The sequence below is a fragment of the Oceanobacillus profundus genome (genome assembly GCF_003515705.1).
Taxonomy (GTDB): domain Bacteria; phylum Bacillota; class Bacilli; order Bacillales; family Amphibacillaceae; genus Oceanobacillus; species Oceanobacillus profundus.
In genome coordinates, this window is record NZ_QWEH01000011.1 from 1 (window position 1) to 57,671 (window position 57,671).

Consider the following 57,671-nt stretch of genomic DNA (forward strand, 5'->3'; position numbering starts at 1 on the left):
AAAATTATTGTCTGGTAACTTTAATTTTATCAAAAGGTGTCCTTTTTGTATGCATAAAAAGAGCGGTACTCACCAACTTATTGGCGAGTACCACTCTTTTTAATTACTGGGGTTTTGTCCCAGCCTCTTTGTGTTTTTTTATTCCATACCTCAATTATCCAATCATACTGTGCCCGCCATTTACGCTTATTGCTCCGTTCCTTGCAGAACCAGAAATGATTAAGCTCCTGTCACGACGAAAAAGTTCACCAATTACGGCCAAAACCCCAGCCACTTCCACCACGTAAATACGACAATCAAGGTTACAATCGTACTCGCAATTGTGGACAAAATACCAGGAAGATAAAAATCCTTTTGGCTGACCAATCCTGTTCCATGAACAACAACATTTGGCATTGTTTCCACAATTAATATATAACCAAACAACATTGTTATTGCTGAAGCAAAGCTTATAACTACAGGATCCAGACCAGTCTCTAGAGACAGACTTATCAAAACAGGCAGTAAAGTCACTACAGCAGTTGATACATTGGTAACACCTAGGTGATAAATTTGTGATACTAAGATAACAATGAATATTGCAATCCACGGATTCGTAAATACATTTAATATGTATTCTGATGTAATAAGAATTTCAAGTAACTCAATAGCACCAGACTCAATTAAAGCAAATCCTAAAGAGAGAGTTGCTCCGATTAATAAAACTAAATCAAAATTTATAGTTACTAGCTTTTTCCATTCTACAAAACCAATTCCAGGCATTGCCATTAAAAATACTGCCATTAAAGCTGGTACTGTTGGATGATAGCCATGTAAGGATTCGGTCATCCACAGAAACACTGTAATGAATAAAATTACAATACATTTTATTTCGGAACTGGTAAGCCTCCCAAGTTCCTGGTTTTGTTCTTTCATATTTGATTGTAATATATCAAAGGAATATTCTTCAGGTGGAAAGCATTTCCATACAATATAGGGAATTACAATAATTAAAATTAACCAGATAGGAAATGTATACAGAAACCAGTCCAAATATGATATTGTTCTGCCAACATATAATTGTAAAATCTCTATTGTTAATATATTTCCTATAGCAGCTGTTAAAATTGCCGTACCACTGATATTACCTGCATAGGCAGTGCCTACAAGCATAAGTTTGCTGAAATTACTTCCCTTTTGCGCCCCAACCGATTTGAGTATAGAAACAACAACAGGAACCATTAATGAAGCCCGTACTGCAGTTGCCGGTATAAAAAAGGCTTGAATTTGCATAAGTAAAAATATCCCGATAAAAATACCCTTTGCAGATGATCCCCATTTTTGAAGCATCCAATAGGTGACTCTGTTCATTAAAGGAGTTTCATTAACCCCTTTAGCAATCATCATTCCAGCAATAATTAAAAATACAGCGGGGGATGCAAAACCACTTAATACGACATCTACTGAAACAGTATGTAAAAATAGTAACAAAACAAGTACGAGGACAGAGGTCATTCCAAGCGGCAGTGATTCAAAAGCCCATAATAGCAACCCGTAAACCATAATCGATATTGTCGCTTTTGCTGACCAGTCTATATCTTCTGGCAACAGAAACAATAGCCCTAAAAAAATGACTGTAGAAAATAAGAACGAGACTATGTTTCCTGACATCTTTATTCTATTGGGTTGATGCTTGCCTTTCATTTTGAAAAACATAGATTGTATCCTTCTTTCAGGTTCTTATAGTCTTTATTAATGAGAAATGGAAAGAAATAAATTTCAAATGAATGTTCCCGTACCAATTAGTAAATTGTACGGGGTACGCTTGAACTACCCCAGATAAACCCTCACTTGCACATACCCCATCACTAACACATACAACACAACAGCAAACTTCCAATTAAATTGAATGCCATTTTTAAATCCACTTAATTGATTTTGTCCACTCAGCATAATAATTGGCATAATCACTGGCGATAGCAATATAGAAATAGAGCTTCCCAGCGTAATTGCCAATACAATTAACTCTGGAGGATATGGTAGGTGGATACTTTGTAATATACCAGCTACCAGAACCATTACCGTAAGAGGGCCTAATGCTACAAAACCTAATAGGATTACCATAATCGGCAGGAAATACAATATATTCAAAAATGGCAGCATCTCTTGTAGAGAATAAATCCCATTCACGATAGAGTTCGCAAATTCAGTCTGATTAAGAGCAAAAATTAGAAATCCTGCTCCAAGCATGACACAAAGCTGATAGGATTGCTTTGCCATATCGGTTCTTACATAGCTTTTAGCTAAATCAAATAATTTGTTCATCCTACCTTTAATTATGTAGTAAACTACAATCCAGACCATAACGACCAATGGAATTAAAATAAGCAGCTCCATTGTTACTATAAAATTTAATATAAATATAGTGCCGAACAACGAAATAAACAGGATAATAAATTCTTTAACATTACGGTGCATCACCTTTTTATTGGAAGTATGGTTTAGAAGTTCTGCGATTTCAGTCTTTAATCCAGCCGTCAAGTTTACTCCATACTTTTTTTCTTCCGATTTTGAAAATAGTAGTGCGACAAAAATTCCACATATCGAGATGATTAATCCCTGAATAATAGAAATGCTTAGTGATGCATCCATTGTTTCAACAACATAAGCAAAACTTGGAATACTAATTACCCAAAGCACTGAAAGTGAGAATCCCCGCAGGAGAGCAGTTCCTTTAAAATGTTCCCACGCTTCTCCCTTTTCATCTTTTAAAATCATATTTACAAACTGATACATCATCGTAATCGAGCCGAACAGTAAAAAATAAGCAATAACTTGTGTAAAAGAGATCATACCAAAGTAAAATTTGCGACTAGTATTCAAAAAGCGATGTCCAAATCCCATAATTGCTTCCAAAAATGGCTCTTCTCGTAGCACCCAGCTAATCATTGGTACAATGACAAGGAGCCCAATGATATTTCTCATTTGTAAAAATCCGCTCCAAAATCCTTCTACTAAAGAAGTTTTAGAGAAAAATAGAATGATAAAACCAATAACAAACAATGAAGATGGCATTTTTATTTTTGGTGGTGTGTACTTGACCACCGTAAACACAAAAATTCCGATTCCACTAATGGAAAGGATTCTTAACAGCCATTCATTATCATAAAAATATGTGACGAAATGCAAAACAGTAAACGTTATAATAGAAAGCGTTAAACACCAGTTTGTCAGATTTTTCATTGTAATAGCCCCTAGACAACATGTTAACCTTATTCTTCCATAGTTCCGTCAATTCGTCTATAGATTACAGTATGGACAACCGTCATTTCAACTTGTTCCTCCAGACGGAATTTTACTAGTAAACCAATTTAGGCATAATAAAAACTGCTTATCTTGATTAATATCCAAGATAAGCAGTATAAAAATGTAGAAATGTTTCAGACTAAATCACTGCATGTTCTTCATCTTTAACATCCGTTATAAACATATGTCCAGGTGCATGGGTAATTACTAATTCGGGTTTACTTGCCATAACTGCTGCCTGTGGAGTTACACCACACCCCCAAAATACAGGCACTTCATCTTCATGAATTGTTACAGCATCCCCGAAATCCGGACTATCAATTGCGTCGATTCCGATTAAGCTCGGATCACCAATATGGATCGGTGCACCATGGACAGAAGGAAAACGCGAAGTAATTTGTGTTGCTCGAATCGCTTCTGCAGGCTTCATCGGACGCATGCTTACGACCACTGGTCCTTCAAATATACCAGCTGATTCACAAGCTATGTTTGTTTTGTACATGGATACATTTCGGCCTTCCTCAATATAACGAATTGGAATACCATTTTCGAGCAGCGGTTTTTCAAATGTAAAACTGCAGCCGATAAGAAATGAAACAAAATCATCTTGCCAATAAGAAGTTATATCTGTAACTTCCTCAGCAAATTCTCCATTTCGATAAATTCGATATTTTGGAAGATCTGTTTTTAAATCTCCGTCTGGCGCAGTCTTATGTGGTATAGATGAGCCGACATCCGTAACTTCTATTAGCGGACAGGTTTTAGGGTTTCGCATACAGAACAATAGAAAGTCATAAGCGTATTTTTTCGGTAAAATCACTAGATTGGCCTGTGTGTAACCAGGTGCGAGTCCTGTCGTCGGCTTTGTCCAATCTCCTTTGCGAATCATCTTTCGAATTTCATTTACTTGTTCATTCGTATCATTAACCACTTAAACACTTCCTTTTTATTCAGTTTACAAATTTAAGATTTTAGATTTACAACTAGTACATCTATGTCAATCTTAATTCGATTTACAAGATGCCTCTGCTTTCCGTGCCATGGTGATTAATACGAGCAGGAAGAATGAGGCATCTTATTCTGTTAAAATCAATTTCATTCTTGACAACCATCATTATTTTCTATCCAATAACTCCTGCTCCCAAACTCAAGCATCTTAACAAACGTTCACGTTTCACATAAAGCAATTGTGCTTCTTCCACTTGGACTGTCTCAAATCGCAATTCACTGCCAGTATATTTCTGAGCTACAAATGGCAGGTCAACAGAAATAACAGTCCCTATCCTTGTATATCCACCGGTTGTTTGGCGATCAGCTAGTAGAACAATGGGCTGTCCACTTGCAGGAACTTGAATCGTTCCAGAAAGCACGGCATCGGATAAAATATCTGCTCCATGCTTATGAGTGAGCTCTGCCCCTTCTAACCTGTATCCCATCCGGTCAGATTGCGTGGATACTTTATAGCTGGATGATAAAAATTGCTCGATGGAACTTTCCGCAATCGCTGCTTGATCTGGTCCAAGGATAACACGAACTTTTTCTACATTTTTGTAATTTGGTACGTATGTGGGAGATAATCCCCTACCAGACACACTTTTTAAAGAGAAACTGAATGGACTGCTAGCTAAGTGATCTCCCTTTTGTAAATATCTTCCTTTAAAACCACCTATCGCGGCTTTCGTATAAGTAGATTTACTTCCCATTACAACAGGAGTATCTATACCACCTGCGACGGCAATATAAGCATATGCTCCGTCTTTTGGTTGTCCAAAGGTGATAACTTGTCCCTTTCTAACAGAAAATGATTTCCATACCGGGAGCAGTTCCCCATCTAGCTTGGGTGATAAATCTGCACCACAAATAGCAAGTACAGTATCCTCAAGTATTCGGAGTTCCGGTCCCATAATCACAATTTCAATTCCTGCTGCTTCTCGAGGGTTACCTACTAAGATATTTCCAACCTGTAACGCGAAGCTATCCATTGCTCCTGATACAACAACGCCAAATGCCTGAAACCCAGTTCTTCCAAGATCTTGTACAGAGGTTGCTAGACCTGGCTTTACAACTTCAATAATTGTATTACTCATTTACTTCCCTACTCTTTTTATGATAATTCCGTTCTCCGTTAATGCTGTACATAAACGTTTAGCAAACTCCAGCGACTTTGGTTCGTCCCCATGAATGCAAATAGTATCTGCATTGATTGCTATATCTGAGCCATCAACCGCCTCTACTTTGCCATCCTTTACCATCCGAATGACACGGCTAACTGCTTCGTTTGCATCCTCAACCATCGCATTTTCAAGCGTTCTTGATGTTAGTGAACCATCCGGCTGATACGTGCGGTCAGCAAAAACTTCTTCAGCAACAGGCAATCCTGCTTTTTCCCCAGCTTTGACTAACTCACTTCCTGCTAGACCATATAAAATAAGTTTCGGGTTAATTGCATAAACTGCTTCAGCAATAGCTTGGGCAATTTCTGGATCTTTTCCGGCCATGTTATACAACGCCCCATGTGGTTTCACATGATTCAATGCATTTTGATTAATATGGGTAAAAGCTTGAAGCGCTCCAACCTGATAAATCATAAGATTATAGACATCTTGCGGATCTATTTTCATTGGACGACGACCAAACCCAATTAAATCCAAAAGGCCAGGATGAGCACCAATTCCTAGCTTTTTCTCTGTCGCCATTTTTACCGAGTGTTGCATTACATTATAATCTCCAGCATGGAAACCACATGCAATATTGGCAGAAGAAATATAGTTCATCACTAAATCATCCATGCCAATTTTAAATGCTCCAAAGCTTTCTCCTAAGTCACTATTTACGTCAACAAAATAGGTCACGTGCTAAAACCTCCCTATTCTATGAATGTTTCTACATAAGGAATATACGTTCCTGCATTCACTTCTTTCTCAATCACTTCATATTCTTCAACATCAATTGGTTTAAAACGAATATAATTACCTGCTCGCAAAAGAATTGGAGACGAGCTGTTCGGATCATATAATTTTATAGGTGTTCTTCCAATAATTTGCCAGCCACCAGGCGATTCAAGTGGATAAATTCCAGTCTGCTCACCTGCAATCCCTACAGATCCAGCCGGAATTGCAGCACGAGGATTTTCAAGCCTTGCTGTTGCAATTTCCTTGGACATTCCCCCAAGATAAGCAAATCCTGGGATGAATCCCATCATATAAATTAAATAGTCCCCACTTGAATGAATGGAAATCACTTGCGATTCATCGAGGTTATGAAGACAAGCAACTGCTGCTAGGTCAGGTCCCATCTCCCCTCCATAACAAACTGGAACATGCATGATTTCTGCAGGTGGAAGCTCCATATCTGAAAGCCTGTTTTGCAACTTCTCCATTTGAGTTACTAATGCACTATATAAAATCGTGTATGGATCGTACACAACCGTAATCGCTGTGTACGTTGGAACCCACTCAATTACACCCGGTATTCCTTCTTTCTCTAATAAAATACAGAAGCTGCGAATTTGTTGGTTTATATCTTTTGATATATGGTCACCAAACTGAATCCGTAGACCTGTATCCCCAAAAGCACTTATTTGAAACATACGTATCCCACCATTAAAATTAATCATTATTAGAGGTTGTTCAAAAAGTCTATCCTCCTTTTTGAACACGCACTATTATATATAAAAAACAAAGTTATATCTTAAAAAATATTACTGCGCAACATTAGAAAAGTTGCGGCAATGTTTGAATTAGTGTTCTAATTCCAAGGAACGTTGTCAGCACTACTATAATTATACCAAAAACAGTCAACCAGACAGGATGTTTATAATCACCGACAATTTTTGTATTATGTGCAGCAAGCAGAATAGACCCTAATGTCAAAGGTAAAATTAAACCATTTACAGCACCAGCAAACACGAGCAATGTAACAGCTTGGCCAATAAACACAAAAATGAGGGTTGATAATAATATAAACCCAATTATCCAATAACGATAATATTGATCAATTTTTTCGTGGAATGTGCGTAAAAATGATACAGATGTGTATGCTGCACCAATAACTGAGGTAATTGCCGCAACCCAGAGTACAAGACCAAACATACGATAGCCAAATTCACCTGCAGCATATTGAAATACAGTTGCAGCAGGATTATCCGGATCTAAAGATACACCGGCTGAAACTACCCCAAGTACTGCTAAAAACAGTAAAATTCGAATCGCAGAAGCAATTAGAATTCCCATGACGGATGTTCGATTTACTTCAGGAATACTTTCCTTCCCAGAAATACCCGCATCTAATAATCGATGCCCACCAGAGAATGTTATGTATCCTCCAACTGTACCACCAACAATTGTGATAATTGCGTATACATCAAGCTCCAAAGGAACAAAGGATCGGTAAATTGCTTCACCAACCGGTGGTTGACTCACAAACATTACATAAGCAATAAGGATAATAAGCAATGCCCCAAGCCATTTTACAATTTGATCCATAGCAGCTCCTGCTTCTTTTGATAAAAACACAAAAATAGCAATTCCCGCCGTAATGACAGCACCAATTCTCGGATCGATTCCTAGCATTGCATTAATACCTAGACCTGATCCACCAATATTTCCAATATTGAAGGCAATTCCACCAATTACAATAAATATTGCTACAACGAAGCCTAATCCAGGTAAAACTGCATTGGCAATCTCCTGACCACGCATCTTCGAAACCGTAATTATTCTCCAGACATTTAACTGCGCACCGATATCTAATATGATCGAAGCTAAAATAACAAAGCCGAAACTTGCCAATAGTGCTTCTGTAAAATACGCTGTTTGTGTTAAAAAACCTGGCCCAACTGCTGATGTAGCCATTAGAAAAGCAGCACCAATTAACGAATTTCTCCTGCTTTTCTTGTCTTTATCTGTCATCACATGATGACCTCTATTTTTATCTGTCATGATGTCACACTCCTATGTTGAAATACCCCAGATTGATTGTCAATTATCGAATGAAATGAAGAAAGATTTTATTATTATAGCACAAAACGTATTTTTGATAACTTTTGAACTAATTATTCCCATCAAGAAATTATAAATTCTATGCTCACAGCAGAAGATAACTCACTTTCAATTACCTATCATGAGCATGTATATATTTCAAAAATGAGGAAACCTAGATGTAGATATTCTAACAGTGATTCAATATCTAAAATAATAATTTTATAAACTGGATAAAATGTAAACTTTTTATATACAATAAGATTATAATTAGTATAAGCTAAACTTTTCTAATGTATCCTTACATTTACTCTATTTTACACTCTATTATTAGAGTTTAATTTTTTAACATTCTGTGGTAAAGTGGCTTAATAAAGTTGATAATTGGTAGGTGAGCCTATTGGAAGAAAAGGCATCTTTAAAAATGATGCAAATTGAAGATAAATTTATTGAAAATATCGCGGATAATATGCGGATGTATGGGATTTCTACAACTGTGGGCAGGGTGCTAGGCATCATATATATTAATCGAAATCCGATGACATTGGACGAACTATCTGAAGCTACTGGAATGAGCAAAACGAGAATGAGTCAAGTCGTTCGTGAAATGGTCGATCATAATATTGCCGAGAAGGTATTTGAAAAAGGGGTTCGCAAAGACATTTATAATGTGGAGCAGGATTATTACCAGACCTTTATTTCTTTATTTACATCCGGTTGGCAGCGTGCAATTAAGCGGAATAGGTTAGTTGGTAAAAAGTTATCTGCCGAATTAGCAAACCTCCTTGAAAACGAAACAATAAATGAAGAAACAGAAGCAAAAATTAATGATTTGTTAAGTGAAACAAAAGAATGGTTAAACTATTATGACTGGCTTCATCGTTTAGTTGAGTTTTTTGATAGCGGAGAAGTATTTAATCATGTCCCCAAAGAGAAATAATTGTTAGATAGGTTTTTTCAGAACTAAATTAAAGATTCAAGATATCTAAAAACGGTTTTTCTATATATCATCCAATATTTGCCAAACAAAAGCTGTTGATTTTGATTAAAACCAACAGCTTTATTTAAAGGATTTAATGCAATTGAGGGTTCTCCAGCTCACAAATGTGTTATCGCAATTCTAATAACTTCTGCTTTAGTTCTTCCTCCATGCCAATCAACTCTTGCTCTGCTTGATTGCGCTTCGCACGTCCTTCTGTTTGAATTTGAATCGTTTCTTCAATCGTAGAAACTAAATGCTCCTGTGTCTGCTTCAACGTATCAATATCAACAAGTCCGCGTTCATTCTCTTTTGCTGTTTCAATCGTATTTGTTTTTAACATTTCCGCATTTTTCAGCAAAAGTTCATTCGTTGTTTTCGATACTTGTTTTTGCGCTTCTACCGCGTTGCGCTGCCGTAACAGCGTTAATGCAATCGCAACTTGATTTTTCCATAACGGAATAGCTGTTAAGATAGATGATTGAATTTTTTCAACAAGTGCTTGATTTGTATTTTGAATCAAACGAATTTGCGGAGCAGTTTGCATCGTAATTTGTCTGCTTAATTTTAAATCATGCGTCCGTTTCTCCAAACGATCAGCAAATTGCATGAGATCATTCACTTCTTGAAAATCCATTTGGCTTTGATTAATTTCTGCTTTTTGCTTTAATTCCGGAATTAATTTGGTTTCCAGTTCTTCCAGCTTTACTTCACCGGCGGCAATATATATATTCAATGCGTCATAATAATCTCTGTTTTGATCAAAAAGCTGTTCCAGCATGCCATTATCAGTAATCAATGCATCCTTGCTTCGATCTAGTTTCACTCGAATACGATCGATTTGAGCACCTGTCTTTTGATATTTTGATAAAATCTCATTTACCGTACCAGAAATTTTACCAAACATTCGAGAAAGCAAGCCACGTTTTTCTGGTCGAAGCTCGTCTGGATTAACTTGCTCAAGCTTCTTCATTAAATCACTTAAAATGGAACCGATCTCGCCAACATCCTGTTTTTGCACGTGCTCTAGCATTCCATGCGAAAAATTCAATAGTTTTGATTGTGCCTCTGTTCCATATTGTGCAATCGACCCGTTATTTTTCGGATCAATTTGTTCTGCCAATTGTATTGCTCTTGCTTGATTTTCTTTCGATAACGTATGAATCAACTTCTCAGGCTTGTCTGCATTTTGCTGTGCTAAAGTTTCTGATGAGGAGTATTTAGACTCTCCCCCAAATGGGTTTGCTAATATATCATCAATTGCTTGTGAAGCTTTATGTTGATTGTGTTCACTCATTTCATCATCCCCTTGTTGTTCTTATTCATCCGATGAATGGACTGCTTTGCAACATCAAGTTCGAATTGTAACGTATCCATATCATCATTTAGCATAACATGTAAATCTTTTTTTATCGTTTCTCCAAGCGTTGTAATTGTTTGACGTGTTTGTCTTAGCGAGCTTTCCATTTCTCTGGTTTTAGCAGGCTGTGTTGCCAAAAAAGCGTATTTTTCTGCTAGCTCTACAAGAGAGTCCAAATGATTATAGAAAAATCCTTCTGCTTGATAAAAACGATTAGGATCCCGCTTTGCATTTATATATATTTTTTGAGCTGTACGGGCAATTTCCAAATTTCGTTTGGCATCCTGCAGTGAGCGAACACGAAATAACGCTTTTTGCAAACGGGAAATCTTTTGCTTTGCTTCTTTTAAGTTTGTTTCGATAAATTTGTATTCTCTTCTTGTCAACCCATTTCTTTTCACATACCGATAATCCAAAATTTGCTTGGAAGTAATGAAAAATACAATACCTCCCCCTAATGCGATCAAACTTGATAATAAAAAGGTTTGACTAAAAGCGAAAAAGCTAACAAGCCATGTTAATATCGTACCAGTAAAACCAAGCATGGATTGAATAATAAATTGTAAAAACGCCCTCAAATCCATCAACTCCTATTCGAAATTCCTCTATACAAGTTCAAAAAGGTCATGTCATTCTCACCAGACTTTTTGAACTACCATTAAAGTCAATTATTAAATAAAATCATTCTCCTACCATTATACTATTACGATAAAGACTCGCAATAGGTTTCAATTTTTTTATGTTCGAACTAAAGTATGATCAAGTTTTGACGAAGGTTTTAGTACTAAACTATTTAAAACAAACATCATACAAAAGGTCAATACATATCGCTGCATACTTTACAAAATGTCTAATGAAGCAACTGTAATTATCCACTATAATTCATATATCCAAATATTTAGAATTAATGTTTAATACCATAAAAATGGTAACGTTTTCAAAAAATATCAGTATTCTTTTTTAGGCTAGTAGATTAGCAAAAATAGTGCATGCGGTAAATAAAGGATACACATATAGCTATTGAAATTTACATCTATATCATTTATCTTATATAATAATATCTGAATATTATTTAATTTGTTTTTGGGGCTAATGTTTCGAAAAGTCATATTTAAACAGACGCTGCGTTGCAATTCTTAAATGAATGAGGTGGTAGTATGAAACAACTAAGGACAGAGAAACTTCTCGAAGTAAAGGATCTAAAAGTTAATTTTGAAGTTGGCCACAATAAAATTGCAAAGGCAGTTGATGGTGTTAGTTTTTTCATAAATAAGGGAGAAACGGTAGCATTAGTTGGCGAATCAGGTAGCGGAAAAAGTGTTACTTCTCTTTCCATTATGCGACTAATTCCCATTCCACCTGGGAAGATAGTAGGTGGTTCGATTGAACTGGATGGGCAGGATTTACTTAGCTACACTGAAAAAAGAATGAGAAAGGTTCGTGGTGAGGACATCGGCATGATTTTCCAAGAACCCATGACATCCCTCGACCCTGTCTTTCGGATCGAAAACCAGTTGATAGAATCTATTATATACCATCAACGTATCTCTAAAAAAGAAGCGAAACAACGTGCACTGGAGTTATTAAAACTTGTTGGGATTGCAAATCCAGAAAAAGTATTACACGAATATCCTCATCAGTTATCCGGTGGAATGCGCCAACGCGTCATGATTGCCATTGCAATGTCGAATAATCCAAAATTGCTCATTGCTGATGAGCCAACAACTGCCCTAGATGTAACTGTTCAAGCACAAATTCTAAAATTAATGCTTAAAATGAAAGACACGTTTAATTCTTCAATTTTATTAATCACGCACGACATGGGGGTTGTAGCAGAAACTGCTGATCGCGTGTTAGTCATGTATGGTGGTCAGATTGTTGAGGAAGCGCAAGTTAAAGAATTATTTTTAAATCCAAAACATCCGTACACAGCAGCCCTGCTTCGAACAATTCCGAGCTTGGAACAAAATATGCGAAGATTACCTTCCATTCCTGGAAACGTTCCCCCTGCACATAAATTTCCAAAAGGCTGTCGCTTTGCTGACAGATGCGAGTTTGCAATGGATATTTGCAAAGAGGTTGCTCCAGCATTAGACAGTATATCAGATGGACATCAGGTCCGTTGCCACCTCCATGTGAACAAAAGCGGAAGCGCCCGGATAGCGACGTACGGACTGGACTGAACCGGAGGAGATAAAGGAAACACAACGACTTAAGGAAGTTGATGTTGACTTTCACCACAAGGGTATAAGTGCGACTAAGCCTCTGGCACGGCCAGTCGGCAAGTCTTCTGTATCGTACGGAGGTGAGGGAAGTCTCGCTAGGCGCTGGGCGCTGGAGCTGGACTAGGCTATTCCGGTACATGAAGTAATTTAGTCATATTTTATACTTTCTTCCAGCACGCGAAAGGAGGACAAGCAGTTGACGAAAAAACGAGAAGTATTACTGGAAGTATTTAACTTAAAAACTTATTTTCCAGTGAAGGCAAATAAAATTGGAAAAAAGCCGGTATTAAAAGCAGTTGATGATATCTCACTTACCGTTTATAAGGGAGAAACACTCGGTATTGTTGGAGAATCCGGATCTGGAAAATCCACATTTGGCCGTACAATTTTAAGGCTGGTTGAGCCAACCGAGGGTGAAATTATTTTCGAAGGTCAGCATATTGAAAACTTAAAACCAAAGGAATTGCAGGTAATTCGAAATCAGATGCAAGTGATATTTCAAGACCCCTTTGGATCACTCAATCCCAGAATGAGAATTGAAGAAATCATTGAAGAACCGATTAAAATGCATACAAGATTATCAAATTCAGATAGAAAAAGCAGAATAAAAGAATTGATTGAAAAGGTTGGTTTATCGGAGGAAGCATTAAAAAAGTTCCCCCACGAATTTTCGGGAGGCCAGCGCCAACGTATTGGCATTGCTCGAGCACTTGCTATTAACCCAAAATTTATCATTGCAGATGAACCAGTAAGTGCTCTTGATGTTTCCATTCAATCTCAAGTTTTGAATCTGATGATGGATTTACAGGATGAGTTTCACTTAACTTACTTATTTATCTCCCATGATTTAAGTGTCATCAAACACATCAGTGATCGAGTAGCTGTCATGTATTTAGGAAGAATTGTAGAAATAGGGACGAAGGAATCTATTTATAAGAACCCACTGCATCCTTATACAAAAGCACTGCTCTCGTCTATACCTGTTGTTGATTTTGAGAATAAACGAGAAGAAATTATGATTTCTGGTGAATTGCCAAGTCCAGTAGATCCACCAGTTGGCTGTGCTTTTCACACGAGGTGTCCGTTCGCAATGGATATATGCAGAGAGAAACGCCCACAACTACAGGACATCAATGCAGAGCAGCAAGTAGCATGCTTTTTATATAAGAAAGAAGAAACAAAAGAAAATGATCCATATCATACAATTGAAGTTTAAGGGTGATGAATTTGCTGAAATATCACAATATCACAGATGTTCCCGGTATCAAAGTAGGCAATGTAGAGGATATAGACGCATTAACTGGTTGTACCTCCATTATAGCTGAGTACGGCGCTAGTTGCGGTGTGGATGTCCGTGGTTCTGCTCCAGGCACAAGAGAAACGGATGCACTTGATCCCATTAATGCAATTCAAGAAGTGCATGCAATTTGCTTAGCTGGCGGGAGTGCTTACGGTTTAGAAGCAGCGTCTGGGGTTATGCAGTATTTAGAGAAGGAAAATATTGGATTTAACGTTGGCGTTGCAAAAGTGCCAATTGTTCCAAGTGCTGTTATTTTTGATCTTAATATTGGAGATTCCAACGTTCGACCTAATCTCCAAATGGGCTATGAATCTGCTAAAAAAGCTAGAGTTGGGGATTTTCCTCTGGGTAATGTTGGCGCCGGCTGTGGAGCAACAGTGGGAAAACTAGCTGGTCCTGAAAAGGCAATGAAATCAGGGTTAGGTAGTTCATCCCTTGCGGGTGCTTCTGATTTAATTGTCGGAGCAATTGTTTCTGTAAATGCCGTGGGAGATATCAAAAATCCGGATACAAATACAATACTTGCCGGAGCTTGGGACCCCGATGCGTCTATATTCATCAATTGTAACGACTACATAAAACAGAACCAGACACATCAAGCCCAGCCAGGAGCAAACACAACCATTGGAGTTGTTGCAATGAATGCAAAACTAACAAAAGCTGAGGCTAAGAAGATTGCTAGCCTTACACAAAATGCTTTAGCACGAACAATATTCCCTGTTCACACAATGTTTGATGGCGATACTATTTTTGTGTTGGGAACAGGAACGAAGAAATATCCAGTGGATTACTTAGGTGCACTTGCAGCTGAATCAATGGAACAGGCAATTGTAAAAGCTGTTAAAGCAGCAGAATCTATTAATCATATGGAAAGTTATACTAGTTTACAAGAGAGAAAAACAGAAATATCTGGTTAACAACGTACAGAAGTGAAGAAAGTTTCGTTAGAACTTTATGCTTTGCAGGTTTGGTTCTTCCGATATAAGGAATACCTCCAGCTAATTTTTGTAGTATCTTTACTAAATAAAAGGGGTGAATGCAGTGTTAAAGAGAAAATGTTGGTTATCATTCGTTTTGGTTTGCGTTCTATTTTTAATCGGTGCTTGTTCAAATTCAGAGGGAGATAATAGTTCTACAGCAATGAGTGGTGATACAAATGGACAATCGTCGTCACAAGCACAGGAAATTCGCGTTCGTATCAATGACGATCCAGACTTTTTAGATCCACACCATGCAACAGCATCAATTTCCTTCCAAATGATTTTAAATATGTTCGAAGGGTTATTTATTCCAAAACAAGACGGCTCCTTAACTGAAGGGGTTGCAGAGAGCTATGAAGTATCTGATGATGGTTTAACGTATACCTTTAAAATCCGTGAAGGGATTACTTTTCATAACGGTGAAGATTTAACAATTGACGATATTATGTATACATTTGAGCGTTTAATGGGACTAGCTGGTGGAGAAAAATTATCCAATAACTTTGATAATGTTGATTCCATTGACACACTGGATGACACAACCTTTGTTATGACATTAAAAGAACCAAACTCGAACTTTCTATACTCATTAACCGCATTACAATCAGCGATTATACCAAAAAGTAATGATGGGAAGCATAATGAAAATCCAATTGGTACAGGACCTTTCGCCTTTGTGAACTATTCACCTGGATCAAGTTTGGAACTGAAAAAACATGAGGGATATTGGCAAGAAGGCTTGCCATATTTAGAAAAAGTAAATTTTATCTTTCAATCTGATGACCAAGCAGCTGTAATGAACCTATTAGCAAATGAGGTTAATCTAACAGGGATTCCTGGACATCGTGTTTCTGAAGTAGAAGGTAACTATAATGTTTCACATCAAAATAACAATTCCAGCTTAATTATTACATTTAATGGTGATAAAGAACCATTTAATGATGTAAAGGTTCGACAAGCAATTAACTATGCAATTAATAAGCAGGATATTATTGATTCTGTATTCTCTGGCTATGCAACGCCAATTGGGTCAAATATGAGCCCTGCTATGGGAGATTATTACTTAGACGGACTTCAGGAGGTTTATAACCGTGATGTAGAAAAAGCAAAGGAACTTCTTGCAGAGGCTGGTTACCCCAATGGATTTTCAACAAAAATAACCGTATCTTCACATAATGATATATACTCCAGTATTGCTCAGATTGCAGTTGAGAACTTAAAAGAAATTGGAATTGATGTTGAGATTGAGGTAGTTGAATGGGGAATTTGGTTAGAGCGTGTTTACTCCGGTCGGGATTATGAAATGACAACCATTGATTTAACAGGACGTCCATCTGCTTATGAGGTTCTTAATAACTACATTTCAGAAAACGATGCGGAGAATTTCTTCCTCTTCGATAATGAGGAATTTGACCAAGTCATGTCAGATGTGCTATTGGAATCAAATCGGGATAAGCAGATTGAATACTATCAACGTGCTCAGGAAATTTTAAATGAACAAGTACCGGCTGTTTATATTGCTGATTATCAAATTCTGTGGGGATCTACGAATAATATTACAGGTCTAAAAAGTTATCCATTCTGGTTCCATGATATGAAAGAAGTTAAATTCGAATAGTGAAGGGCTGGTACTATGTTCTTTTATCTTCGTCGCATCATTTTACTTTTTATAACGGTAGCACTAGTGTCGGTCATTACGTTTGCAGTCTTTCAAGTATTACCAGGTGATCCAATTCGAACAATGCTCGGAACTGAGGCGGATGAGACGCAAATTGAAAATTTAAGAAGCGAGTTAGGTTTAGACCGTCCTTTGTATGAACAGTACTTCACTTGGATTAAGGGACTGTTCACTGGTGATTTAGGGAATTCAATCCGTTTTTCAATGCCAGTCAGTACATTACTAATGGAACGGTTACCCGTGACATTATCTGTAGCAAGTATAGCATTACTAATCGTTTTACTTGTTGCACTTCCGCTAGGGATTTTCGCAGCTCGCCGAAAAAATAAAGCTAGTGATGTCGTTTTATCATCTGTGACCCAATTGGGGATGGCGGTCCCCTCCTTCTGGCTCGGAATGATTTTTATTCTCTATATCGGGATGAATGTAGACTTTTTCCGAATTAATGGATATATTCCATGGACTGAAAGTATTCAGGGTGCATTAAGTACACTGCTATTACCTGCACTAACAATTGCTATTCCACAGGTTGCTGTTAAATTCCGATATGTTCGGACGTCGATTTTAGAGCAGGTGCAGCTTGATTATGTAAGAACGATTCGAAGTAAAGGGTTACCAGAGAAAATCGTTGTTTATAAACATATCTTGAAAAATGCAATGATCCCGATTCTCACTATTTTCGGATTGATCACTGCCGAAATTGTAGCAGGGACAATTATCGTTGAACAAGTCTTTGCTTTGCCTGGAATAGGTCAATTGTTAATCACATCGATAAGCAATCGGGATTTTCCACTCGTACAAGGAATCGTTATGTATATAACTGTTGCCGTTGTATGTATCAACTTTCTTGTGGACATTTTATATTCTGTCGTTGATCCAAGAATCCGGTTACGTTAGGGAGTGTAAACCATGCAAAAACATAAAAAAAATATCAATCTCCTATTGGGATCGGGTATACTGCTGGCCTTTATCGGTATTTTAATTGTAAGTTTTTTCTATACTCCTTACGATGTTAATTCAATGGATATTCCGAATAAGCTAAAAGAGCCAAGCACAACACATATCTTTGGGACAGATGAATTTGGCCGTGATATTTTTAGCAGGATTTTAAAAGGCAGTCAAACAGCGTTTTTAGTAGGTATACTGACAATTGCGATCGGCGGGTTCTTCGGTGTATTAATTGGAGGAATTGCTGGCTATGCAGGTGGATGGCTAGATGAAGTGTTCATGAGAATAATGGATGCTCTCATGGCTTTCCCAGGGATTATTTTGGCTTTAATGCTTGTTGCTGTTTTTGGTCCAGGAATAATTAACACTTCTATTGCACTTGGCATCATTGCTGTTCCAAGTATCGCTAGGGTAACACGGAGTGGCTTTGTACAGCAAAAAGAAGCAGAATATGTGACTGCAGCCAAGCTAATCGGAGTGAAAAACTACAAAATAATGTTTAAGCATATTTTACCAAACATTTCTTCGCAAATTATTGTAGCTCTATCAATTGCCTTTGCAATTGCCATGTTAGCAGAAGCAGCACTCAGTTATTTAGGGTTAGGCGTACAGCCTCCTGATCCAAGCTGGGGAAGAATGTTAAAGGATGCTCAAAGCTACTTAATCAACTCTCCTTGGTATACGTATGCACCTGGTGGGGCAATCACATTACTCGTATTGGGGTTATACCTATTAAGCAACGCATTAAGGGATTTAATGGATCCTCGTTCAAAATAAAGCTCAAAAGCGGAAGCGCCCGGTTAGCGACGTACGGACTGCGCCCCGAACTCTGGGGTGGTGGTTCGACAGTCGAACATTCCTACGGAGGAGATAAAGGAAACATGTCCCTTCAGGGGTATGCCGATGTTAACTTTCACCGCAAGGGTATAAGTGCGACTAGGCCTCATGTCTTAGCCAGTCGGCAAGTCTTCTTTATCGTACGGAGGTGAGGGAAGTCTCACTAGGCGCTGGGCGCTGGAGCTGGACGTGGCTGTTCCGGTAAAAGAAATACTACATCCACATTTTATGCTTTCTTACACTAAAATAAAGGAATGGTTTTTATGCAACTTCTCGCATAAGAACCATCCCTTCTTTACATATTATATTTCACGGCAATATTTTTAATTTGAACATAATTCTTCAATGCTTCAAATCCTTTTTCTCTTCCTATTCCGCTTTTTTTATAGCCTCCAAATGGCATTTGAACTCCGCCACCTGCACCATAATTATTCACAAATACTTGGCCGGACTTGACTCCCTGAGCTGTATAATGAGCTGTATCAATATTTGAAGTCCAAATTCCTGTTACTAAACCATATTCCGTCTGATTTGCAAGCGCAATTGCTTCTTCTATATCCTCAAAGGTAAAAACAGTAAGAACCGGTCCAAAAATTTCCTCCTGTGCCAATGTACTATTATGCTCCAGACCGTCAATAATGGTTGGTTGAATATAATAGCCACTTGTATCTTCAACTTTAACCGGCTCTCCCCCAGTAAGAATTTTTCCTTCTTTTTTGCCTATTTCCAAGTAAGACAATATCTTCTCATATTGACGTTTATTTAAAATTGGTCCAATGTCTGGATCTTCTATTCCCCGACCAACTTTTAATGCATCAAATTTTTCTGCCAATTGATTAACAAACGTCTCTTTAATTGATGAGTGCACAAGTAATCTTGAGCCAGCTGAACATGTCTGACCTGCATTTTGAACAATTGCATTCTTAACACCCTCTGCCGCTTTTTCTAAATCCGCATCCTGAAACACGATGTTCGGAGATTTCCCTCCTAGTTCAAGTGTTACTGGAGTGACACTTTCAGCAGCAGCCTTCATAACAGTAATTCCCGTTTTTACAGAGCCAGTGAATGTAATTTGATCGACACCTTCATGGGAAACCAGATGGCTGCCTGCAGTTGAACCAAGACCTGTAACATGTTGAAAAATTCCTTTTGGCAACTTACATTGAGCGAACCATTTCGCCAGAGCATTTGCTGTCAATGGTGTATCCTCCGCACTTTTTACAATAACAGCATTACCTGTTGCAATTGCAGCAGCTACACTTCTGGACATAATTTGAATCGGATAGTTCCAAGGTATTATATGGGCGGTCACTCCCATCGGCTCAAGTACAGTTACATCAAGAAGTCCATCTTCAATCGGAATGCTATCCCCCATTAACTTATCTGCCGCTCCAGCATAGAATTCAAAATATCTTGCAGCTGCTTCGATATCATTCCTTGCTTGTGTCATCGGTTTTCCAACATCTAGACATTCCAACTCACTTAACTTATCTTTATTTTCGCGAATATAGGTTGCGAGCTCCATTAACAACTGTCCACGCTCATACGGTTTAAATGACTTCCATTCCTTACTTTCAAAAGCTTCACGCGCAACTTCTACAGCAGTATCAATTTGCTTCTCCGTCGCATTCACAATTTCTGCTAGCTTTTCACCTGTTGATGGATTATATACTGGAAGCCATTCGTCTTCTCCAGCTCCAACCCATTCCCCATTAATCAGCATTTTTATCTTATCCATTTATTTACCCCTTCCTATAAACTTCTTCCACCATCCACATGGAGTGTTGTCCCAGTAACCATCTTTGCTCCATCTGATAACAGATAGCTAATCGCTTCCGCAATATCAGTCGGTTTAATCAGTTCACCTAATGGTACACTCATTTTAAAATCATCTAGTGTTAATCCATTTTCTTGGTCCTTCTCAGATGGAAATTGCACAAGCATTTGTGTTTCCGCTGGTCCTGGATGCAGTACATTAACACGAATTTTATCTTGGGCAACTTCAATTGCGAGCGCTCTTGAGAAAGCTTCTACAGCACCCTTTGTTGCGATATATGATTGAAGACCGGGTCTTGGTCTTGCCACAGAAACAGAGCCAACATTTATAATTGCTCCTCCCTCTTGCTTTTTCATATAGGATACAGCTTCCTTACATGTTAAAAAAATTGAGGTAGCATTAATGCCAATGATTTTATTCCAAAAATCTAAAGAAACATCCTCAATTGGAGTTGATGATTGAGCTATCCCCGCCAGATTCACAAGTCCATCTATTTTCCCATATGTTTCAAAAATCTGTTTAAACACTTCCTTAATCCGATTACCGTCTAAAAGATTTACTTCTTCTTGTCGGAAATTATTATGCGTAATGTGTGCCATACCTTCTAAAGAAATATCAATTCCAACAACAATTGATCCTTCAGAAAGTAATGTAGAGACGACTTCATTACCCATACCTCCTCCAGCACCTGTAACGATAAATACTTTTTCCTTCTGTTTCACACGTTCACCCCTCTAGAATTTTATTAACAATCTTGTCTCCCATCTCAGCTGTTGATGCATTCCCACCTAAATCTGGTGTTATGTTATCACCCTCAACTAACACACTTTCAATTGCTTGTACAACCTTCTCAGCTAAATCGATATAACCGAAATGATCTAGCATCAAACTGATACTCCAAATTTGTGCAACAGGATTAGCAATTCCTTTGCCTGCAATATCTGGTGCGGATCCGTGTATTGGTTCAAACATAGATGGATACGTACCTTCCGGATTGATATTTCCAGATGGTGCAATACCAATACCACCTGCAATCGCTGCACCTAAGTCTGTTAATATATCGCCAAATAAATTACTGGCAACGACCACTTCAAATTCTTCTGGCTTTAAGACAAAAAAGGCAGCCAATGCATCTATATGATATAAATGGAACGGAATAGATGGATATCCCTTCGCAATTTCACGGACGATGTCATCCCAAAACGGCATCGAATAATTCATAGCATTTGATTTTGTCGCAACGGAAAGCTTACTCCTTCCCTTTTGTTTTGCATATTCAAATGCATATTTAACAATCCGTTCTGTTCCATACCTTGTGAAAACACTGTTTTGAATCACTGTTTCGTGAGGCGTATTCTCATGAAGCTTCCCACCGCTATTTGAATATTCACCTTCTGTATTTTCCCGAATCACCGTAAAATCGATATCTTCCACCGACTTATAACGCAGTGGGCTTTCAATCCCTTTCAATAGCTTAATCGGCCGTAAATTTACATATTGCTGAAAGGCTCTGCGAATTGGCAATATAAGCTCCCACACCGAAATATGGTCTGGAACTTCCGGTGCTCCTACCGCACCAAATAGAATAGCATCATAGTCTTTAAGGATCTCTAAACCATCATCCGGCATCATCTTGCCCGTTTCTAGATAACGCTTACAATTCCAATCGAATTCGTTTCGCTCAAACACTATTCCACCATGTAAATTTTCCAGGGCTTTTAATACCTTATACCCTTCATGCATAACATCAGGGCCAATACCGTCACCTGGAATTGAGGCGATGTTAAAGTATTTCATTTCTTTCAGCTCCATTCTTCAATACATCATACGTATTATGTATATGGTATAATAAAACCAAAACATTGTAAATACAAAAATCAAAAAATTCATTATACTTCCAAGAGTGAACCCAGCTTGTTATTTTTATCTATCGGGATTTGCAGATATCATATTTAAACAAGTCTTTAGAAAATCGCATCTAAATCTGAATATATTAAATAATAATAAACCGGAGTGAATAAGATGGAGCCTTTTTCAAAACTAAGTTCAGCAAATAAACGATCAGCAGAGATTGTCGCGCAGATAAAAGCCCATTTATTAAATGGTACGTTAAAACCTGGTGATAAACTACCAACTGAAGAAGAGCTGGTTGAGCAATTTGGTGTAAGCAGAACACCCATCAGGGAAGCTATTAAGACACTGGAGGCAATCGGGATTGTGCAAATTAAACGTGGAGAAGGCATGTTTATCACAAAACAGCCTACGAGCGATTCTCTCAACCCATTGATATTCAGTTTGCTATTACTCAATGAAAGCCTAGATAAACTGATAGAGTTCAGACAACACTTTGAAGTTTTAATGATGAATGTCATTAAATCAAATTGGTCAGAAGAAAAAATTGCAAAGATCAGACAGGTCTATGAATCCCAGAAAGAAACGCTAGCATCTGATATTTCTATTGAAGACTTAGTAGAAATTGATTTAACATTCCATTATGCAATACTGGATACGACAGAAAATGAATATATTATTGAAATCGGTAAAACGATTTATGAATTGTATAAACCGAAAATGCTCCAAGCCAAACATACATGTAATGTTGAAAAAACGCTGAAAGCACATAAATACCACCTAGAATTGCTTTCAAGTAAAGAACCACTGACACAAATGCAGATAGATGAGATGATTAAGTATAATAAAGAATGGATTGGTTAAACCACTCCTGCTGTTCTTTATTTCATTGAACAATCATCTTACTTACAAAACTAATCATTTACGAGATGCTATTAGAAAGACAAAAAACAAAGCGAGGGATTATATAATGGACAGAATCGGAATTGATGCTGGAGGAACGCTAATAAAAATAGCCTATGAAGAACATGGAAAGCTTCACGTGAAGACATATCCCATCCAAGAAAAAAATGAGCTGCTTCAATGGTTACAATTCATTTCTCCTCATGCTACATTACATGTAACTGGAGGAAAACGTAAGTTGATTTCTCACCAGCTAAGCCAAAACATCCGTGTTTTAGATGAATTCCAATCCCTCATTGAGGGAACGCGCTATTTACTAAGCCTAGAAAAGCAACAAAAGGAAGAGGATTATCTCGTTGTAAATATCGGTACTGGTACATCAATATTCCATGTAACAAAGCATAAGTTTGAGCGCCTTGCTGGAAGCGGTGTTGCTGGAGGAACATTAATGGGTCTTGGTTCATTAATTACAGGAAAAAGCAGTTTTCTAAAACTTATTGCATTAGCTGAGAAGGGAAATCATGAAAACAGTGATTTATTAGTGAGGGATATTTATACACCAAATGAGCCTCCTATTTTTGGAGATCTTACTGCTGCTAATTTTGGTAAAGCTAATCTCAATAAAACAGCCTCAAAAGCAGATCATATGGCTGCACTTATTCAATTAATTGGAGAAATTACGATATCACTTGCTAGTCAAGTTGCAATCCATAAAGACATAAGCACCATCGTTTTTATTGGCAGTACATTAAATGGTAATACTCTTTTAAAAAAGGTATTAAGCAGTTTTCAAGATAAGCTATCCTATGAAGCGATTTTTCTTGATAAAGGAGCATATGCGGGTGCAATAGGTGCCTTAATTTCTTAATCATTACCCATTCATGGACTTCATTAGTTTTAATCGTACTAAATGTAAATCGGAGCCACATACTGGCTTCGATTTCAGATGGCAGAAGATTTTTGGAGATAATCATCTCTTTTTCTAATTCCTTGAGCAATATTACAGCTTGATTATTTTCAACACGGTTGATTACCCCATTAAATTTTTTTATCCGATTAACATACGCTATCTGTTTTCTCCCTAAAGTTTCATAGATTTTACTGCTCCTTTTTGATACCCTTATCTGTGAAAATACTTTTTGGAGGTTAACAATTGAATAGAAGATTTATACTAACTTTGATTTTCATCATCTTTTTAACTGCTTGTGGGCAGACTAGTGATCTAACAGAACCTTTATCCATTGCAAACAACACAATTGATGAACGGTCTGCTTCGCTTATGGAGAAAAATGTGGATACAGGATCAAATGAAACCTCCTCCCTTTCCGATTTAAAAATTCATTACATTGATGTTGGCCAAGCAGATGCCACGCTCTTCCAATATTCCGATCAAGATAAGTCGTATACAATCCTTTTTGATACAGGAGATTGGAAAGGCGATGAGGTTGTAAATTACCTAAAGGCACAGGATGTTTCTACAATTGACCTTGTCGTTGTCAGTCACCCAGATGCTGATCATATCGGTCAATTGGATGATGTCGTTCAAGATTTTGATGTTGGTGAGGTTTGGATGTCAGGAAATGAGAGCTCCTCTCAAACCTTCATGCGTGGTGTCGAAGCCGTTATTAATAGTGAGGCAGATTATCACGAGCCAAGGGCTAATGAGGAATATGAAATCGGTCCACTAGAAATCACAGTACTTTACCCTGAAACAATTACCGGAAAATCAAACGAAGAATCCATTTCATTACTGTTTACATATGGTAGCACGAAGTTTTTATTTACAGGTGATGCTGGAAAAAGTGACGAACGAAACATCCTGAGCAGTGGAATCGATATAGGAGCGGATATTCTGCATCTCGGTCACCACGGATCCAACACATCAAGTGACCATGCTTTTATTCATGCAGTTGATCCAGTAGTTGCAATCTATAGTGCGGGTGTAAATAATCTCTATGGACACCCTAGTCAAGATGTAGTTTCACATATTAAAGATGCTGGAGTTGAACTGTACGGAACGGATAAAGATGGAACAATTGTAGTCACATCTGATGGAGAAAATTTTCATATTGAAACAAACAAGGAAGAAACAACAACAGATTCCAATACTTCAAATAGTTCTGAGCAAGATCCAGGTGCAAATGCAGAAACGGCAGCTGATAATTCTTGTATCAATTTGAACACCGCTACTATTTCTGAAGTTCAAGCAATCATCCATATTGGCCCAGAGCGAGCTGCAGAATTAATAGATTTAAGACCATTTAATGCATTAGATGACTTAAGTCGTATCCAAGGAATAGGACCAGCTAGAATGGCAGACATAAAGGAACAAGATCTGGCTTGTATGGATTAACAGGGAGGGAAACATATGAGAGGAATACTAGATCGATTTGAGGGAGACAAAGCAGTAATTTTACTTCAAGATACGAAAGAAGAATATATTGTAAACGAAAGTGAGCTTCCCGCTGGGAGTAAAATCAATACCGTCTTTGATCTTGAAAAAAATCGTACTACATATAAAATAAAGAGAATTAACATTTCTAACACAGAGGAAGCTGCACAACAATCGTCTGATTTAATGGCAAAACTTAGAGCAAAAAGCAGGAGAAGCAAATTTAAAAAATAGTGGTAGTATTTGTTGGAATAAAGGTTAGCTTTATCATTAATTTAAAGGATAGAGCTAACCTTTTTATTAGGTTTTTAAAGTAATTTTAATAAGTTCCCCACCAGGAATAGATTCGAAATCATGCCTCACCATCTATGATACGCTGCAAGCTTATATTAAAGTCTCTGCCCCAATTCATTACCGCTTCAATGGTAACTCCCTCTTGTTCTGCAATTTCCTTTATCGGCAAATTTAAATATAACGATAGGTAAACCCATTTCCACTGATTTACAGTTAAATTGTTCTCATAATACTCCCATAAGGAAGCACTATTGTCAGGATATGTAACTGGTGAGTTTGATTCTATGGTTGCGACTGGAAGAAGTTTTATTTTATGTTGGTTGATTGATTTAAGCTGAAGTAATTCGAAAATATGCTTACGAATTATAATATTGAAGTATGTAGACAGGACACCTTGCTCTGGCTGTAATGCTAATGTATTCTCTATTCCTTTATTAACGTAGGTATCATAGTTTCTAAGTCGATACAGATGAAAATGAAACCTACTACGATTCTCTTCAAAAATCTCCTCTAAATAAAATTTCTTTACATTCTCCATTCCTTCGCCTCTTTTCCCCCTGTTAGTATATAACAGCAAAATTTTAAATTTTATATATTTCCATCTAATCCCCATTATAGGAAAAAAGTAACAAAAATTCAACAGTAAAAGCTAAAACTTTCCAAAAATTTAGGTATTTAGCACTTCGGATTTTAAATATTTTAATGATGAAAGTTTTATTATAAGATCACCATCCTGTAGATTTATTTCAAAAAACAATATATTTTTCAAAACGCATTAGATACAACGAACTGCTAAATGATTGGCAATTACCTATAAGTGACAGTCATCCACATTTTCTGTACAATGAAATTAATTCTATTTAAGAGGTTGTTGAAAAAGTCCGGTAAACATGATAAGGAACTTCGACGCCCAGGACGTGTTAGTGTCGGCGTCACAAAGGGACGTTTCGACCTTAGCCGACCTCGGTCCTTTTTATCCTCCTTTTTGAACACGCACTTTAATAGACTTTTTCTATGCTGTAACTTGAATTTTGATAAATTATGTTGCCTTGTTCAAATCTATGAAAGGAGATTCGATCATGCCTATTTCTCTATTTTGGCTACTCATTACAATGCTATTAACTTTCCCTACTACATTAGGTACACTTGATAATTTTCCTATCCAATTAAAGCACGAATCTCTAGAAAATACGGATAGTATACATAAAACAGCAACAATCGCTGATAGTCATATCGATACGATGATGAATGTACTTAACGAGAGCACATGGCTCCCAGAAGTCGATATTGGTGAAAATACTTCCCTTCATGCTGATATACCGAAGCTTGAGGAAGGTGGTATAAATGTAGGATTTTTCGCAGCATTCACAGAGGGATATTATGATAATAATCCTCGTAGTATTAGTCGTACACTCGCATTAATTCATGCACTTTATTGGATGGAGGAAAATAATCAGGACCATTTTCAAATTGCCAAGACAACATTTGATATTTGGAAAACAATAAAAGCAGGTAAAATTGCAGCCGTCCCTACAATTGAAGGTGCCTATTCTTTAGAAGAGCATAATGCAATTGAATTACTCCATCAATATTACGACCTTGGTATTAAAGCGATTGGTTTTAATTGGAACTATTCCAATGCACTCGGTGAAGGTGCGAATAAAATATATGGAGACCCAGCAAGAACTCCTTCAAATGGTGGCTTAACGAAGCTTGGTGCTCAGGTTGCAACAGAAATGAATAAGCTAGGCATGGTTATTGATGTATCTCATATGTCAGAAAACACGTTTTGGGATGTATTAGAAGTCACCAATGCTCCTATTATGGCAACACACTCTGGTGTCAAAGCGCTAAGAAATCACCAGCGCAACCTAACAGATGAGCAGCTAATCGCCCTTGCTGAAAATGGTGGTGTTGTTGGTATCGTCTTTTATCCAGTATTTTTAACGGATAAACCATCCGCCTATGTTACCGATATCGTTGATCACATTGATTATGCTGTTAATTTAATTGGGATTGATCACGTTGCATTAGGTTCTGACTTTGACGGTTCGGATATGCCTTCAGACTTACAAGATGCAACCGAGCTTTATAAAATTACGGATGAATTACAAAACAGAGGGTATTCTGATGAGGAGATTGAAAAAATCCTTGGAAAAAATACGCTTCGTTTATTGTTAGAAGTTGAAAAATCTGCAACTAGCAATCCATATGCAAAAGGGTTAGATTTCGAAATAAATCCGGAATATAGAATGGGTGAAATGATCGAAGAAACAACGCCAACTTTAGAAGCAACTATTGATGGTCCAGCAAATACAATTGAAACGCTGGATTTCAGAGTAATTGTCGATGGAGTTGCCTATGAACCGGAGTACGATAATAATTCTGCTACACTATCCTTCAAACTGACAGAACCTTTGACCGAGCATTTTCATGTTGTGACATTTGAGGCTGCAGATAAGGATGGAACCGTCCAGCGAGCTACGCGTATTTTCTATTTGAACAAGGAAGCGTAAAATGATACAAGCAAAATAAAATATCAACAGAGATTGATTGTAATCCTGTTGATATTTTTATGCTTTTCTTCTACTAAGCCAATTTCCAGCGCAACGTTTTTGCTTTATGATATCGATCTGCAACTGCTGGCCAATTGACGACGTTCCACCACGCGTCAACATAATCCTTTTTCTCATTTAAATATTGTAAATAGTAAGCATGCTCCCATACATCTAGTACTAATAAAGGAATCATATCTTGCTGGGAAAGATTTTGGTGCTTCTCTGCTTGTAAAATTTCCATTCTTCCTGAACGTGGTGCCCAAACAAGCATCGCCCAGCCTCCACCTTCTACTTGGTCTGCTGCTTGAGTAAAGTGCTCCTTAAACTGTTCAAAACTGCCAAAGTCACGCTCGATTGCTTGGAGTAATTCTCCTTCTGGTTGCCCTCCCGCATCAGGTGCCATAATCTCCCAAAATATCGTATGCAAATAATGCCCAGCACCATTAAAAGCAGCCTCTCGCTCCCAATGTTTAATGAGGTCAAAATCACCTGTTTGTCTTGCTTCTTCCATTTTAATTTCTGCTTTATTTAATCCATCCACATAACTTTGATGATGTTTATCATGGTGTAAATACATAATTTCCTTTGCGATATACGGCTCTAATGCGTCATAAGGGTATGGAAGCGGCGGCAAATGATGTCCACCTATCGGAACAAATGACTGCCTTTTCTCTGCTTGCACAAACACTTCTTTTTGCTCATACAATGCATAAACTTGTTCAACTAATTTAGAGATATACTGTTCATCTATAGTTTCTCGCTCTGCATCTGTAAACATGTGTTCAAATTGATTTAATATGCTAGCAAGCACTTCCTTTGTTTGTCCTTCAAAATGAGACAAATCGCGTTCAAGTTGACCCTTATTTTCCTGATACCATTTCTGCACTTCCATTAAGTATGAACTCATAATTCCCTCCTAATCACCATATTGATATTATCGTATGAGTAAATTGCTTAGATGTTCCTTAAAATTCTGCTGCTTATTTATTCGGAGAGCCGTGAAATCGTCTCTGCCAATAAGAAGCATCTTTCCGTTAAAGAATCTATCTCTAAATATTCATCTTCATTATGGAGCCCCCCACCAACAGGTCCTAGCCCATCCATTGTTGCTACTCCTAAATTAGCGGGGAATGATGCATCAGAGCCACCTCCAGTATGAACAGCTTTCAATTCAATTCCGATTGAGTCTGCAGCATCTTGAATCACCTGTAAAAGTTTCTTGTTTGCTTTATTTAATTCAAGAGGAAGCCGATTAATTCCACCTTTCAACGTAATATTTGTACCTTTTATATCAGGTTTAGCGCAGATCTCTTCAATTCTCTTCCTTACATACTTAGCTTGATCACTACTTGTAATTCGCACATCTACCATGCCTTTTGCTTCAGATGGTACAACATTTACTGCATTTCCACCTTCAATCATACCAACATTAATCGATATTCCCTTTTGCGCATTATTCAGCTGTTGAAGTTTGATAATTTTATGAGCAAGTTCTTCTATCGCACTTTTCCCTTCTTCTGGAGAAACTCCGGAATGTGCTGCTTTTCCTTTCACAGATAAAATATATTTTCCACCTCCGCGTCTTTCCGAGACAATGGAACCATCTTTTCGTGCGGGTTCCATAATAAGTGCATATTTTTTCGTAGCAGAAACTTCCTCAATTAGTTTTCTAGACGTTGGTGAACCAATTTCTTCATCACTATTTAAAATAATCGTTACATTTTTATACGCATTGTTATGCTGATGATGGAGTGCTTTTATTGCATATAATAGTGTTACTAGACTTGACTTCATATCAATAACACCTGGTCCATATGCACGGGTTCCCTTAATGGTAAAAGGGCGCTCACTTACAGTCCCTTCTGGAAAAACAGTATCCATATGTGCAACAAGTAAAATATCAGTTTCTTTATTTTTCTCGTATTCTATGACAACATTATTTCCGTATCGCTTATTCTTCTTTATCGTAACCTGAAAACCCATCTCTCTAAATTGCTTTATCAATATTTCTGCTACTCTATCAATACCTTTTTTATAATACGATCCACTATCAATGTTAACTAATTGTTCAATTAAATCGAGCATCTCCTTTTTTTGATTCAAAATGTACTTCTCCATGATGATTTCCTTCCCTTAGATAGACAATCCCCTTATCCTCCCTTAAGGGATAGTGACACGCTGCGAAATGTCCGGATTCTTTTTCTTCAAATAATGGCTCCTCTTGTGCACAAAGTTCTGTAGCATACGGACAGCGTGGATGAAAAACACAACCTGAAGGTGGATGAACGGCGTTTGGGATATCTCCTTTTATTAATACTCTATGTTCTTTCAAATCCCGCTGTGTGGGGTCTGGCACAGGAATAGCTGCTAAGAGCCCCTTAGTATATGGATGCATCGGCTTTTTAAATAGATTCTCTTTTGTTGTTAACTCAACAATTTTCCCTAAATACATGACAGCGATACGATCACTAATATGTTTCACAACAGGAAGACCATGTGCAATAAAAAGATACGTAATTTGAAGTTCCTTCTGAAGTTTTACAAGTAGATTTAAAATTTGGGATTGAATGGATACATCAAGCGCAGATACAGGTTCATCGCACACAATTAACTTCGGATTCAAGGCAATAGCTCGTGCAATACCAATACGTTGTCTCTGACCTCCGCTAAATTCATGTGGATAACGATTTGCATAGGAAGGATTCAGTCCGACAACCTTCATTAATTCTAGCACGCGTTCTTCAAGTACTTTTTTCGATATTGTTTGATGTGTTCGAATTGGTTCTGCTATTAAATCAAATACACGCATTCGTGGATTAAGGGAGGAATAAGGATCCTGGAAAATAATCTGAATGTCTGATCGTTTCTTTCGCAATGCTTCCCCTTTTAATTTCGTTATATCCTCGCCTTCAAAATAAATCTCTCCTGCGGTTGGTTCTAATAACTGAACAATCATATTACCCGTTGTCGATTTACCACACCCTGATTCTCCAACAATACCGAGTGTTTCCCCCGCATCGATAAAAAAGCTAACATCATTTACTGCTTTTAAATCGTTTTTATTTCTTTTTAAAAAGCCACTTTTAACTTCAAAAGATTTCTTTAATCCTCTCACTTCAAGTAAATGCCCTTTCCCTGTCAAGTTCCTTCCCCCTTTCTTTCATGTAGCCAGCATCTAACCAAATGCCCGGGTTTGACCTCGATTAATTCTGGATGAACCGTTCTGCAGGTTTCCATAACCAAAGCACAACGGTCTGCGAATCGGCAGCCGATTGGATAATCAATTGGATTTGGCACAGAGCCAGGAATAGGTACTAGTTCTTCTTTTAATTCATGCACTTTTGGTGTACTGGAGAGAAGTCCCTTCGTATACGGATGTTTCGGATGCTTAAATAACGTAAAGACATCTGTTTCTTCAACAATTTGACCACCATACATAACGATAACTCGATCCGCCATCTCAGCTACAACACCTAAATCATGTGTAATCAGCAGAATTGATGTTTCGAATTCAATAATTAATTCTTTCATTAAATGAAGTATCTGAGCTTGTATGGTAACATCAAGTGCTGTTGTTGGTTCATCTGCAATTAATAATTCGGGGTTACAGGATAATGCCATTGCAATCATTACTCGTTGTCGCATTCCACCGCTTAAAGCATGCGGATAGGAATGAAACACTCTATCAGGCCGTGGGATGCCAACCTTTGTCAGCATCTCAATCGTCAGCTGCTTTGCTTCTTTTTTACTTTTATGTTGATGCTCGATAATAGATTCTGAAATTTGATTTCCCACTGTAAATACTGGATTTAAAGAGGTTAGCGGTTCTTGGAAGATCATAGCTATTTTATTGCCACGAATTGCTCGCATTTTTTTCATAGAATAGTCTACTAGATTATGGCCTTCAAAGAGGATTTCTCCAGATTCAATTCGACCTGGCGGATCAATCAAACGCATCAGTGATAGTGAGGTTACACTTTTTCCGGATCCTGATTCACCTACAATTGCAAGTATTTCCCCTTTGTTAATCGATAAGGATACATCATCAACCGCGGGCACAGTTCCATCTTCTGTATGAAAATAGGTCCTCAGATTTTTAATGTGAATGAACGGTTCCTTCATTGTTATTCCTCCTTATCGGCGTCTATTTTGTTCGGGGGTCCAGCACATCACGGAGCCAATCACCTAAAAAGATAATACCGAGAACCGTTATGGTTATCGCAATGCCTGGAAAGGTCGCCAACCACCAGCTTGTAGCTAAGTAATCCCTTCCATCACTTAAAACCGTACCCCATGATACGGTCGGGGGCTGTATACCCAACCCTAGAAAACTTAAAGACGATTCTAAGATAATCGTTGACGCTACACTCAATGTTGAAATAACAATAAATGTTGAGATAACATTAGGCAGCAGATGTCTTATTATAATCTTATTATTTTTCACACCAATGGACCTGGCCGCCCTTACAAAATCTCTTTCCTTTATCGATAGAACTTCACCGCGCACCAGTCTTGCATACGATGTCCAATTTGTTAAACCGAGCACAATAATCAGCGTGATAATACTCGGTCCAAAAACGGCTAAAAAGACGAGTGAAAAAAGAATGGTTGGTATGGCGAGAAATGAATCTACAAAGCGCATTAAAATATTATCTAAAAGCCCACCGTAAAACCCGGCAATTAATCCGATACAGACACCAATTATTCCAGATAATAGAACTGCCGCAATCCCGACAAGCAATGATACTTGAGAACCGTAAATTATTCGGCTTAAAATATCTCTCCCTAGATTATCTGTTCCAAGTAAATGTTCTGCGCTTCCCCCTTCCATCCATGAAGGCGGTACATGCAATCCCCCCGGATTAATAGCATTTGGATCATGCGGTGCAAGTATTGGTGCAAAAACAGCTACGAGGGTTATAAAGAACACAATGAGAAGTCCTACTGTTCCTGTCTTACTTCTGAGAAGCAGCTTACTCCATCTTTTGATTGTTCCATTTCGTTTTCTCATATAAACTTGAGAATCTGCATCAATTATTGCTTTCGATTGCTCTCCCAATCACTTCGACCTCCTAATTCAATTTAATACGAGGGTCAAGGATGCGGTAAATGATATCAGCTAACAGATTCATCAGTATGACAATCGCTGCAATAATCATGACACATGCCTGAACAATCGCCATGTCACGCGTATTGACTGCCTGTATTAGTAATTGTCCTATTCCCGGCCATGCGAATACCGTTTCGGTGATTAGGGCTCCGCCAATCAGTGTTGATGTTTGTAGTGCGGTTATCGTTACAAAAGGAATAAGCGCGTTACGAAAAGCATGTTTATAAATCACGTGCACCGATTTAATTCCTTTGCTTTTGGCAGTCCGTATATAATCCTGATTTAATATTTCGAGCATGCTTGAACGTATCAGCCTTGTCATTTCAGCAGCAATCCCTGTTCCTAATGTGATAGCAGGAAGAATCAGGTGAGCAATACTCCCTCTTCCCGATACCGGTAATACACCTAATGTTACCGAGAACAATAAAATCAGCATAATACCAAGCCAAAAATTCGGCATCGCTTTTCCAACAACTGCAGCACCAGTAGCAATTAAATCAATACTTGAATTTTGTTTTGTCGCGGACCAGATTCCAAATGGTATAGCTATCATAATTGCAATCACAATCGCTGCAATCGCTAACTCAAACGTAGCCGGAAGCCGTTCTAAAACGACAGATAACGCATCTTGTCCATAGCGAAAAGATTCTCCAAAATCCCCTTGAATCATACGAAAAACATAGTTTCCATACTGTATATAAAAGGGTTCATTTAGTCCAAGCGATTCTCGCAACTGTTCAATTTCTTCCAATGCAGCATCCTCTGGAAGCATGAGCGCAACAGGGTCACCAGCAATAAAAACGAGTGTAAAAACAATAAATGAAATGATTAGTAAGACTGGAATAATTTGCAGCATTCTCCTTACGATGTAATGCATCATCTGTCGCCACCTTCCTGTTAGGTATGGAAAGGAAGAGTGGAGACATTCCCCACCCTTAGCAAGTGCTACTTTCTAGTAATCGAATCGATATAAATCATCTCATCCATCGTTGGCTTATAATCAATGTGATCAACCACCCCTATATTTATTGACTCTTGGTGCAAGACAAGGTGTGCAACATCTTCAGCAAGCAGTTCTTGAATTTTTATATATTGCTCATTTCTCTCCTCTGCATCCATATTTTGTTCAGCAGCTGCTAGCAATTCCTCTACTTCATCATTTCGATAATCAAGCTGTCCGATAAAACGATCATACCGGTAATAATCAAGTGCATTTGCGGCATCAAACATCGAATTACCAAGCCCTAATAAATAAGCGTCTTTGTTTTCTCCAGCGTTTCGCAGTTCAAGATAATTACTCCACTCCATAAATTCGATATTTATTGTTACTCCTATTTCTGCTAACATTCCAGCTACCATCTCTGCAATTTCCGCATCCTGCAAGTAACGTCCTCTAGGTGAATGAAGTGTCATTTCAAATCCATCTTTAAACCCGGCTTCAGCTAATAATTCCTTTGCTCTTTCCGGATCATAATTATACGTATTATATAAATGCTCTGCATGACCAACATCGCCCGGACCAACACGAGTTATCGTTGGTGTACCAGCACCTCCTAGTATATTGTCTACAATTGCTTGATTGTCGATTGCTAAATCTAGCGCTTCACGCACTCTCCTGTCTTCTGTTGGATAACCTTCCGTCGACCTTAAGAAAATCATTAATGTTCGATTGGAAATTCCTTGTGTTAAATAGGTCCCTTCATTTTCATTTACTCGCACCCAATCACTAGGTGGAATATTGACAGCCATATCGACCCCACCTGTCAGTAATTCGGAAACCCGTGTTGAATTTTCTGGAATAATCCGATAAACAATTTCATCCCATTCTTCATTTTTCTCATCAAAATAATCCCCATATGTTTTCAGCACAATCCGGTCATCCCGAACCCATTCGACAAACTCAAACGGCCCAGTCCCTATTGGATTTGCAAGAAAATGATCGAAGCCATTTTCTTCAATATAATTTGCAGGTAAAATACTTGAGCCAATTCTTGAAATACGATTTAACAGGGCAGGATCTGGTTCATGTGTATGAATACGAAATGTAGTGTCATCGATAACTTCAACCTCCTTAATTGTTTTATAGTTCGCATGGTCAAGCAGTGTCGTATCAGTTGCTACACGTTCCAGCGAATACTTGACATCAGCTGAAGTTAAGGCGTCACCATTATGAAACGTCACCCCATCCTTCAATTTAAATTCCCATGTTAAGTCATCGATATTTTCATAGCTTTCCGCTAAATCCGGCTCCATTTCTCCTGTTTCGTTATTTCGTTTTACCAAATAATTAAACATATTAATATGAATAGCTTCTGTTGAGGTATTATTGTGATTATGCACATCAAACGATACCATGTCTGTGCCGAGTGCAATTGTTAGTGTACGATTATCTTCGTTACCTTCTTCCGTTTTACCAGCTTCCCCATTTTTTTCACCAGTACAACCAACTAAAAGCCCGATTGCAATAAACAGGATACAGATAAACCAAAGCTGTTTTCTCTTCATCTTATTGCCCCCTTTTGAAAAAAATTCTATTTCTATTGAAAATCAGTAAACCCATTATTTATTTTATTAAGGTGTAATGTCATTGGGAGAACTAGCGGATTGATGCGATGGATATACTATGAAAGTTGGCTGGCGAGAGGATAGATTAGAACTTCGGTTATATTCAATTGATTATATGTTATGGGATAAAAATTGATGATTATTTTTCGATAGGGGTGGGTTCGAATCGTTGGGATTTAAATTAATGTTATGTCCATGAAAAAGATGAGTAAGAAACAGTCATTCTACTCATCTTTTTCATGGCTTAGAAAACTATAAAATTTTAGTACTGTGGATAATTCAGGCCCCGAAACAGCCAGGTTCACGAAGCGCTAACTTTTTGTTATTCGTTATTAAGGAAATTTTCCAAATTACTATCGGCTAAGTGACCGGAACCCTGTCTCTTTTAGATTTGATATCAAGCAGGTATGCTTTTAATATTGCTTTAAATGCTGGATAAATCCAAAACTGTCTGTAAAACGACATTTACCCCTCGTTCACAATCTTCCCAGGATGTTAGTTCATCTTCGGCGTGGCTTTTTCCATTAACGCTTGGCACAAAGACCATAGCAGCAGGTAGAAATGTCGCAATGAATTGCGCGTCATGTCCCGCACCGCTTGGTATGCGTTTATACGAGTAGTCTAGGGACCTGCAGGATTCCTCTAAAGCGTCTACAAGTTTTTCATTAAACCACACTGTATCACGGTCCCAGAGTTTCGTTACCTTTACTTCACATTTTTCTTTTGTGTCCGATTCCGTTAATCCTTGAATAATGTCCTCAACTTGACTGATTGTAGCCGCTTCTTTATGACGAGCTTCAAGTGTGAAAACGACTTTATTTGGAATCACTGTATGGATATTCGGACTAACATTCATCCGGCCTATGGTATAAACAAGATCACTGTCCAATTTACTCATTTGCTCTCGTATTTCATTGATTAAGGAATTGGTTGCAAATAAGGCATCTTTTCTCATTTGCATTGGAGTAGTACCCGCATGGTCAGAATCTCCAACTACTTCAATTTCATAGCAGCACATGCCTACCACACATTCTACTACTCCGATATTGATGAATTCACTTTCTAAAACAGGACCTTGTTCAATATGCAGTTCCAAAAAAGCCTTTGCATCTGTCAGGCGGTTTTCTTTATTTCCTTTATAACCACTTGCATGTAAAGATTCGGCAAATGTGATGCCATTTTTATCGGTCGACCTCAACATCTCATCTTTATCGAACCTTCCTGATAAGACCCCTGAAGCCATCAGCGAAGGTTCGAATCTAGCACCTTCTTCATTGGTGATATTAGCTACCACGATTGGAATCTGTGGCTTGATATTATTTTCGACCAATACTCTTACTACCTCAAGGCCAGTTAAAACACCTAGTACACCGTCAAATCTTCCCCCTTTTTCTACGGAGTCCAAATGCGATCCGATAACAATTGGGGGCTTGTCATTTTCCACTCCTTCTAGCGTCGCATACATATTACCCATATCATCCCATTTTACCGTCATCCCTAACGCTTCACAGACAGATTTAAAATGATCCCTTACTTTTATATCAATTTCGGATAATGCTAAACGAGTGACACCGTTATTATCTGTTCTTCCATAGTCTGCAAATTCTTCCACCGTTCGTTTTAATCTTTCTCCATTAATTAATACTTTTTGTTTCTCCACCGTAACTCCTCCTGGTTTTATTGTTTTTGAAGTTGTCGTTTAATTAGTAGTGTCGTTACATACTTTCTACTATCAGCATTCAAAAGCAGAATGGACTTCATTTTGATTAAGCCCTCTTTTCGGAACTCCACCTTATCACCGTCCAAACTCCCTGTAATCGCAGTGATTTTATAACCGTTATTAACAAACTCATCAATTAGCTGTTTTTCTTGTAAAAACGCTTGATAGCTTGACAATGTGATCCCCCTAATCTAATCATTCTATTTTTTGCTGCTAAGATAGCATTTTCTAAATCCTATCTAGGGACTTTAAGTAAGAGCGATATCCCTTTCCTGAATACAATCCACCCTCTCTTCATTTTTTTGTAAATTAAAACTGAAAAGCTGCTCCATTATTTATTCATCAAGCAGCTACAGGAGATTTCATGAAGTTCATTTAAATGCTTTTAACTTTTTCTTCTTCATTCATTTGCACAGAATTAAATTTGGCTCGTTTTAAGAACTTCCCTGTCCCTGGTTTGGCTATTAATTCCTTGTCCTTGATGACATATTCTCCGCGAGATAGAACTGTTACGGGCTGACCAATTACCCTCATCCCTTCCAAGGCGCTATAATCAACGGCCGAATGATGTGTATCAACGGAAAACGTACGTTCCACATTTGGATCGAACAGGACGATGTCAGCATCTGTCCCAGGCGCAATCGTTCCTTTTTGCGGGAATAACCCAAACAATTTGGCAGCCTGCGTTGAGACCATGTCAACAAATTGATTAATAGAAATGCGCCCTTTTTTCACGCCTTCAGAGAATAGAACGCTAAAACGATCTTCGACAAATGGCCCACCATTTGGAATCTTAGTAAAGTCACCTTTTCCTAAATCCTTTTGTCCATCAAAGTCGAAGGAACAATGGTCGGAACCAATCGTTTGCAGTTCTCCACTTTTCAAGGCATTCCACAATACTTCCTGGTTAGATTTATCGCGTAATGGCGGAGACCATACATATTTTGCACCTTCAAAATTAGCTTTTTCCAGATAGGTTTGATCAAGTACTAAATATTGGGGGCAAGTTTCTCCGTAAACAGAGAATCCTTTGCTTCTAGCTTCAGCAATTTGTTCCACTGCTTCTTTACAAGTGACGTGCACTACATATAATTGAGAATTAGCTAATGCCGTTAACTTCGCAGCACGGCCTGTTGCTTCACCTTCCAGTTCTGGTGGGCGAGTTAAGGCGTGATAGATTGGATCTGTCTTGCCTGCTTTTAACGCTTCTTGTGTCAAGTGTTCGATAACATCCCCATTTTCTGCATGTACCATAACTAATCCACCATGGTCTTTTGCAGTAATTAGGGTTTGGAAAAGTGTTTCATCATCTGCTTGTAAAACATTTTTGTAAGCCATAAATACTTTAAAGGAAGTCACTCCTTCTTCAATTATAGAAGGTATCTCCTGTAAGACATTTTCATTTGCTTCTACGATTTGTAAATGAAATCCATAGTCAATCACTGCTCTGCCTTCTGATTTAGCATGCCATTTTTCCAAAGCACTTTTCAGCGGTTTTCCTTTTTCTGTTAAACAGAAGTCTATAACCGTCGTTGTTCCACCGTATGCAGCTGCAATGGTCCCGCTTTCAAAATCATCTTTTGTTACAGTTCCACCAAATGGCATCTCCATATGAGTATGCGGATCAATGCCTCCAGGGAAAACATAAAGTCCTGTTGCATCAATAACTTCTGCATAGACATCACTTAAATCCTGACCAATCGCTTTTACTTTTTCATCTTCAATTAATACGTCCGCTTGATACGTGTCTGTTGCTGTGACAATCGTTCCATTTTTAATAATTTTTTTCATCTATGATTCCTCCCTCATATAAAATTCTATCGACAGTAATTAGCGTCTTTCCAGTATCTCAATTGCTGCTTGACGGTCATTCCAGGACATCGGGGCTTCAGTTGGAATTAAATCAATCATGTCAATCGCGCCATCCACCGGACAAACGATGGAGCATAGATTACAGCCAACACAATCATCTTCTCTTACCCTCAGAATATCATTTCCATTTTCATCTGTAAGCATATCAATACATTGATGGGATGTATCTTCACAGGCTATATGACATTTATTACAATTAATGCAGACATCATTATTTATACGGGCAACCACCTTATGATTTAAATCCAGGTTACTCCAGTCCGTATACTTTTCAACAGATTTTCCTATTATGTCACTTAGGGAATCAATTCCCTTTTCATCCAGATAATTTTCCAAGCCCTCTGTTAAATCATCAATAATCCGGAATCCGTGATGCATCGCTGCTGTACATACTTGTACACCACCAGCACCCATCAGCATAAATTCCACGGTATCTCGCCACGTAGAAATTCCACCAATTCCCGATATCGGGATATTCACTTCCGGATTTCTTGCGCACTCTCCAACCATATTTAATGCAATTGGTTTCACTGCTGGTCCGCAATAACCACCGTGTGCCCCTTTTCCATTCACATTTGGAAGCGTGTTCCATGTATCCAAATCTACACCTATTAAACTATTAATCGTGTTAATCAAACTGATGGCGTCTGCCCCACCTCGAGCAGCAGCTTTTGCTGTTGCTGTTATATCTGTAATGTTTGGAGTCAGTTTCGTGATAACTGGAACCTCAGCAGCTTCCTTGGCATACATTGTCGTCATTTCTACTAAATCTGGATGCTGACCAATAGCTGAACCCATTCCTCTTTCAGACATGCCATGTGGACAGCCAAGATTTAGCTCAAACCCATCAACTCCGACGTCCTGAACTCTTTTTACAATCTCATGCCATTTTTCACGCTTAGGCTCTACCATCAAGGAAGCGATAATGACACGTTCAGGAAAAAGTTTCTTCGTTTCATAGATTTCTTTCAAATTAACATCTAGTGGTCGATCTGAGATTAATTCTATATTGTTAAAACCAGCAACTCGCTGTCCGTTAAAATGAGAGGCACCAAATCGAGAGGTGACATTTAATACTGGTTCTCCTAATGTTTTCCATACAGCCCCTCCCCATCCTGCTTCAAAAGCACGCTGTACTTGATATCCGGTATTCGTCGGGGGTGCAGATGCCAGCCAGTACGGATTAGGTGATTTGATTCCAGCAAAATTAATACTTATATCAGCCATTTACATCCTCCTTATATTTAATTAACTCTATTATGCATATCTGTTACAGATTCTTTAAAGCGTTCGTGAATTGCTAATGCCGTATCTTTTCCTTGTTGAGCAGCAGTTACGACCATTGCTTCTCCAAGCCCTTTGCCAAAAATCATATCTCCTGCAGCATACACTTTTGGATTAGATGTGATAAAAGTTTCTGGGTCAACTTTTACAACTCCGCCATTATGATTCAAACCAAAAGCCTCAATCATTTTCATATGTCTTGTTTGACCAATGGCTTTGACAACGATATCTACATCCATCAAGAATTCGGATCCTTCTTTTTCCACTGGTCGAGGGCGTCCATCTCCTTCAGCTTCATGTAACTCCATCTTCACGCATTCCATTTGTTTTACATGCCCATTTTCATCACTGATAAGACGTTTTGGATTGGTCAACCATCTAAATTCCACACCATCCTGTTTGGCAAACTCATATTCAAAATCATAAGCAGTCATTTCAGCTTCCGTTCTACGGTAAAGAATTTTCACATTGTCAGCACCAAGTCTCACAGACGTTGTCGCACCATCAACTGCGGTATTCCCTGCACCGATAACAGCAACACATTTTCCAATAAACTCCTCTGCATAATCACCATTTTTCGTTCTTTCTACCAAGTCAATAGCGTCGTATATTCCTTCTAGTTCCTCGCCTTCAATTCCAAGCATTGGAACTTTGGACATTCCAATAGCTAGTACTATCGCATCATATTGTTCTACAAGATCATCCGCAAGAATATCCTTGCCGATTTCGGTATTCGTTCGAATTTCCACTCCTAAATTTTCCACTTGTTCCACTTCCCAAAGTGAAATATCTTTCGGTAGACGGAAAGGAACAATTCCAAATGTATCTAACCCACCAGCTTCACTTTTGGCTTCAAATATAGTTACTTCATAACCTAATCGAGCCAATTCACGTGCCGTTGATAAGCCAGCAGGTCCACTGCCGACAATAGCAACCGTTTTTCCATTCTTTTCACCTGCCTTAAATAATACTTCTTCATTCTTAATGGCCCAATCTGTAGCAAATCGTTGCAAATCCCCAATTGGAATAGGTTTGGTAGATTGATTTAGTACACAGGCTCCTTCACAAAGTTCTTCTGTAGGACAAACTCGTGCACAACTAGCCCCGACAGGATTTGAATTCATAATCGTTGTTGCAGACCCCTTCAAGTTCCCAGAAGCAATCTTTTTAATGAACCCCGGTATATCAATCCCTGTTGGGCATGCTGTGATACAAGGTGCGTCATAACAATATAAACACCGATTCGCTTCATCCAGTGCTTCCTCGGTGTTAAAACTTGTTTTAGATTCCTCAAAGTTTGCTGCAAGCACCTCACCTGATATAAGATTTTTTAATAAATCACTCAATGATAAACCTCCCTTTATAACTCTTTTTAAAAATGAAATAGAAGATTACTATATACTTATGCGGTAACCTATTAGCAAATCACCATTTTAACTATAGCAATCTTCTTCATTAAAGCTTATTTGCTTATATTGCTGGAAATAATTATATAAATTCACTAGTGGTGTAAGAGAAGATCGAGAAAAGTGTGATGCCAAAAATTTAATTAGTATGACGTGAATTTAATAGAGGGTATCTTTCATCCGTTTCACAATATATCGAATATTACATTAATTAATTTTAATAATTTAATCTTAACAACGGCCGACAATTTCGAAGAATTTTCTTCCTTTTTTTTGACATTAGAAAAATTTATATTTTACTTATGTCAAGCTAATTATACGGGGGCCAGATCGAATATTTTCTGTAACCGATCCCCCAAACAGATTAAATTTATTTTATCCTTCCTTCGCTATTCCTTGAACTTTACTTCAAAACTTAACAGAGCTTACCATTAACAATTCTGATAAGCTCCGTTATATGTTACCTAGGTGTTAAACCCACTTCGTCGTAATAACTTTCTTCCTCGTATAAAAATGCAATCCATCTTTTCCGTTCGCATGAAGGTCGCCATAAAACGAATCTTTCCATCCAGAGAATGGGAAGAATGCCATTGGTGCAGGTACTCCGATATTGACACCAAGCATACCTGCATCAATTGTCTCTCGGAACCGACGAACACTTCCACCATCCTTGGTGAAAATACAAGCACCGTTCGCAAAACGGGATTGATTGGATAAATCAATTGCATCATCCAAATCCTTCACACGCGCGATTGATAATACTGGTGCGAAGATTTCATCCTGCCAGATTTTCATTTCTGAGGTTACGTTATCGAAAATGGTTGGTCCAACAAAGTAGCCTTTTTGCTGAACTGCTTCATCATTTCGACCATCACGCACAAGTTTTGCTCCTTCTTGTTCTCCTGTTTCAATATAGTTCAGTGTTCGCTCTTTATGTTGCTCTCGAATCACTGGTCCTAGGAATACACCATCATCTAGCCCATTGCCAATTTCGATTTCATTGGCTTTTTGCGTTAACAGAGAAATAAATTCATCCGCAACGGAATCTTCAACCGCAACGACTGATGCTGCCATACAACGTTCACCAGCGGAACCAAATGCTGCATTCATGATTTGTGTTGTTGCATTATCCAAGTTAGCATCTGCCAGAACGATCGAATGGTTTTTAGCCCCAGCTAAAGCCTGCACGCGCTTCAGGTTATCCGTTCCGCGTTTGTATACATATTCTGCCACAGGCTGCGATCCAACAAAAGAGATTGCTGCTACTTTTTTATGATCCAGTAAACCATTAACGACGTCATGTGCTCCATGCACAATATTAAACACACCTTCTGGTAAACCTGCTTCCTCTAGTAACTCTGCTAAACGATTTGCTAAAAGCGGGGTACGTTCAGATGGCTTTAAAACAAACGTATTTCCAGTTGCGATTGCCATCGGGAACATCCAGCAAGGCACCATCATTGGAAAGTTAAATGGCGTAATCCCACCAATAACACCGATTGGATAGCGGTATACACCAGACTCTAATTCTGTTGCAATCGATGGAAGCTGTTCTCCCATCATTAAGGACGGGGCACCTGCAGCAAACTCTACATTCTCAATTCCACGTTGCACTTCACCATATGCTTCCGCGTAACTTTTTCCATTTTCAATCGTAATGATTTTCGCTAATTCTTCCCAATTGTCTACGAGCAACTGCTGATATTTAAATAGAATACGGGCACGTTTTGGGACCGCTACTTCTTTCCATGATTGGAACGCCTCAGCGGCTACCTGTACTGCATGATCAACATCCTCTTTCGTTGAGACAGGTACGTTTGCAATCACCTCACCTGTTGCTGGATTGTACACGGCTTCCGTTTTATCTGTATTCGCTTCTACCCATTTTCCACCGATATAGTTTTTAACTTCTTTTACTGCTGTTTGTGTCAATTGAAATCCTCCTAGCTTCATCTTTTAGAAATATAGATTTCTTCTAGTCTAGCATTTTTATCCCAATAGGTTGACTAATCTGCACCTACAGATTTTTCCGAACACTTAACTGTTAATTTCCCTGGTTATGCATTTTGTTTGTTATCAGCATTCTCACTAAAAACTTTTTGTAAAACAGAAATAATAAAATCAATATCTTCATCTGTAGATGATAATGGAGGGCTTAGCGTCAAAATATTGTTATAACCCGCAACTGTATCTCCATTCTTACCAATTATCAATCCCCTGTCTTTACAATCCGCAATCAGCTTTCCTACACGTTCCTTTGAGCCTGGTTCCTTCGTCAGCTTATCTTCAACAATTTCGATTCCAGCGACTAAACCTAAGCCACGTATATCCCCAACATAATCATAAGCTTTCAATTCATCTAATCCATTTAGCAAACGTTCTCCTAATTCTACAGATCGGTCAACTAAATTTTCTCTCTCCATAATTTCAATATTTTTTAATGCTACTGCACAAGCAGCTGGATTTCCACCAAATGTATTTACATGACGAAAATGGCTATTCTCTTCATTGCTTTTAAATGCTTCGTAAATATCCTTTCGAACTGCTGTTACCGATAGTGGTAAATAGGCACTCGTTAAGCCTTTTGCCATCGTTATCATATCTGGCTTAATATTAAAATGTTTATGTCCGAAAGATTTACCCGTTCTTCCAAACCCGCAAATTACTTCATCAATGATAAGAAGAACACCATGGCGCTTACAAATTCTCTCAACCTCTTCCACGTAAACAGAATGTGGTATTAATACACCGCCGCCAGTAATTAATGGTTCCATAATAACCGCGGCAATCGTTTCCTTTTGTTCCCAAATAATTGTTTCTTCTATTTCTTTCGCTTTTTGTAAATTATATTCCTCAATTGATACTCCTTCTGGTTTCCGGTAGTTATCCGGTGGTGCAACATGTAAAAACCCAGAAGTCAGCGGTTCATATTTATATTTCCTTAATGCCTGGCCTGTTGCAGATAAAGCTCCCATCGAGCTTCCATGATAAGCACGATAACGAGAAAGAATTTTGTAGCGGTTTGTATCGCCATTCTGTTGATGATATTGACGAGCGATCTTAAATGCTACCTCATTCGCATCTGAACCGCTGTTGGAATAAAAGATCATATAATCATCGTCAAGCAATTCATTTATTTTCTCTGCTAACTGAATTGCTGGAAGATGGCTTTGTGTCATTGGAGTGTATGCCATTTTTTTAACCTGTTCATAAGCAGCTTTAGCTAATTCCTCGCGTCCATAGCCAACATTGACACACCATAATCCAGACATTCCATCAAGGTACCTGTTTCCTTCATGATCTGTAATCCAAGAACCTTTCCCTTCCTCTACAATCATTGGCGCATTTTCTTTACTATAGGGTGAAATATGATGCCACACATTTTGACGATCTTTTTCAACTAATGTTTGTTTTTGAAGCGTTTCCATTTTACCTTCTCCTTCCATGTTTAGATTTTCCTTTTAACGAAATGTCCATTTTGCTCATCATGTTGTATTTAGTTTCCTTTTACAGAATTCTTAATTATTAAGTTTGACACAACTTTCTTTCTATTACATAATTATTTTATATCGTTTATTTTAAAAAAGCATTTTACATAAAGTAAAATAAATCATTTTTTTATTTTACAATTTGGAGGGCAGTCCATGGAAAATTGGAAAGTAACTATAAATGATATATTAGGCAGAGACATATTTAAAAATGCGAAATTAATTGCTGGGGAAAAGGGAAAAGATCGGGAAATAAAATGGTCACATATTTTAGAGATGGAAGCGTTTGATTCATTTATAAATGGAGGAGAATTAATTCTTACTACAGGATCTAACATCGAATTTGACTCACCAGCAGGAATACCTAAGCTAAATAAACTAATTGAAAAAGATGTCGCTGGAATTTGCATTGAACTTGGAACACATGTGAAAGCAATAGCACCAGAAATTATAGCATTCGCTAACGAACACCATTTTCCCATCATAGCTTTTTCACAAATTGTTAAATTTGTAGATATCACCCAGGATTTACATACGATTATTATCAATAGACATCATCAAATGCTCAACCACCTACATGTTCTCTCGAATCAATTTAATGAATTATCTTTAGAACCAAACGGTATTTTAAAAATCCTAAAAAAACTGTACGATCTATTTCATGCTACTGCTTTACTCATAACCGATGATAAAAAAGCATTTTACTACCCGCTTAAACTTAAAGAGCGTACTGAATTTATGAACTTGATAATGAATAATTCTATAAAATTGGAACCATATAGAGATCATCTATTGGATAATGAATATTACACTACTTTTCCAATTAAAGGACTTGGTCATTCATGGGGAAATCTCTGTTTACAAAAGAAATCAAATGATTTGGATGAGTTTTCATTTTCCGTGATGGATCGTGCTTCATTAGCCATTGCGCAAATCCTGCTTCGAAATCGAACGATTGAAGAAAGAAAGCAAAACCAAGAAGAGGAAATTGTTCAAAAATTACTGCACGGCGAGGAATTTGAATCATCAATAGCACATAAATTCCTGCCTGCTCCTGCTAATAATAGTTATTACAGACTGATTCTTATTGAAAATAATTCCATTGAAGAAAACTTGAAAGAAGAAGATTGGGAAGAGATAAAGCTCCAACAGTCTATCATTCTAAGATCATTATTAAAGAAAAATGGCTTCTTCCCAGCTATGTCTGTTACCAAAAATAAAATTGCAGTAATCGCCTCTTTCTATAATAAGAGTAATACAATAAGAGATATCGACAGTTTTACTATTCTAGCAAAGGAAATTCGCAACATTCATGAGAATCATATTTTTCACGGTGATCATTATGGCATTGGGATAAGCAGTCTTCAAAAAGATTATAAAAAAATAGCTGCATGCTGTCATGAAGCAAACGAAGTACTTTTTATTCAGAAAAAGAAACTCTTGGATACGCTATTCTATGAAGAGATAGGGGTTTATCGTCTTTTATCGAAGCTTAACCAAAATGAATTAAAAGCTTATGTATCAGAGTATTTAGGTCCTTTATTAGAATATGAGGAAAAAATAAAGGGTAACCTGCTTTTAACCCTTTCTATATTTCTCGATACCATGGGATCCAAAAAAGAGACTTCTGACCGGCTTTATATTGTACGGCAAACGCTTTATCACCGTTTGGAAAAAATAGAAGAGTTACTTGGTGATGACTTTATGGAACCAACTAAAAGACAGGCGATTGAATTGGCAGTCAGCGCCTATAAAATGCTAAATAATACGGAATTCTAAAACCGAAAGAAAATAAAGGAAAACTCAAAAAATAAGTGTGGTACCTATCACACATCATCTTAATTTGCAGAAGGTATCACGCTTATTTTTAAAATAATTGCTCTCCTATTTACTCGTTATATAGACGTTACGTGGACTGCAGGACGCTGACCCTGATTCCATTTCCCATCCAATGCTCGTTCAATCTGTGCTCCTAGTTGCAGAAGCAATCCATCATTTCCTTGACGTGCAAGGGCGTGAATTCCTAATGGAAGCCCGTTTTTAAGCTTAGCCATCGGTAACGAAATACCCGGAAGCCCACAAAGGTTAGCAATCGAAGTATAAGCAAATATGCTCCATAGATTCTCAAACCAATCGTACACAGATGGGTTATCACTAGTAGTCAAATATTCCTTCGTTCCAATTTTCGGTGTAGGTAATGCCATTGTTGGAGTTAGAATGATATCCCAATCTTCAAAAAAGCTGCCTAGACTACGGGAGGTTTGATTAAAGGCAGCTTGCATTTTCGCGCGGTCCGTATAGGAAGCAATACGCCCTTCTTCCCATACTTTAATACACATTGATTCAATCAGTTTGACAGGTGGCCGTTCTAAGTTTTTTTGCTCCAGCAACTCTGCAATCACTTGTGAAAAATTCATGATATAGCATGAAGTCTGCGCTTCGTAAGCAGTATGGAAATCAATATCAGGAATAACCCACTCGACGTGATGACCGAGTTTCTCAAGAAAACGTGCTGTCCGCTCCAATTCAGCAACAATTTCCGGTGTAGCCCGGTAATCTCCCCACTCATGCGAAACCGCGATACGCAACTTCTCTGGATCCCGATGAATAAGCTCAGAGTACGGTTCTTTCGGCATCCAATAAGGCATAAACTCGCCAGGTGCCCCACCCCTGCAATTATCTACAAACGCAGCAGTATCACGAATCGTACGTGAAATGCATCCTTGAGCAGAGACAACTCCCATTAAATCCGAACCAGCAGGTCCTACCGAAAAGACCCCACGAGATGGCTTTAAACCAATATTTCCGTTTACACCAGCAGGTATTCGAATCGAGCCACCACCATCAGTCGCATGTGAGAGTGGAACGATACCAGCAGCAACCGAAGCTGCCGTGCCAGCAGAAGAACCACAGGTCGTATATTCAAGATTCCAAGGATTTCGTGTTACGTAGACTTCTGGATTCTCTGCTGAACTGCAGAGCCCAAACTCAGGTGTTGTCGTTCTACCTATAATATTAAGACCCGCTTTACGGATCTGCTCGGTCAGGAAGCTGTCAGCTTGAGAACGATTTCCTTGCATAAAAAGAGAGCCCATCTCTTGCAGACGCCCTTTGACAGTGGGGCCTAAATCTTTCATTAAAAAAGGTACTCCCGCGAATACCCCATCCGGATTTGTTCCATCTTTCGTAGGTTCATTAATCGCATCATCAAAAACTTCAATAACAGCGTTAATTTCGGGATTTAAGGCTTTGATAGCAACGGTAACCTGCTTGGCCACCTCTTGCGAAGAAATTTGTCCATTCTTTACTAATTCAGCAAGACCGATGGCATCAAGATCAGCCCATTCATCCCAGTTCATCACTTTTCCCATAAAATTTCTCCCCTTTAAACCCGCTCTGATTTGATAGTTGTACATGGTTAGAATTAATCTTCATTATATAAAGCGCTTTCATTAAAAAATTAGTACAAATCTATTGTTATTCCTATCCTACAAGAGATTCATTTGATTTGCATTTTACAATGTGTCTAATAATTTCCATATTTTCATACAAATTGTACAGATCACTGTATTATTTGCAGCTTAACCTTTTAATAAATAAAAAGTAACAATAAAGATGCATAACCAGAAGATCGATTATGCATCCTCCTTCATATTATTTAATACGATTACATGGTTTCCCTTTTATCCAGGATAACTTATTATCTGTTAAATTCATAACGATACTAAACACGGTTTCCATCCCGGTTAGGGCAGATTCTTCGTCTGTATCGTTCGTAACATGACTACAAATAGAATTCGGATAATTATCATGATTGGATAGGAAGTGAAATAGATCTTCGGCTTCTAAAGCTTTTTCTTTTAAATCTTTTACTTGGTTACGAATTGTATCAAATCGACTGTAAGAGTTTGGTACTACCTCTTCCCTGATGAAGTCTCTCATTTCCGTTGAACAGAGATGATTGGTATGGACAAGCGTCCCATTTGTTGCCTCAATTCTTGCAGTATGAATTGGTGATACTTCCAAGCTTGCTGCATCTCCCGGCTTCGATGCGATTAAAAAGTGTGCAGGAGATGCCATTTGATTACGATCAACTTTAGAGATAGCTTCTTCAAATGATTCCGATTCTAAAATAGCTCTTAGCCCTAAATGAATAGGAACTTTAGGCTGCCATGTATTGGTTACTAATGCATTGAGACATACACCAACACCTGAACTGTTGCAGCCGATTTTTCCAATAATACCAGCCTCTGTAATCATCTGTACTGTTGGCAAAGTGTCCTGCTGAATTTCAAGGTGAACTAAAGAGTCTATTTGTGCACCTTTCCAATCCCAGTTTTGTGCTAACCATGTTTTAGATGTTTTCGGTTTCATTAATGCAAAGGAAGTACAACCATCTGGTGCGGTGCTTAATGCAATCTCACTTCTAGCGTTCAGTGCAAGTATATCTTCAAATTGTACTGCTGCTCCTTTAGCTAATCCTTCCATCTCCTTCATGTAATTTGCATTATATTTTTCAACTGCGGAAACATGTAATAGTGCTTTATTGCATGCTTCCTTCCAGGAGATTCCAGATGTTTCTTTAAAGAGCTTTTCATACGTTTGTAAGCTGCTGTGCACCTGCTCTTTTGCAAGGCTGCCATGTTTAAATCCTATTTCATATGATGTTCCTGATAGAGTAAGAACGGTATCTACATTTGGCAGCAATCTACTCATGCTTGGACGCCAACCTTAGAATTTCTATATACGATATCTCCGTCAATCATCGTCCATTCTACTTGAACATCTGGTATGTCATCAATATCTGCATTTAAAATCGAACGATCGAGTAATACTAAATCAGCAAGTTTACCAGTTTCAATACTTCCTTTAGTGTCTTCCTCAAATGATGCGTAGGCACCGTTTAATGTATACATACGAATTGCTTGGAGTAGAGACACTGTTTTATCTTCCCCGATCACTTGACCTGAGTTTGATTTCCGGGTCATAGCAGCATGGATACCACGCATTGGATTAAAGTCCGTTACTGGACAATCAGAAGCGATTGCTGCAGGAATTTCTGCCTTTTGATAATCACCCATTGGGTACATCGAATTGGCTCTTTCACCATAATTTTTTACATAACCATCACCATATTCAAATAGAAAAGCTGGATTAGGAATTGGTACAACATTTTGTTTTCTCATTCGTTCAATTAAGTCAGGTGTTGCAATTCCTGCATGTTCAATCCGATGTCTCGTATTTTCTCGTGGATGTAATGCATTTGCTTTTTCAATCGTTTTTAAGAGCAAATCGATTGCAGCATCCCCTTGCGCATGGGCAGTAATTTGCCATCCTTTTTCGTGAGCAGGTATAAATAAATCGTCTACTTCTTCTTGCGAGAAATATTGTATTCCATAATTTTTTGAATCACTTGTGTAGCCTTCTCGAGTCCAAACGGTTGGCCCACTGCTGCTACCGTCAAGGAAAAGCTTCACAGGCCCAATTCGGAACTTGTCATCTCCTAACCCAGTATAAATTCCAGCATCAACCATATGCTTAACAACCTCTTGGGCATCATTTAGAGCACCAACCATAGCATAAACTCTTTGTTTTATCAGTCCATTTTTACTATCAGCTTGCAGAGATCTGAGATTATCCAGACCATATCCAGTAGCATCGTGAATGGATGTAATTCCTTTTTCTGCAAAATGTTCAGAAGCGACTTTATGTGCATTCGATAGTTCTTCCTCTGAAAAGGATGCAATCGAAAACATCTTCATATGTGCATTTTCAAGTAATAGTCCAGTAAGTTCACCATCGGCTTTGCGATCAAACTTTCCCCCATCAGGATCAGGTGTATTTTTATCAAACTTAGCAATCTGAAGTGCTTGGCTATTAACAACTGAAATATGACCACATGTCCTTGTAATCATGATAGGATGCTCAGTCGTAATAGCATCTAGTTCTTCCTTCGTTGGAAAACGTTTATCCGTAATTGTTTGCTCATTATATCCCCACGCTCTAATCCATTGTCCCTGTGGTGTTTTACTAACCTTTGCTTTGATTTCCCTCAGCAGGTCATCAATTGTTTGAACACTATCGCTTTTACACGAAATCGATAAGCTGTTTGTTCCGTACATAGATATATGCAAATGAGAATCTATAAGTCCAGGAATAAGTGTTTTTCCCTTTAAATCGATAATCTCACTGTCGTCATCTTTTAATTGTAATATTGTTTCATTCGAGCCAGCTGCAATAATTTTATTCTCCTTTACAGCAATCGCTTCAGCTATTTGATTTCTCTCGTTTACTGTAATAATTTCCCCGTTAGTAAAAAGATATTGCTTTTCCATGTAAAGACCCTCCTGTAGTATTTATTTTATTTCAACACGTAATGATGGTGATGCTTCATCCTCGTAGAGTTCATCAACCATGTCAGGAAAGAAACGTTCAATTGTCTCTTTAGATACGGGTTGAGTCATAAATGAAGCAACAACAAAGATTACAGCGTTTGCAGCTAATCCCCAAATACCAGCATGTATATCTAATGGATGAGGAATTACAAATGAAAAGATAACAGTTATAATGAAACCTGCTAATATCCCCCAGAAAGCACCGTGTTTGGTCGCTCTTGGCCATAGAAAAATACCAATAATTGCTGGGAATGCCTGTGCGATAAATCCATATCCAATTAGTAGAATATATACTAGACTTGCAGGTTCCAGAATAGAAATTGGCGCAATAATAAATGCCATAATTGGGAAAATTAATCGTCTTGTCCATTTCCCTGTTGTTTTCTCATCCCATTTAAAAAGGGGTTGCAATACATCTTTACTATAACTAAGTGCAGTTGCATGAACACAAGGTTCACTAGAGGACATTGCAGCAGCAAGCGTTCCAGCACCTAATAGACCGGCTACAACTGCAGGCATTGTATCAACTGCAAGTTGAATAGCAACTTGATCTGGTGTGCCGATATTAGGATACATGAAGACCCCAATAAAGCCTACAACGATCATTGGAACTAGTACAACATAAAATGTCGGTAGTAAAGTTGCAGATCTTCTGATAGATTTTTTTGAATCAGCTCCCATCCACTGGATCCAATGTGTTTGCCAAATGGAAAAGAAAGATATTAAAATCGATGTTGTCCAAAAAGTAGCATTCATATCACCCAACGCCCCAGGAAGTGTTAGAAACTGTGGAATATCCTCTTTTACACGCTCAAAAATTGGTGCAAATGAATAACCACCAGTGAATTGCTTGGTTGCCCATAATCCAACAAAGAAGGACACGAACAACATTAACGCCCCTTGAAATGCGTTTGTTACACCGATTGCTTTAAGCCCACTTTTATATAGATAGATTGAAATTGCACCTAGTGATAAAAAGACACCAACCCAAGTAGGAATTAATCCATAACTCATGACATTTAAAATATAAGCTGCACCAGTTGTTTGAATTACTGCATATGCTAAGACACCAATTGAAGTAACAATAGATGCTATACCACCTAATACTTTACTTTCATAACGATCGGATATGGCAGTGGATTGGGTGACATGATTGTATTTTTTACCTAATTCCCAAACTTTCGGCCCAAAATACCAAGCAAGTATTGCCATATACGTTAAATAAACGACAACATATAGCGCAGGGACTCCCTTTGAATATGCCCACCCAGGAGAACCCATAAACGTATAAGCACTTACTCCACCTGCCCCGATTAATAGGTACATCATGATTGGGCCCATACTCCTGCTGCCAACACCCCACTCTTCCACGTTATCCATATTTTTCCCTTTTCCAGCAAAAAAACCCAAAATAACAGCTATGAATATATAAGCAACGGTTATTATGAAGGGTATGTATTCAATCATCAATCTACCCCTCCAATCTTATTAATGAATGCCATGGAGAAAGTTGTTAAGAAGATAATCAAAATAGACCAGACCATAATTAAAGGAAGCCCAAATACAATAATTTCTTGATTAAATATATTTATAATTGGCCAGCCTCCTAACAGAATAATAATAGCTATTAGACTTACACCAAACCAACCTTTTTTTGTTTTTGGAAGTTTAAATGTAGCTTTCATAGTAGTACCTCCTTGGATTGAAATTTAATTAAGATCTAACTAGATGAAGGGTGCCAGAAGTACAAAACAGCATATTGTTCATTGTTCTATCATCCTACAACGTTACCGTATAATTCAATTAGAAGATAGATATTCTATTACTTCGTCTATATTTTTATCTGGAGGAAAAACAGGATAAAATACTTTTTCAATTGTTCCATCTTGAATGATAATTGTAACTCTTTTATTAAGTGACATAGAATCCACCTCAAATAGTGGCAGGTTTAGAGAATTTGATAAGGTCAATTTTGAATCACTTAATAGTTCGAAAGGTAAATGAAGCCGTTCAACTGCTTCCTTTTGATATTCTGAACTCTGCGTACTTACACCAAATACTTGTGTATTAAGTTCTTGTAATTCCTTATGGTGATCTCGAAAGGAACAAGCTTGTGGTGTACACCCTCTTGCCCCTGGGATTTGATCCCATCCATTTGGGAGACTTTCCCGTGGATTACCTGTCATTGGATAAAAATATAAAACAAGTTTCCCCCTAATTTCTGATAGGTCTACAATGTGACCAGTTGTAGAGGTTAATTCAACTGATGGTATCTTTTTACCTTTTAAATCATTACATGCACCATCATCAAGTGGTACCGGAAGGTTGGTAGGAAGTTCATTATAATTATTCGTTGTCATTATTTACACTCCTTCGTTCTTTTGGATCAAGGTTTTCTATACCTTCTTAGAACCAGCCCAGATCAAAGGTCTTTATACTTGCGATACACTTTCTGGTCTTTCCTCCTTTCATTTTGTTCTAATTAATAGAATATTTATAATTATAGTTTTTGTTGTAAGCGATTGCATTAATCACATTGTAAAAATTATTAGTTGGTTATGTTACAATCTGTCCAATCCCTTTCATCTAAATCACAGAAAATATACTATACCTTGCTAAAAATATTAATAAATTATTATTCGACATTTATTGATTATGCATTTAGTAATAATATTCCATATTTATTAGCCAAACCGTCCAATGTATCTAAAAAACAAAATAGTTGAACGTTTCATAATGAATTCAATGATAGCTAGCAAATCAAAAAGGCATGGAATCCAAATTGATTCCACACCTTTTGTGCCAACAAAATCTAATCCTCTAATACCGTCTTCGAAATTGTATTATCCAATTCTTCGAAATCATCGTAGGAAATGGTTTTATAGAGCTCTTTTCTGGTTTGCATATTAAACACACCATCTGCTTGGGAGCCTTGCTCTTTAATTAAGTTAAAGATTCGTTCATATGCTTTCGCTGCTACTCTTAAAGATGTAACTGGGTAGATTACCATCCGAAAGCCCATGTTTTGAAACTCCTCTGCTGTAATAAATGGAGTTTTACCAAACTCTGTCATGTTTGCAAGCAATGGAACGTCTAATTTTTTCGCAAAAAGACGAAATTCTTCATCGGTTTGTAATGCCTCCGGGAATATTGCATCTGCACCAGCTTGTATATAACTCTGGGAACGCTCTACAGCAGCATCTATTCCCTCTACTGCTCTTGCATCTGTTCTTGCAACAATGATTAACGAAGGTGCTACTTCTTTAATAGCTTTGATTTTTTGTACCATTTCTTCCGTCGTTACAAGCTGCTTTCCATTTAAATGACCGCATTTCTTCGGTAACTGTTGATCTTCAATTTGCACTGCGGCAACATTCGCTTCTACCATTTCGCGAGCAGTTCGAGCAACATTTAACACACCGCCAAAGCCTGTATCGATATCAACTAAGACGGGTAAATTTGTTGCCCTGACAAGGTCTCTTGCACGTTCTGCCACTTCTGTTGATGTAACAATTCCGAGATCAGGTAATCCTCTGCTTGCTGTGTAAGCTCCACCAGATAAATATAAAACGGAAAATCCTGCATCTTTTGCGATTAATGCTGCCATTGCATCATGCGCACCAGGTATTTGTAAAATGTTATCGGTAAGCATCTGTTCTTTAAACCGATCAGCTAATTCCTTCTGAGTCGATTGTTGGTCTACAATCCATGCCATAAACGTTCCTCCCTCTCGTTAAATATAAGCAGAAATTCACAGGATGTTTATCCCATCTTGCCTTATTCTTTTCCTTACGCATATTGTTTTAGGGGATTACAGCCCTTTATTGCGCAATAAATAACTCTACAAATTCATTGACATTCATTTTTGCTAGCTTGTTGTAGTCATAGCTAACTTCTTCAATTTTCTTACGCTGTTTTTCCGTGTAATGTGTAGCAAGGTTTGCTGCATACTTTTCAATGATTTTAGGTATTGCTTCATCTCTGCGGAACCGATGTCCTAATGGATATTCTCGCTCTACATTTTCCGTCACTGTGCCATCCGTAAAATGTACCTGCACCGCATTTGCAATCGAGCGCTTGCTCGGATCAAGATAATCCTCTGTATAGGATTTATTTTCTACAACGACCATTTTATCGCGCAACCCGTCAATAATTGGATTTGCAGCAAAATTATCCTCATAGTGCTCAGCGCGAATATCTCCTTCTAAAAGTCCAATTGCTGTAATATACTGCAAGCAGTGATCACGATCGGCCGGGTTATTGAGCGGACCCTTTTTATCAATAATCCGAATCGCTGATTCATGCGTTGTAATTGTAATTTTATCAATCTCACCTATACGATTGACTACTTCAGGATGAAGCTTTACCGCTGCTTCGGCTGCTGTTTGTGCATGGAATTCAGCTGGGAAGGAAACTTTAAACAACACATTTTCCATTACGTAACTGTCGAGCGGCTGACTAAGAACTAATTCCTGCTTGTTAAATAGTACGTCTTGGAATCCCCAGCCAGGTGCGCTTAATGCTGTCGGATAGCCCATTTCTCCTTTCATTGCCATCAGAGCTAAGCGTACTGCCCTGCTTGTCGCGTCTCCAGCAGCCCAAGATTTTCGTGAACCAGTATTCGGAGCGTGACGATACGTGCGTAAGCTTGAATTATCAATCCAGGCATTTGTCAATGCATTCGTGATTTCTTCACGTCCACCACCAAGCATTTTCGTTACAACAGCTGTTGTTGCTATTTTTACATATAGAACGTGATCAAGTCCTACACGATTCAAGCTATTTTCTAACGCAAGCACACCTTGAATTTCATGTGCCTTAATCATCATTTCCAGTACATCTTCCACCTTTAGCGGCTCTTTCCCCTTCTGAATTCTAACTTGACTGAGATAATCAGCAACTGCTAAAATTCCACCTAAGTTGTCTGAGGGGTGTCCCCACTCTGCAGCAAGCCACGTATCGTTATAGTCAAGCCAGCGAATCATTGTTCCAATATTAAATGCTCCCTGAATTGGATCAAGTACATGAGATGTCCCAGGCACGCGCACACCATTTGGAACAACTGTACCAGGAACGACTGGTCCGAGCAGCTTCGTACACTCTGGATAATCAAGTGCAAGAATTCCGCATCCTAATGTATCGATTAGCACATGGTGGGCTGTTGAATAAGCTTCTTCACTCGTTATATCTTTATTCAAAACGTAATCTACAATTTCCTCTATTAATGCATCTGTCTTTTTATAAGTATCCGTTTGTAACATGATAAGCATCCTTTCCCTTACATTCTTTTTTTCGTTTATCAAACATGCCGTGCGCCAGTGTAATTAACTCGCGGCCGGAACAATCGATTATTTTCATGCTGTTCAATGACATGTGCTGCCAGTCCTGCTGTTCTCGCACTAAAAAAGATTGGCGTATATAGTGGGATTGGGATTCCCAGCTTCCAATAAACAGGTGCAGCATAGTAGTCAAGATTTGGATAAAG

49 protein-coding genes (1 of these 49 running past the window's edge) are annotated in these 57,671 nt (G+C 38.1%); 13 read left to right on the forward strand and 36 right to left on the reverse strand.

The window, feature by feature from the left end:
- Positions 1-252: 252 nt before the first annotated feature.
- From D1B32_RS15110 to D1B32_RS15140, 7 genes are all read right to left on the reverse strand, one after another.
- Entirely contained in the window at positions 253-1,695 is a 1,443-nt protein-coding gene (locus D1B32_RS15110) for an SLC13 family permease (RefSeq protein WP_316246661.1), read from the reverse strand.
- A gap of 114 nt (positions 1,696-1,809) precedes the next feature.
- A complete protein-coding gene (locus D1B32_RS15115) occupies positions 1,810-3,222 on the reverse strand; it encodes a hypothetical protein (protein WP_118889775.1) in 1,413 nt (470 codons plus the stop codon).
- A 202-nt stretch (positions 3,223-3,424) separates the two neighbouring features.
- Positions 3,425-4,216 carry a putative hydro-lyase gene (locus D1B32_RS15120; protein WP_262366396.1) on the reverse strand — a complete coding sequence of 264 codons (792 nt, stop codon included), beginning with the start codon at positions 4,214-4,216 and terminating at the stop codon, positions 3,425-3,427.
- Positions 4,217-4,406: 190 nt separating this feature from the next.
- Positions 4,407-5,372 carry a 5-oxoprolinase subunit C family protein gene (locus D1B32_RS15125; RefSeq protein WP_118889776.1) on the reverse strand — a complete coding sequence of 322 codons (966 nt, stop codon included), beginning with the start codon at positions 5,370-5,372 and terminating at the stop codon, positions 4,407-4,409.
- Positions 5,373-6,137, reverse strand: coding sequence for a LamB/YcsF family protein (locus D1B32_RS15130; protein ID WP_095310894.1), 765 nt, complete (start codon positions 6,135-6,137; stop codon positions 5,373-5,375).
- A gap of 14 nt (positions 6,138-6,151) precedes the next feature.
- Positions 6,152-6,874 (reverse strand): 5-oxoprolinase subunit PxpB, encoded by a 723-nt coding sequence (gene pxpB / locus D1B32_RS15135; RefSeq protein ID WP_118889847.1) that lies wholly within the window; start codon positions 6,872-6,874, stop codon positions 6,152-6,154.
- A 124-nt stretch (positions 6,875-6,998) separates the two neighbouring features.
- A complete protein-coding gene (locus D1B32_RS15140; RefSeq protein ID WP_118889777.1) occupies positions 6,999-8,225 on the reverse strand; it encodes an NRAMP family divalent metal transporter in 1,227 nt (408 codons plus the stop codon).
- 463 nt (positions 8,226-8,688) lie between these two features.
- Here D1B32_RS15140 and D1B32_RS15145 point away from each other — a divergent pair, with 463 nt between their 5' ends.
- Complete coding sequence (locus tag D1B32_RS15145) at positions 8,689-9,204, forward strand: GbsR/MarR family transcriptional regulator (protein WP_095310910.1); 516 nt, start codon at positions 8,689-8,691, stop codon at positions 9,202-9,204.
- Between the two features lie 169 nt (positions 9,205-9,373).
- Here the strand turns inward: D1B32_RS15145 and D1B32_RS15150 are convergent, their stop codons facing one another.
- Both D1B32_RS15150 and D1B32_RS15155 read right to left on the reverse strand, forming a co-directional pair.
- Positions 9,374-10,540, reverse strand: coding sequence for a toxic anion resistance protein (locus D1B32_RS15150; RefSeq protein ID WP_095310897.1), 1,167 nt, complete (start codon positions 10,538-10,540; stop codon positions 9,374-9,376).
- Positions 10,537-11,181: a 5-bromo-4-chloroindolyl phosphate hydrolysis family protein gene (locus D1B32_RS15155; protein WP_187393168.1), complete on the reverse strand. Its 645-nt coding sequence runs from the start codon at positions 11,179-11,181 to the stop codon at positions 10,537-10,539. Before D1B32_RS15155 ends, D1B32_RS15150 begins: the two co-directional genes overlap by 4 nt.
- Positions 11,182-11,760: 579 nt before the next feature.
- Here D1B32_RS15155 and D1B32_RS15160 point away from each other — a divergent pair.
- From D1B32_RS15160 to D1B32_RS15185, 6 genes are all read left to right on the forward strand, one after another.
- Positions 11,761-12,786, forward strand: coding sequence for an ABC transporter ATP-binding protein (locus tag D1B32_RS15160; protein ID WP_118889779.1), 1,026 nt, complete (start codon positions 11,761-11,763; stop codon positions 12,784-12,786).
- 238 nt (positions 12,787-13,024) lie between these two features.
- Complete coding sequence (locus D1B32_RS15165) at positions 13,025-14,044, forward strand: ABC transporter ATP-binding protein (protein WP_118889780.1); 1,020 nt, start codon at positions 13,025-13,027, stop codon at positions 14,042-14,044.
- A gap of 5 nt (positions 14,045-14,049) precedes the next feature.
- A complete protein-coding gene (locus D1B32_RS15170) occupies positions 14,050-15,045 on the forward strand; it encodes a P1 family peptidase (protein ID WP_118889848.1) in 996 nt (331 codons plus the stop codon).
- A 223-nt stretch (positions 15,046-15,268) separates the two neighbouring features.
- Positions 15,269-16,726: an ABC transporter substrate-binding protein gene (locus D1B32_RS15175; RefSeq protein ID WP_118889849.1), complete on the forward strand. Its 1,458-nt coding sequence runs from the start codon at positions 15,269-15,271 to the stop codon at positions 16,724-16,726.
- A gap of 15 nt (positions 16,727-16,741) precedes the next feature.
- Positions 16,742-17,683: an ABC transporter permease gene (locus D1B32_RS15180; RefSeq protein ID WP_095310914.1), complete on the forward strand. Its 942-nt coding sequence runs from the start codon at positions 16,742-16,744 to the stop codon at positions 17,681-17,683.
- Positions 17,684-17,695: 12 nt separating this feature from the next.
- Positions 17,696-18,511 (forward strand): ABC transporter permease, encoded by an 816-nt coding sequence (locus D1B32_RS15185; protein WP_095310916.1) that lies wholly within the window; start codon positions 17,696-17,698, stop codon positions 18,509-18,511.
- 355 nt (positions 18,512-18,866) lie between these two features.
- On the opposite strand, the gene D1B32_RS15190 is transcribed toward D1B32_RS15185, so the two are convergent.
- Genes D1B32_RS15190 through D1B32_RS15200 form a run of 3 tightly spaced genes read right to left on the reverse strand, consistent with a single transcriptional unit; the run spans position 18,867 to position 22,145 of the window.
- The gene (locus D1B32_RS15190) at positions 18,867-20,309 is read right to left on the reverse strand and encodes an aldehyde dehydrogenase family protein (protein ID WP_118889781.1); all 1,443 of its coding nucleotides are present in this window, start codon (positions 20,307-20,309) and stop codon (positions 18,867-18,869) included.
- Positions 20,310-20,323: 14 nt separating this feature from the next.
- On the reverse strand, positions 20,324-21,070 hold the full coding sequence (locus D1B32_RS15195) for an SDR family NAD(P)-dependent oxidoreductase (RefSeq protein ID WP_118889782.1): 747 nt from the start codon (positions 21,068-21,070) through the stop codon (positions 20,324-20,326).
- Between the two features lie 4 nt (positions 21,071-21,074).
- A complete protein-coding gene (locus D1B32_RS15200) occupies positions 21,075-22,145 on the reverse strand; it encodes a tartrate dehydrogenase (protein ID WP_095310926.1) in 1,071 nt (356 codons plus the stop codon).
- 225 nt (positions 22,146-22,370) lie between these two features.
- On the opposite strand from D1B32_RS15200, the gene D1B32_RS15205 reads away from it, so the two are divergent.
- The 4 genes from D1B32_RS15205 to D1B32_RS15220 all read left to right on the forward strand — a co-directional run bounded on the left by D1B32_RS15205 (position 22,371) and on the right by D1B32_RS15220 (position 25,728).
- On the forward strand, positions 22,371-23,063 hold the full coding sequence (locus tag D1B32_RS15205; RefSeq protein WP_095310928.1) for a FadR/GntR family transcriptional regulator: 693 nt from the start codon (positions 22,371-22,373) through the stop codon (positions 23,061-23,063).
- Between the two features lie 106 nt (positions 23,064-23,169).
- On the forward strand, positions 23,170-23,970 hold the full coding sequence (gene coaW / locus D1B32_RS15210) for a type II pantothenate kinase (RefSeq protein WP_118889783.1): 801 nt from the start codon (positions 23,170-23,172) through the stop codon (positions 23,968-23,970).
- A 285-nt stretch (positions 23,971-24,255) separates the two neighbouring features.
- On the forward strand, positions 24,256-25,455 hold the full coding sequence (locus D1B32_RS15215) for an MBL fold metallo-hydrolase (RefSeq protein ID WP_118889784.1): 1,200 nt from the start codon (positions 24,256-24,258) through the stop codon (positions 25,453-25,455).
- A gap of 15 nt (positions 25,456-25,470) precedes the next feature.
- Positions 25,471-25,728 carry a DUF3006 domain-containing protein gene (locus D1B32_RS15220; protein WP_095310932.1) on the forward strand — a complete coding sequence of 86 codons (258 nt, stop codon included), beginning with the start codon at positions 25,471-25,473 and terminating at the stop codon, positions 25,726-25,728.
- Positions 25,729-25,846: 118 nt separating this feature from the next.
- Here D1B32_RS15220 and D1B32_RS15225 read toward each other — a convergent pair whose 3' ends face one another.
- Positions 25,847-26,326: a sigma-70 RNA polymerase sigma factor region 4 domain-containing protein gene (locus tag D1B32_RS15225; protein ID WP_095310934.1), complete on the reverse strand. Its 480-nt coding sequence runs from the start codon at positions 26,324-26,326 to the stop codon at positions 25,847-25,849.
- 541 nt (positions 26,327-26,867) lie between these two features.
- Between D1B32_RS15225 and D1B32_RS15230 the strand changes: the two genes are divergently transcribed.
- Positions 26,868-28,304: a dipeptidase gene (locus tag D1B32_RS15230; protein ID WP_118889785.1), complete on the forward strand. Its 1,437-nt coding sequence runs from the start codon at positions 26,868-26,870 to the stop codon at positions 28,302-28,304.
- A gap of 73 nt (positions 28,305-28,377) precedes the next feature.
- On the opposite strand, the gene D1B32_RS15235 is transcribed toward D1B32_RS15230, so the two are convergent.
- From D1B32_RS15235 to D1B32_RS15300, 14 genes are all read right to left on the reverse strand, one after another.
- Entirely contained in the window at positions 28,378-29,253 is an 876-nt protein-coding gene (locus tag D1B32_RS15235) for a superoxide dismutase (protein ID WP_118889786.1), read from the reverse strand.
- A gap of 77 nt (positions 29,254-29,330) precedes the next feature.
- Complete coding sequence (locus D1B32_RS15240; protein WP_338045035.1) at positions 29,331-30,449, reverse strand: M20 family metallopeptidase; 1,119 nt, start codon at positions 30,447-30,449, stop codon at positions 29,331-29,333.
- Positions 30,415-31,488 (reverse strand): ABC transporter ATP-binding protein, encoded by a 1,074-nt coding sequence (locus D1B32_RS15245; protein WP_118889788.1) that lies wholly within the window; start codon positions 31,486-31,488, stop codon positions 30,415-30,417. Before D1B32_RS15245 ends, D1B32_RS15240 begins: the two co-directional genes overlap by 35 nt.
- Positions 31,485-32,468: an ABC transporter ATP-binding protein gene (locus D1B32_RS15250; RefSeq protein ID WP_095310944.1), complete on the reverse strand. Its 984-nt coding sequence runs from the start codon at positions 32,466-32,468 to the stop codon at positions 31,485-31,487. The genes D1B32_RS15245 and D1B32_RS15250 overlap by 4 nt, the downstream gene beginning before the upstream one ends.
- A 22-nt stretch (positions 32,469-32,490) precedes the next feature.
- On the reverse strand, positions 32,491-33,357 hold the full coding sequence (locus D1B32_RS15255; RefSeq protein WP_118889850.1) for an ABC transporter permease: 867 nt from the start codon (positions 33,355-33,357) through the stop codon (positions 32,491-32,493).
- 61 nt (positions 33,358-33,418) lie between these two features.
- On the reverse strand, positions 33,419-34,336 hold the full coding sequence (locus D1B32_RS15260; protein ID WP_118889789.1) for an ABC transporter permease: 918 nt from the start codon (positions 34,334-34,336) through the stop codon (positions 33,419-33,421).
- Positions 34,337-34,401: 65 nt separating this feature from the next.
- Positions 34,402-35,961, reverse strand: coding sequence for an ABC transporter substrate-binding protein (locus D1B32_RS15265; RefSeq protein ID WP_118889790.1), 1,560 nt, complete (start codon positions 35,959-35,961; stop codon positions 34,402-34,404).
- Positions 35,962-36,445: 484 nt separating this feature from the next.
- Positions 36,446-37,681, reverse strand: coding sequence for a Zn-dependent hydrolase (locus D1B32_RS15270; RefSeq protein ID WP_095310950.1), 1,236 nt, complete (start codon positions 37,679-37,681; stop codon positions 36,446-36,448).
- A gap of 17 nt (positions 37,682-37,698) precedes the next feature.
- On the reverse strand, positions 37,699-37,917 hold the full coding sequence (locus tag D1B32_RS15275) for a hypothetical protein (protein WP_095310952.1): 219 nt from the start codon (positions 37,915-37,917) through the stop codon (positions 37,699-37,701).
- A gap of 199 nt (positions 37,918-38,116) precedes the next feature.
- Entirely contained in the window at positions 38,117-39,532 is a 1,416-nt protein-coding gene (gene hydA, locus D1B32_RS15280; RefSeq protein ID WP_118889791.1) for a dihydropyrimidinase, read from the reverse strand.
- Between the two features lie 39 nt (positions 39,533-39,571).
- Positions 39,572-40,840, reverse strand: coding sequence for an NAD-dependent dihydropyrimidine dehydrogenase subunit PreA (preA, locus tag D1B32_RS15285; protein ID WP_118889792.1), 1,269 nt, complete (start codon positions 40,838-40,840; stop codon positions 39,572-39,574).
- 17 nt (positions 40,841-40,857) lie between these two features.
- The gene (locus D1B32_RS15290; RefSeq protein ID WP_118889793.1) at positions 40,858-42,243 is read right to left on the reverse strand and encodes an NAD(P)-dependent oxidoreductase; all 1,386 of its coding nucleotides are present in this window, start codon (positions 42,241-42,243) and stop codon (positions 40,858-40,860) included.
- Positions 42,244-42,774: 531 nt separating this feature from the next.
- Complete coding sequence (locus tag D1B32_RS15295) at positions 42,775-44,235, reverse strand: CoA-acylating methylmalonate-semialdehyde dehydrogenase (RefSeq protein ID WP_095310960.1); 1,461 nt, start codon at positions 44,233-44,235, stop codon at positions 42,775-42,777.
- Between the two features lie 125 nt (positions 44,236-44,360).
- Positions 44,361-45,731, reverse strand: coding sequence for an aspartate aminotransferase family protein (locus D1B32_RS15300; protein WP_118889851.1), 1,371 nt, complete (start codon positions 45,729-45,731; stop codon positions 44,361-44,363).
- A 216-nt stretch (positions 45,732-45,947) separates the two neighbouring features.
- Here D1B32_RS15300 and D1B32_RS15305 point away from each other — a divergent pair, with 216 nt between their 5' ends.
- On the forward strand, positions 45,948-47,570 hold the full coding sequence (locus D1B32_RS15305; protein ID WP_118889794.1) for a PucR family transcriptional regulator: 1,623 nt from the start codon (positions 45,948-45,950) through the stop codon (positions 47,568-47,570).
- A gap of 116 nt (positions 47,571-47,686) precedes the next feature.
- Here the strand turns inward: D1B32_RS15305 and D1B32_RS15310 are convergent, their stop codons facing one another.
- From D1B32_RS15310 to mmgD, 9 genes are all read right to left on the reverse strand, one after another.
- Positions 47,687-49,162: an amidase gene (locus D1B32_RS15310; protein ID WP_118889795.1), complete on the reverse strand. Its 1,476-nt coding sequence runs from the start codon at positions 49,160-49,162 to the stop codon at positions 47,687-47,689.
- 283 nt (positions 49,163-49,445) lie between these two features.
- Positions 49,446-50,507: a C45 family autoproteolytic acyltransferase/hydrolase gene (locus tag D1B32_RS15315; RefSeq protein ID WP_240033807.1), complete on the reverse strand. Its 1,062-nt coding sequence runs from the start codon at positions 50,505-50,507 to the stop codon at positions 49,446-49,448.
- On the reverse strand, positions 50,504-52,126 hold the full coding sequence (locus tag D1B32_RS15320) for an amidohydrolase (RefSeq protein ID WP_118889796.1): 1,623 nt from the start codon (positions 52,124-52,126) through the stop codon (positions 50,504-50,506). Before D1B32_RS15320 ends, D1B32_RS15315 begins: the two co-directional genes overlap by 4 nt.
- Before the next feature lie 21 nt (positions 52,127-52,147).
- Positions 52,148-53,653 carry a sodium:solute symporter family protein gene (locus D1B32_RS15325; protein WP_118889797.1) on the reverse strand — a complete coding sequence of 502 codons (1,506 nt, stop codon included), beginning with the start codon at positions 53,651-53,653 and terminating at the stop codon, positions 52,148-52,150.
- A complete protein-coding gene (locus D1B32_RS15330; protein WP_095310970.1) occupies positions 53,653-53,871 on the reverse strand; it encodes a hypothetical protein in 219 nt (72 codons plus the stop codon). The genes D1B32_RS15325 and D1B32_RS15330 overlap by 1 nt, the downstream gene beginning before the upstream one ends.
- A 114-nt stretch (positions 53,872-53,985) precedes the next feature.
- Entirely contained in the window at positions 53,986-54,546 is a 561-nt protein-coding gene (locus tag D1B32_RS15335) for a peroxiredoxin (RefSeq protein WP_118889798.1), read from the reverse strand.
- Between the two features lie 452 nt (positions 54,547-54,998).
- On the reverse strand, positions 54,999-55,901 hold the full coding sequence (prpB, locus tag D1B32_RS15340; protein ID WP_118889799.1) for a methylisocitrate lyase: 903 nt from the start codon (positions 55,899-55,901) through the stop codon (positions 54,999-55,001).
- Positions 55,902-56,007: 106 nt separating this feature from the next.
- Complete coding sequence (locus D1B32_RS15345; RefSeq protein WP_118889800.1) at positions 56,008-57,447, reverse strand: bifunctional 2-methylcitrate dehydratase/aconitate hydratase; 1,440 nt, start codon at positions 57,445-57,447, stop codon at positions 56,008-56,010.
- Positions 57,448-57,485: 38 nt separating this feature from the next.
- Positions 57,486-57,671, reverse strand: partial view of a citrate synthase gene (mmgD, locus tag D1B32_RS15350; protein WP_095311004.1) — the final stretch only. It continues 924 nt past the right edge of the window; 186 of the gene's 1,110 nt are visible here — the last part of the coding sequence; the start codon falls outside the window, past its right edge; its stop codon occupies positions 57,486-57,488.

Excerpts from the sequence above, each read along its gene's own strand:
- D1B32_RS15110 (WP_316246661.1), bottom strand. The coding sequence starts at position 1,695 with ATGTTTTTCAAAATGAAAGGCAAGCATCAACCCAATAGAATAAAGATG.
- D1B32_RS15115 (WP_118889775.1), bottom strand. The coding sequence starts at position 3,222 with ATGAAAAATCTGACAAACTGGTGTTTAACGCTTTCTATTATAACGTTT.
- D1B32_RS15125 (WP_118889776.1), bottom strand. The coding sequence starts at position 5,372 with ATGAGTAATACAATTATTGAAGTTGTAAAGCCAGGTCTAGCAACCTCT.
- pxpB (WP_118889847.1), bottom strand. The coding sequence starts at position 6,874 with ATGTTTCAAATAAGTGCTTTTGGGGATACAGGTCTACGGATTCAGTTT.
- D1B32_RS15140 (WP_118889777.1), bottom strand. The coding sequence starts at position 8,225 with ATGACAGATAAAAATAGAGGTCATCATGTGATGACAGATAAAGACAAG.
- D1B32_RS15145 (WP_095310910.1), top strand. The coding sequence starts at position 8,689 with ATGATGCAAATTGAAGATAAATTTATTGAAAATATCGCGGATAATATG.
- D1B32_RS15150 (WP_095310897.1), bottom strand. The coding sequence starts at position 10,540 with ATGAGTGAACACAATCAACATAAAGCTTCACAAGCAATTGATGATATA.
- D1B32_RS15160 (WP_118889779.1), top strand. The coding sequence starts at position 11,761 with ATGAAACAACTAAGGACAGAGAAACTTCTCGAAGTAAAGGATCTAAAA.
- D1B32_RS15170 (WP_118889848.1), top strand. The coding sequence starts at position 14,050 with ATGAATTTGCTGAAATATCACAATATCACAGATGTTCCCGGTATCAAA.
- D1B32_RS15175 (WP_118889849.1), top strand. The coding sequence starts at position 15,269 with ATGAGTGGTGATACAAATGGACAATCGTCGTCACAAGCACAGGAAATT.
- D1B32_RS15180 (WP_095310914.1), top strand. The coding sequence starts at position 16,742 with ATGTTCTTTTATCTTCGTCGCATCATTTTACTTTTTATAACGGTAGCA.
- D1B32_RS15185 (WP_095310916.1), top strand. The coding sequence starts at position 17,696 with ATGCAAAAACATAAAAAAAATATCAATCTCCTATTGGGATCGGGTATA.
- D1B32_RS15190 (WP_118889781.1), bottom strand. The coding sequence starts at position 20,309 with ATGGATAAGATAAAAATGCTGATTAATGGGGAATGGGTTGGAGCTGGA.
- D1B32_RS15200 (WP_095310926.1), bottom strand. The coding sequence starts at position 22,145 with ATGAAATACTTTAACATCGCCTCAATTCCAGGTGACGGTATTGGCCCT.
- D1B32_RS15205 (WP_095310928.1), top strand. The coding sequence starts at position 22,371 with ATGGAGCCTTTTTCAAAACTAAGTTCAGCAAATAAACGATCAGCAGAG.
- coaW (WP_118889783.1), top strand. The coding sequence starts at position 23,170 with ATGGACAGAATCGGAATTGATGCTGGAGGAACGCTAATAAAAATAGCC.
- D1B32_RS15220 (WP_095310932.1), top strand. The coding sequence starts at position 25,471 with ATGAGAGGAATACTAGATCGATTTGAGGGAGACAAAGCAGTAATTTTA.
- D1B32_RS15225 (WP_095310934.1), bottom strand. The coding sequence starts at position 26,326 with ATGGAGAATGTAAAGAAATTTTATTTAGAGGAGATTTTTGAAGAGAAT.
- D1B32_RS15230 (WP_118889785.1), top strand. The coding sequence starts at position 26,868 with ATGCCTATTTCTCTATTTTGGCTACTCATTACAATGCTATTAACTTTC.
- D1B32_RS15235 (WP_118889786.1), bottom strand. The coding sequence starts at position 29,253 with ATGAGTTCATACTTAATGGAAGTGCAGAAATGGTATCAGGAAAATAAG.
- D1B32_RS15250 (WP_095310944.1), bottom strand. The coding sequence starts at position 32,468 with ATGAAGGAACCGTTCATTCACATTAAAAATCTGAGGACCTATTTTCAT.
- D1B32_RS15255 (WP_118889850.1), bottom strand. The coding sequence starts at position 33,357 with ATGAGAAAACGAAATGGAACAATCAAAAGATGGAGTAAGCTGCTTCTC.
- D1B32_RS15260 (WP_118889789.1), bottom strand. The coding sequence starts at position 34,336 with ATGATGCATTACATCGTAAGGAGAATGCTGCAAATTATTCCAGTCTTA.
- D1B32_RS15265 (WP_118889790.1), bottom strand. The coding sequence starts at position 35,961 with ATGAAGAGAAAACAGCTTTGGTTTATCTGTATCCTGTTTATTGCAATC.
- hydA (WP_118889791.1), bottom strand. The coding sequence starts at position 39,532 with ATGAAAAAAATTATTAAAAATGGAACGATTGTCACAGCAACAGACACG.
- preA (WP_118889792.1), bottom strand. The coding sequence starts at position 40,840 with ATGGCTGATATAAGTATTAATTTTGCTGGAATCAAATCACCTAATCCG.
- D1B32_RS15300 (WP_118889851.1), bottom strand. The coding sequence starts at position 45,731 with ATGGAAACGCTTCAAAAACAAACATTAGTTGAAAAAGATCGTCAAAAT.
- D1B32_RS15305 (WP_118889794.1), top strand. The coding sequence starts at position 45,948 with ATGGAAAATTGGAAAGTAACTATAAATGATATATTAGGCAGAGACATA.
- D1B32_RS15310 (WP_118889795.1), bottom strand. The coding sequence starts at position 49,162 with ATGGGAAAAGTGATGAACTGGGATGAATGGGCTGATCTTGATGCCATC.
- D1B32_RS15315 (WP_240033807.1), bottom strand. The coding sequence starts at position 50,507 with ATGAGTAGATTGCTGCCAAATGTAGATACCGTTCTTACTCTATCAGGA.
- D1B32_RS15320 (WP_118889796.1), bottom strand. The coding sequence starts at position 52,126 with ATGGAAAAGCAATATCTTTTTACTAACGGGGAAATTATTACAGTAAAC.
- D1B32_RS15325 (WP_118889797.1), bottom strand. The coding sequence starts at position 53,653 with ATGATTGAATACATACCCTTCATAATAACCGTTGCTTATATATTCATA.
- D1B32_RS15330 (WP_095310970.1), bottom strand. The coding sequence starts at position 53,871 with ATGAAAGCTACATTTAAACTTCCAAAAACAAAAAAAGGTTGGTTTGGT.
- D1B32_RS15335 (WP_118889798.1), bottom strand. The coding sequence starts at position 54,546 with ATGACAACGAATAATTATAATGAACTTCCTACCAACCTTCCGGTACCA.
- prpB (WP_118889799.1), bottom strand. The coding sequence starts at position 55,901 with ATGGCATGGATTGTAGACCAACAATCGACTCAGAAGGAATTAGCTGAT.
- D1B32_RS15345 (WP_118889800.1), bottom strand. The coding sequence starts at position 57,447 with ATGTTACAAACGGATACTTATAAAAAGACAGATGCATTAATAGAGGAA.